The sequence below is a fragment of the Janthinobacterium sp. 64 genome (genome assembly GCF_002813325.1).
In the GTDB taxonomy this organism is placed as follows: Bacteria; Pseudomonadota; Gammaproteobacteria; order Burkholderiales; family Burkholderiaceae_D; genus Janthinobacterium.
The window spans coordinates 224955-281631 of record NZ_PHUG01000001.1; the positions used below are offsets into that span (position 1 = coordinate 224955).

Consider the following 56677-nt stretch of genomic DNA (forward strand, 5'->3'; position numbering starts at 1 on the left):
GCTTCCCCACGTATCGGGCGCATAACGAACAGGCGATGGCGCACTCGGCCATCGCCTATGCGAAAGCCCACATGCGCCGGCGCATGATGGCGGTGACCAGTTCCATCGGCCCCGGTGCCACCAACTTGCTGACGGCCGCCGCGCTGGCGCACGTGAACCGTCTGCCGGTATTGCTGTTGCCGGGCGACGTATTCGTCTCGCGCGCGCCGGACCCGGTGCTGCAGCAGCTGGAGGACGCCACCGATGGCAGCGTGTCGGTCAACGATGCGTTCAAGCCGCTGTCGCGTTATTTCGACCGCATCGTCTATCCGGAACAGTTGTTGACCGCCTTGCCGCGCGCCATTGCCGCCTTGACGGACCCGGCCGCCTGCGGTCCCGTCACTTTATCGCTGCCGCAAGACGTGCAGACGATGGCGTATGACTATCCGGCCGACTTTTTTGAACCGCGCATCGTGCGTTTCCGCGCCGTGCCGCCCGTCGAGCAGGAGCTGGAAGAAGCGGCAGCGTTGTTGAAAAACGCGAAGCAGCCGCTGATACTGGCCGGCGGCGGCGTGCTGTACGGCAAGGCCAGCGTCGCCTTGCAGGCGTTTGCCGAACGCCATGGCATTCCCGTGGCGGAAACCCAGGCCGGCAAAAGTTCTCTGCCATGGAACCATCCCTTGCAGCTGGGCGCCATCGGCGTGACGGGCTCGCCTGCGGCCAACAGCCTGGCAGCGGACGCGGACGTGGTGCTGGCCGTCGGCACGCGCTTGCAGGATTTCACGACGGGTTCCAACTCCCTGTTTGCGCAGGCGCAACTGGTGAGCCTGAACGTCAACCGTTTTGACGCCCTGAAACGCCGGGGTCTGGGCTTGCAGGCGGACGCGACACTCGGTTTGCAAGGCCTGTCGCGCCTGCTGGGCAGCTGGAATAGCGCGGGCCAGTGGATGGAGCGGGCGCAGCAGGCAGGGAACGCGTGGCGCGCGACGGTGGCGTCCATTACCGGGAAAAGGGAAGTCGCCGGCTTGCCGTACGACGGCGAAGTCATCGGCGCCGTGCAGCGCTCATCCAGGGAATCCACCCGGAACGATATCGTCGTCTGCGCGGCGGGCACCTTGCCGGCCGAGCTGCACAAGCTGTGGCGCACGGAAACGCCGGGCGGCTACCACATGGAATACGGCTACTCGTGCATGGGTTATGAGATCGCCGGCGGCCTCGGCGTCAAGATGGCGAAACCGGAAGCCGAGGTCATCGTCATGGTGGGCGATGGTAGCTATCTGATGATGAATTCGGAAATCGCCACCTCCGTCATGGTGGACAAAAAACTCATCATCGTCGTGCTCGACAACCGGGGCTATGGCTGCATCAACCGTCTGCAGCAGGCCTGCGGTAATCCATCATTCAACAATATGCTGCCCGATAGCGCGCCACACATCGACTTCGCCCTGCATGCACAATCGCTGGGCGCGCTGTCCGAACACGTTGCCAACATTAGCGAACTGGAACAGGCCATGCTGCGCGCGCGGGCAGCCAGCCGTACCTACCTGATCTGCATCGATACGGACGACACGCGCACGACCGAAGAGGGCGGTTGCTGGTGGGAAGTGGCCGTGCCCGAGGTCTCCACCCAGCCAGCCGTGCAAGCTGCGCGCGCCCGTTATGAACTTGACCGCCAAGGACAAATACAATGAACGCACCGACATGGAATGTGAAGATCGGCATTAACCCGATCTCGTGGATGAACGACGACTTGCCCAGCCTGGGCGGCGAAACGCCGCTGGAAACGGCCCTCAAGGAAGGCGCCGAGATCGGCTACGTGGGTTTCGAGCTGGGCAACAAGTTTCCAAAAGATGCCCCGGCCCTGAACGCCGTGCTGGGAAAATACAATCTTGCCTGTGTTTCCGGCTGGTATTCGGGACGGTTGGCGCACCGCTCAGTGGAAGAGGAAATCGCCGCCGTGGCATCGCACTTGCGCTTGCTGGCCGACAGCGGCGCCACCGTCATGGTCTACGGCGAAGTGGCTGACGCCATCCAGGGCGAAGCGCGTCCTTTATATAAGCGCCCCCGTTTCCAGTCGCAGCAGCAATGGCAGGAATACGCCAACAAATTGACGGCCTTTGCCGCCCACCTGCTGGCGCACGGCGTGCGCCTCGCCTACCACCATCATATGGGCGCTTACGTGGAAACGCCGGCCGACGTGGATCAACTGATGGCCTTGACGGGAGCCGAGGTCGGCTTGCTGTTCGACACGGGCCACATCACGTTTGCCGGCGGCGATGCGCTGGCGGTGCTCAACAAACACATCGAACGGATTTGCCACGTGCATTGCAAGGATGTGCGCCCGAACGTGGTGAAACTGGCGAGAAATGGCCATTGGAGTTTCTTGCAAGCCGTCATCAATGGCGCCTTCAGCGTGCCCGGCGACGGCAGCATCGACTTTCCGGCCATCCTCACGCGTTTATATCTGCATGGCTATGAGGGCTGGCTGGTGGTGGAAGCGGAGCAAGACCCGGCCGTGGCGCCCAGTTACCAGTATGCAAAAATGGGCCACGATTACCTGGCGCGCCTGGTCGACGCGATTCCCCGCTTGAAACGGGAAGCGGCATGAGCCCGCTGCTGGTCAAAGCGGACAAGGCCGGCGGCAAGATCGTCGAGGTGACGCCCGAGTCGGCCGGCTGGACGCATGTCGGTTTCGCCGCGCACCGGCTGGCCACCGGCGAGCCCCTGAACCTGGAGACGGGTAGCCGCGAACTGTGCATCGTCGTGCTGACGGGCACGGTCACCGTGCAGGCGGGCGAACAGCGCTGGGAAGCCATCGGCAATCGCGCCAGCGTTTTTGAAGACCGCTCGCCGTATGCCGTGTATGTCCCATTGGAAACTAAGGTCAGCATCACGGCGGTGAGCGCTGCGGAAGTGGCGCTGTGCAGCGCGCCGGCCACGACCCAGCGTCCGGCGCGCCTGATCGAGCCATCGACCATGACGCGCTCCGTGCGCGGCAAGGGCGCCAACACGCGCTATGTGTGCGACATCCTGCCGCAGACAGCCGAGGCCGATGGCTTGCTGGTGGTCGAGGTGGTCACGCCGTCCGGCCACTCGTCGAGCTATCCGCCGCACAAGCACGATAGCGACAACGTGCCGCTGGAAAGTTCGCTGGAAGAAACGTATTACCACCGCCTCCATCCGGAGCAGGGCTTTGCCTACCAACGGGTCTACACGGATGACCGTTCCATCGATGAAGCCATGGCCGTGGAAAACCACGACGTGGTAATGGTGCCCAGGGGTTACCACCCCGTGACCGTGCCGTATGGCTACGACGGCTATTACCTGAACGTGATGGCCGGCCCGAAACGCGTGTGGCACTTTAAAAATGACCCGGCCCATGACTGGCTGATGACGAAATAACCTAGGACAAGACAATGACAACCCCGATGATCGGCCACTTTATTGGTGGTAACCCGATGGCTTCGCGCTCCGAGCGCACGAGCGACGTCTTCAATCCCGCCACGGGCGCCGTGACGGCGAAGGTGTCGCTGGCCACGCCGTCCGAACTGAACGCGGCCGTGGCCGCCGCCCATGCGGCGTTTCCCGCCTGGTCGCAAACCTCGCCCCTGCGCCGCGCACGCGTCATGTTCAAGTTCAAGGAATTGCTGGAAGAACACTCGGATCAATTGGCCGCCCTGATCACGGCGGAGCACGGCAAGGTGTTTACGGATGCCAAAGGGGAAGTGACGCGCGGCATCGAAGTGGTGGAGTTCGCCTGCGGCATCCCGCAAATGATGAAGGGGGAATATTCGGAACAGGTGGCCGGCGGCATCGATGCCTGGTCGATCCGCCAGGCGCTCGGTGTCTGTGTCGGCATCACGCCGTTCAACTTTCCCGTGATGGTGCCGATGTGGATGTTCCCGATGGCGATTGCCTGCGGCAATACGTTCGTCCTCAAACCGTCGGAGCGCGATCCTTCCGCCAGCCTGCTGCTGGCGCAACTGTTGACGGACGCGGGCTTGCCCGACGGCGTCTTTAATGTAGTGCAGGGCGACAAGGAAGCCGTCGACGGCTTGCTGCACCATCCGGATGTGCGCGCCGTCAGCTTTGTCGGTTCCACGCCGATTGCCGAATACATCTATGCCACCGGCTGCGCGCAGGGCAAGCGCGTGCAAGCCTTGGGTGGCGCGAAAAACCACATGGTCGTCATGCCGGACGCGGATATTCCCCAGACGGTCGATGCCCTGATGGGCGCCGCGTTCGGTTCGGCCGGCGAGCGCTGCATGGCCATTTCCGTCGTCGTGGCGGTCGGCAATGTGGCGGACCAGCTGGTCGAAGCGCTGGTGCCGCGCATCGCAGCACTCAAGATTACGCAGGGCATGGATTTGTCGGCGGAAATGGGCCCCGTCGTCACGCAAGTGCACAAGGATAAAATTGCTGGCTACATCGCCACCGGCGTCAAGGAAGGCGCCAAGCTGGTCAGTGACGGGCGCGGTTTCGTCTTGCCCGGCCACGAAAACGGCTTTTTCCTCGGTGGCAGCCTGTTCGACCATGTCACGCCCGAGATGACGATCTACAAGGAAGAAATCTTCGGCCCCGTGCTGTGCATCGTGCGCGTGCCCGATTTTGCCACGGCGCTGGACCTGGTCAACGCGCATGAGTATGGCAACGGCACGGCCATTTACACGCGCGACGGCAATACGGCGCGCGAATACACGCACCGGGTGCAGGTGGGGATGGTGGGCGTCAACGTGCCGATCCCCGTGCCGATGGCTTTCCACAGCTTCGGCGGCTGGAAGCGCAGCCTGTTTGGCGACCACCATGCGCATGGCCCGGAATCGGTGCGTTTCTATACGAAACAAAAGGCCGTGACCCAGCGCTGGCCAGCCTCGACGGCGGCTGGCGCCGAATTTGCCATGCCGACCCTGAAGTAAAATCCGCTGTAAAACCGGCTGGTTCGCTTCTTGCTTACTGCAATGGTTGTGTTTAGCCATTGCAGATCGTTCCCATGACGTCCAGCCGTACCCAGCCTTTGCGCATCGTTGTCGTCAACACCATCGTCGAGCACGGCGTGCACGCGGATGCGGCATTGGCTGCCCAAGTGTTGCGCGGCAATGCCTTGCGCATCGGCTTGCTGGAATCGGGCTACGACATCGTAGCCTCGCTGCCAGCCGACCTCTACCTTCCCGAGCGCATCGCGCAACTGCAGCCCGACCTCATCATCATCGACGCCGAATCGGACGCGCGCGACGTGCTCGAACATATCGTCATCGCCACGCGCGACGAGCGCCGCCCCATCGTCCTGTTTACGGAAGACGGCGCCACGGCCAGCATCGACGCGGCCATGGCGGCCGGCGTATCGGCCTACATCGTGGCCGGCTTGCAGGCCGAGCGCATACAACCCGTGCTGAACGTGGCCCTGGCGCGCTTTCGCCAGGAAGAAAAATTGCGCGCCGAATTGCTCGACACGCGGCACAAATTGCTGGAGCGCAAGGTGATCGAACGGGCCAAGGGCCTGTTGATGACGCACCAGGGCTTGACGGAAGAGCAGGCTTACCAGCGGCTGCGCAGCATGGCGATGAATAAAAAGCTGAAGCTGGCGGACATTGCCCAGCGCATCCTCGACGTGGAGGACTTGCTGGGATGAGTCGATGTGGTGCAATGCACCACATCAGTGCGTACTTGCCTGTCAGTAGCTGGCACGCAAGATCAGCGCCGCGCTGCGTGGTTCTGCATAGAAATTGCCATTACTGGAGCGGCCCATGGTGCGGTAATAGGTCTTGTCGAAGACATTATTGATATTGACGCTGGCGCTCCAGTGGCGGTCGATGCGGTATTGCGCCATGGCATTCCAGACGGCATAGCTTGCCTGTGTATAGTGGAATGGCACGGCAGGGCCGTTGAACTTGCCTGTGGCCACATTCCAGCTGGCAGCCGTGCCTTGCGCGTATTGCTTGCTCTGCATGGTTGCACCGGCGCCCAGTTTCCAGGCGGAAGCGGCACCCGGCAATTGCCAGTTGCCCCACAGCTTGAGTGCATGTCTGGGCGTGATCGTGCTGAAAACGGCCTTGTCTGTTTCATTGCTGTTGTGGTTGTAGGTATAGCCGCCGGACAATTGCACGCCAGCGGCCACTTCACCGTTGACTTCCATTTCCACGCCCTGGCTGACGACCTTGCCGGAAGCGAGGTAGCAGCAATTGCTGGAAAATAGGGCGGACTGTTCTTCATAGCGGGGATCGTTGACGGCCCGGCCATCCTGCACGATGCGGTACAGGGCCAATGCCGTATTGAGCTTGCCGCCCAACAGTTCCCCTTTCAGGCCCAGTTCGCTATTTGCGCCGCGCATGGGGCGCAAGCCCGTGCCCGGCGCGGGGCCAGCCTTGAAGTCGGCTTGCGGCTTGAATATTTGCGCGTGGCTGGCATAGGCCGACCATTCTTGATTGATATCGTGCACGAAGCCGATGAAGGGGGTGACCTTGGTCGGTTCCGCGTATTGCGTCAAGCCTGAAGTGTCCCAGATGCCGGTGTCCGTATCGAGTTCGCGATAGTGCTGGCGGTAGCGGTAGCGGTTGACCCGCGCGCCTGCGATCAGCTTGCTGCCCTCGGCCACGTCCAGGCGCAAGGTGGCGTAGGCGCCATACTGGGTCTGGCCCCAGGGATCATAGTCGCGTTCAATGGGACCATACACCGGCTTGGGAAAGGGGGTGTTACCTGGATGAAACAAATCTCCCGGCGCGCCGTTGCCTTCCAGCGGATAGCTGGCCACCCAGCTGCTGGTGACTTTCTGGCCATCGATGCCGGCCAGTACTTCATGCGTACGGCCGAACCAGTCGAAGGCGCCGCTGACGTTGATATCGAGTAGTTGTTGCTTGTTATGGTATTGCGTGTGGCCGCTTTGCCAGCGGCCGCCCGTCATGGTTTGCGGATCGATGGCGCCCTGGATGAAACCATCGTCCGTGGCGCCGGCCTGGCGCATCTGCGCAGCATTCGCGCGCAGGGTCCAGCGCTGTGCCAGGCGCCAGGTCAGCTTAGCAAACAGTTCTCTCGAGGTGGAATCGACGCCGGCCCAGTCGGCCATCGCGCCCGTGTTGCGGGGCAAGTGCAGTTCGGCGCCCGTACTATAGCGGGGCAAGCCCGGCCAGGTTCCCCGGTCATGCGTGCGCTGTTCGCGAGCGCCGATGGCCAGCACGGCACCGGGTGCGATATCGGCTTCCAGTACGCCATAGATGAGCGGCTTTTCCGTCGCGCGGATGGCCGTGAAGTATTTTCGGTTTTCATAGGCGACGACGACGCGTCCGCGCAACTTGCCGTCGAACGCCAGCGGGCCGGAAGCATCGAAGTCGCTGCGGTAATTGTTCCAGCTGCCGGCCGCTACGCTGGCATTGAACTGCGGCGCGGCAGTAGGCATCTTGCGCACGAGATTGACGGCACCGCCTGGGTTGCCCGTGCCGTTCAGCAAACCTGCCGCGCCGCGCAGGATTTCCACGCGATCATATTCCGCCAGGTCGGCCGCGATGCTGGCGGAAAATCCCGTGTCCATGGGGGCACCGCCATCGAGCTGGTAGCTGCTGATTTCAAAACCACGCGCATACAGCTTCTGTATCAGGAAAGTATTGTCCTGTACCGTGATGCCGACGGCTTGTTCGGCTGCCTTGCTCAAGTCGCTGATATGCTGGTCGTCGAGGCGCTGGCGCGTCAGCACGGAGACGGTTTGCGGATGTTCGCGCAAGGATTGGGCCGTCTTGCCTATGGTAATGACAGGCGTGGTATACGAAGCCGTGCCTTCTGTTTCGCCATCGCGCCGACCCGTCACGCGGACTTCACGCATGCTGATTTCCATCGCCTGCGGCGCAGCCGCCGTCTTGCGCAGCACATAATTACCGTCGCCGCGTTGCTCCGCTTCCCAGCCGCTCCCTTGCAGCAATTGCGCATAAGCCTGGCCGACGGTGTAGTTGCCGCGCAAGCCAGGCGAACTCAGGCCTGCCAGTTGCGCGGCATCGAAGGCGATGGCGATACCGGCCGTGCTGGCATAGCGGCTGATGGTGGCGCCCAGTGGCCCGGCGGGAATGTCGACGTTGCGGGCGGTGCTGGTGGCGTCTGCAGACGCGACGGCCGGCGTGAGTAACGGCGCGGTGGCCAGCATGGCCAGCAGGACGGTGCGTACAGCGTGGGCGACGGCGGTGCGGCGCGCGATATATGGTGCGGCGGTCATGGAATTCCTTCAGGGTTAGCGCGTCTTTCAGGACGCTTGCAGGAAGGAGGTCGGATCAGCGGCAAAAAAAGTGCACGCTTTGGGAAAATATTTTTCAGGCGGGCAGCACGCGTACCCAGAAACGCGTGTGCATCACGATGTGCAGCGGGAAGCCGTTGGCCAGCACTTGCAGGGCGCGGTCGCTATCTGCCAGCGGGAAGTTGCCCGATATGCGCAGGTCGGCCACGCGCGGATCGCATTGCAGCACGCCCCGACGGTAGCGTCCCAGTTCAGCCAGCAAGCGAGACAGCGGCATGTTGTCAACCAATAAACTGCCGTCCTGCCACGCGCCTGCGCCGAATGCGGCCGGTGTGGGGCCTTGCATGGCGCCATCGGCGCCGATGCGCAATTGCTGCTCCGCTTGCACCAGCATGGGGCGCTGCTGTCCGCTGCGCACTTCCACGGCCTTTTCCAGTACGGTGACCAGCGTGCCCGCATGATCGCTGCGCACGAGGAAGCGCGTACCCAGCGCGCGGATGCGGCCATGTGGCGTATCGACCAGGAAAGGCCGGGCGCCATGGCCGATGGCCAGGTGGGGATCGGCGACCGTGCCGATGAAAATTTCACCCCTGCGCAACAGCAGGCGGCGCTGCGCCTCGTCATAGGCCAGGTCCACGGCGCTATCCGTATTGAGCACGAGGCGCGAGCCGTCGGGCAAGAGCAGGCGACGCTGTTCGCCCGTCGCCGTGGATATGTCGGCCAGCATGGCCAGCCGCCATTCCCGCGCGGCGGGCTGGCGCCAGCCATGCCATGCGAGGCCGCTGGCACCCAGCACGGCCAGGGTGCCGCGCAGCACGCCGCGGCGCGATAGCTGCGCAAGCCCGGTTTGCGCCGCAGCCTGCAAGGCTGGCGCGGCCAAGCCGCCGGGCACGCTGCCCAGTTGCCGCTGCATCGTTTCGATGCGTTGCCAGGCGGCGCCGTGGGCGGGGTGTGCGTCGCGCCAGCGCTGCCAGCGCAACCGGTCTTGCGGCGTGACGTGGCCTGAGCACAGGCGCGCATACCAGCCGGCGGCCGCGCGCAACGCGCGCAACTCCATGCCCGACAGGGCGCCCGCGCTCATGCTTCGAGCGCCGCTTGCAGCAGGCATACTTGCAGCACGGCCTTCGCCATGTAGTTGTTCACGCTGCGCAGGCTGATGCCAAGCTCCTGCGCAATGCAGGCATAGCTGAGGCCCTCGAATTGCGACAGGATAAAGACTTGCCTGACTTTCGCGCCCAGGCCGTCGAGCAGTGCATTGATCTCGTGCAGGGTTTCCAGCACGATGGCGCGCGCCTCGCACGACAGTTCCTGTGCTTGCGGCCATTGCGCCAAGGTTGCCAGGTAAGCCTGTTCCAGTGCGCGGCGGCGGTAATGATCGACCACGACTCTGCCGGCGATGGTCGCCAGGTAGCTGCGCGGTTCGCGGATGGCTTGCGCATTGCGGTCGACCAGAAGGCGCACGAAGGTGTCGTGCGCCAGGTCGGCGACATCGCCCATATTGCCCAGGCGCGTGCGCAGCCAGCCTTTCAGCCAGCCGAGGTGTGCGCTGTAGAGCGTGCCGACAGGGTGGGAGGAAAGGGGGAGCGGGGCGGGCATGGGGCGTGACGGTCGCGAATGGAAAGGTCTTGAATCTAAATGGGAATTGTTCTCATTTTAACGAGGAAGGGTGCTTTGTGCAATGAGGCAGTGGCTTGGTCAACCGTTCCGGCCAGCCACGGCACGTTTTTGGTGCATATTTAAGCCGCGCGTCTGGCACGGCTCTTGCTGACTAAAGCACAGGGGCGCGGTTTGCGCAGGGAATGGTCAGCGGTATGTCGCACAGTTAAGCAAGGACGCGGGTATGACAGAGGGAAAGGGCGCAAGCGCCCAGGTGATGCGCTCCATGCATCCGGAAAAACAGACGATACGCATCGGCTACCTGCCGCTGGCCGATTGCGCCTCGCTGGTGATGGCGGCTAAGCTGGGCCTCGATGAAAAATACGGCATCAAGATCGAACTGAGCCGGGAGATGTCGTGGGCCGGCGTGCGCGACAAATTGAACAGCGGCGAACTCGATGCGGCCCACGTGTTGTACGGTCTCGTGTATGGCGTGCAGATGGGCATCGGCGGGCAGCAGCGCGACCTGGCCGTGCTGATGAACCTCAATCACAGCGGCCAGGCCGTCACCGTGTCGGCGGCGCTGGCGCGCGAGGGCGCCCACGATGGCCCGACATTGGCGCGGCACATGCGCGGCACGGCGCGGCCGTTTGCGTTTGCGCATACTTTCCCGACCGGCAACCACGCGATGCTGCTGCAATACTGGCTGGCCGCGCATGGCATCGATCCGCTGCGCGACGCGCGCGTGATGACGGTGCCGCCGTCGCAGATGGTGACGGCCTTGCGCGCGGGACAGATGGATGGCTTTTGCGCGGGCGAACCGTGGGGCTACAAGGCCATCGTCGATGGCGTGGGCGTGACGGCCGCCAGCAGCGGCGCCATCTGGCCCGACCATCCGGGCAAGGTGCTGGGCACCAGCGCCGCGTTTGCGCAGCAGCATCCGAACAGCTGCCGCGCCCTGATCGCCGCCGTGCTCGAGGCGGGCCGCTGGATCGACGCCAGCGACGCCAACCGGCTGGCCATGGCGGCTACCCTGGCCGAGCCCGCTTATTTGAATACACCGCAGGAAATGCTGGCGCCGCGCATCCTCGGCCATTATCAGGATGGCCTGGGCAAGACCTGGGACGAGGCGCACGGTTTGAAATTTTATGGCGATGGCGCCGTGAATTTCCCGTATCTGTCTGACGGCATGTGGTTCATGACCCAGCACCGGCGCTGGGGCTTGCTGCGCGACGAGCCCGATTACCTGGCCGTGGCGCGCCAGGTCAACCGCATCGACCTGTACCGCCAGGCGGCGGAAATGACGGCCACGCCCCTACCCAAGGCGCCCATGCGCAGCTCGACCCTGTGTGACGGCGTCGTATGGGACGGCAGCGCACCGGAAGCGTACGCGGCCTCGTTTGCCATCGGCCACTTTTTTTAATGGGAGAGTTCATCATGGCGCAACTTGGAAGCGTGACCCTGGTCGGCGCCGGTCCCGGCGACCCGGACCTGTTGACATTAAAAGCTGTGAAGGCCATCGCGCGGGCCGACGTGGTGCTGATCGACGACCTCGTCAACCCGGCCATCCTCGCGCATGCGGCACAAGGCGTGCGCGTGGTCGAGGTGGGCAAGCGCGGTGGCTGCGCGTCCACGCCGCAAGCGTTCATCGAGCGCCTGATGCTGGCCGAAGCGCGTGCCGGCCAGCATGTGGTGCGCCTGAAAGGGGGCGACCCGTATCTGTTCGGGCGCGGCGGCGAGGAACGCGCCTATTTGCGCAGCCACGGCGTGGCTGTCGAGGTGATACCGGGCATCAGCAGCGGCCTGGCCGCACCAACGGCCATCGGCGTGCCGCTGACGCACCGCAGCTGGAGCCAGGGCGCGATCTTCGTCACGGGCCATGGCAAGGATGGCGCCTCGGAGCCGAACTGGGCGGCATTGGCGCAAAGCGGCCTGACCCTGGTCATCTACATGGGCGTGGCCAGGGTGGCTGCCATCCAGGCGGGCTTGCTGGCCGGCGGCATGGCGCCCGGCATGCCCGTGGCCGTGGTGCAATCGGCCAGCTTGCCGGCCCAGCGCCAGATGCTGAGCACTTTGCACGCCTTGCCCGATGACTTGCAAACCAGCGGCCTGGGCAGTCCCAGCATCATCGTCGTGGGCGAGGTAGTGCGCTGCGCCGATGCCTGGGATGACCATGGTGCCGGCGCTTTGCTGGCCGCCTGCGTCTGAGCCTGCCGGCGCCTAGCGGATCGGCAGGGCCACGGGGCGGATGGGCGCCGCGTCGCCGCCACGGAATTTCAAGGAGGCGCCGATGAAGGCAAACTGGTACACCTTGTCGCGCGACAAACCTTCCAGGTCAACCAGTTCCAGGATGGGCGTGCCCTGCTGCGCCAGCAGATAGGTGTGCACGGGCAGGTAATTGTTCGCCACTTCGGACGGAAACGCCTCGAAACTGAGGTTGTCCGCGCCCACCACCATGGCGCCGCCATCTTCCACGAGGAATTTCGCCGCATCGAGCGACAGGCCGGGCGGATTCGCCATATAGGCTTGCGCCTGCTCATAGTGCTGCATGCGGCCCGTGCGTATCAGCACCACGTCGCCCTGTTCCAGCGTGATCTTCTGCTGCGCCAGCGCCGCGCGCAAGTCTTGCCGCGTGACCCGGTAATTGTCGGGCAGCTGCTGGAGACCCTTGGCCACGGCCACGTCGATCAGCACGCCGCGCGCCACGATCGGCGGCAGCTTTTCCGCGCCCGTCACGCTCCAGCCCCGGTCGCCCAGATGTTGCTCTTCCGTAAAGCCGTTCCAGATCTTGCCGTTCAGGCCGAAGTGGTTGAGCGCGTCGATATGCGTGCCCATGTGCGCATACATGGACACGGCCGAGCCCGTGTAACTGACGTGGCGGTTCATCTGTTCGCCCACGTGCATGGAATCGGCCACCACGTTGCCCTTCGGCGTGTGCGTCATCCACATCTGGTAGGGTGGATCGCCGGCCGCTTGCCAGCTGGGCATGCCGATATAGAAATCGACGGCCAGGTCATAGCTCTTGCCGCCGTCGATACGGGCCAGGATGGCGGCGCGCGAGGCCGCCGTCATCAGGTTCAGGCGGCCGATCTCGTCTTTCGGGCCCCAGGGGCTGATGCCCACTTCGGGCAGGGCGGCCTGCACTGTCCCTCCGAGCAGGGCCAGCAGCAGGGCAGTCAGGGCGGCGGATGGTTTGAACATGGGGTGCTCCTTGCTTGACATGAATGAAGAAGCCGTCATCATATTGTTTTCAGATTCAATGATAATCAGCGATAAAATAATAAGATATTCAACTGGAAGGAAAGAATGATGGATGTCCTGGCGCACATGCGCGTGTTTCGCAAGGTGGTCGAGCGCGACAGCTTCAGCAAGGCAGCGCTGGACTTGAACCAGTCGGCGGCGGCCATCAGCAAGCAGGTGCGCCAGCTGGAGGCGCATCTGGGCACCGTGCTGCTGGTGCGCACGACGCGGCGCATGAGCTTGTCTGACGGCGGGCGTGCCTACTATCTTGAATGCTGCCGCCTGCTCGATGAAATCGACGCGCTGGAACTGGCCACGCGCGGCTGCGCCGGCAAGGTGGCGGGGCGGCTGCGCGTGAATGCGCCGCTGTCGTTTGGCCTGAAAGTGCTGTCGCCCCTGCTGCCGGTCTTCATGGCCCGCCATCCGGAAGTCAGCATCGAGATGACCCTGGACGACCGCCTGCGCGACGTGGTGGGCGAGGGCTATGACGTGTCCCTGCGCATCCGCGCCACGCTGGCCGATTCGACCCTGGTGGCGCGCCGCCTGGGCGACGTCGAGCAGATGATCTGCGCATCGCCCGCCTACCTGGCGCGGCGCGGCACGCCCGGCCAGGCGCAGGATCTGCACGGCCACGACTGCCTGGCATACCGGCTGGCCGACAGTCCCGGCGTCTGGCAGCTGGCCGGCCCGGAAGGGGCGAGCAGCATCGTGCTACCCGTGCGCTTTTCCGCCGACAGCAGCCTGCTGCTGGCTGACATGCTGGTGGCGGGCATCGGCGTGGGCGCGCTGCCGTCGTTCGTCGCCGCGCCGCTGCTGGCCAGCGGCGCCCTGGTGCGCGTGCTGCCGTTGCATGGCATGGCCAGGCGCGGCGTGTATGCCTTGACGCCCGATGGACGCCACGTGCAGGAAAAGGTGCGCGCCTTCTGCGACTTCCTGGCCGGGGCGCTGCGGGAAGCTTGAACAGCCGGTGTTTTCCAGGGCAACCATCGGACGCGCTTTTTTTCATATCCGGATGCGTCGGGCAGGGGCTTTGATAGTATCCTCGTACTTGCTGGGCGGTGCGGCGCCGCACATTCGAGGAAACCGGAATAAGCGATCGACAATGCACACTTTGAGCAAGGGCGGGGCGGGATCAGGCATCAGAATCTGGGCAGGCGGCCTGCTGCTGGCCCTGGCGGTGGGCGGTGCCTTGTATGCGGGCGCGGTGCGCACGGTCAATGACGACGCCGAACAGCGTTTCGACAACCTCACGCACGCTGCCCAGCATAGCCTGGCCACGCGCGTAAAAAGCTATTCCGACCTGCTGCGCGGCCTCGAAGCGCTGTTTCGCACCAGCGAGCACCTGACGCGCCGCCAGTTCCACGATTACGTAGCCGGCCTCGATATCGCGCGCCAGTTCCCCGCCATCGAATCGGTCAACTACGCGGTGGCCGTCCCGTCGGCGCAGCGCGCCGCCTTCATCGAGGCCGTGCGCAAAGACACCAGCCTGGCGCCGCGGGGCTATCCCGCTTTCAGCATCCGCCCGCCCGGCGAGCGGCCCGAATACACGGTGCTCACTTATCTGGAGCCCGATTCGCTGCTGGCCGAACGCGTGGGCGTCGATATCGGCGCCAACCCGCTGGTGGCGCAAGCCCTGGCGCAGGCGCGCGACAGCGGCGAAGTCAGCGCCTCGGGGCAGGTGATCATGATCAAGGGACCGCCCGCGCATGTGGGCCTGGGCATGCGCCTGCCCGTGTACCGCAATGGCATGCCGCAAGGCAGCGTGGCCGAGCGCCGCGCCGCCTACCAGGGGTCCGTGGGCATAGGCTTTGGCGTGGCGCAGCTGGTGCACAGCGCGCTCGAACGCAGCGTCCTGGAACCGCTGCGCCTGACTCTGTACGGCGCGGCCGACCCGCTGCCGGCCCAAGGCGTGCTGCGCATCGCGCCGCAGGACCGGCTGCTGTTCAACGATGACGCCGACCTGGCGGCGGCGCCGCCGCAACCGGGCAGCGATGCGGGCTATTTCGACCAGGTGCTGCCGGTGGCGTATCAGGGGGGCGTATGGAAAGCCCATTTCCGCGTGCGCAAGGCGGACCTGTACAGCCCCTTTGACCGCTATTTCCCGTGGCTGGCGCTGGCCGTCGGCGTGGCCGGCACCCTGCTCATTTATGGCTACATCTTTACCCTGTACCGTTCGCGCCGCAACGCGGTGGCGCAGCGCGCCCTGCTCGATACGGTGCTCGACAGCGTCGATGCCTACGTCTACATGAAGGATGCCGACCTGCGCTACCGCTACGTGAATGCGCGCACGGCGAAGATACTGGGCCGCTCGGCGGAGCAGCTGATCGGCCGCCAGGATGGCGAGTTGATGCTCGGCGATGCGGCCGCCGCCGCGCAGCTGACCGAACGCCAGGTGTTCGACAGCGGCGCCAAGTTCGTCGGCGAAGAGCGCTTCGTCGATGCGCAAGGGCAGGTGCATCACCTGTGGAGCGTGAAGGTGCCGCTGGGCTTGCCCGGTCCCGTCACGGGCCTGATCGGCCTGTCCACCGACGTGACGGAACTGCACCGCCTGAAGGAGCAGGCCGACGCGGCCAGCCAGGCCAAGAGCGACTTCCTGTCGAACATGAGCCATGAAATCCGCACGCCGATGAACAGCATCATCGGCATGGCGCACCTGGCGCTGAAATCGGTGGCCGATGCGCGCCAGCGCGATTATCTGCAAAAAATCTTCCATTCGGGTCAGCATTTGCTGGGCCTGATCAACGACATCCTCGATTTTTCCAAGATCGAAGCGGGCAAGCTGGAGCTGGAAGTGCTGGACTTCCGTCTCGACACCCTGCTGGCGAATATCGCCAGCCAGCTCGGCGATGCGGCCGTCGTCAAGGGCCTGGCGCTGCAATTCGATATCGCGCCCGAGCTGCCGCAGCGCTGGCGCGGCGATCCGCTGCGCCTGGAGCAGGTCTTGCTGAACCTGACCAGCAACGCCATCAAGTTTTCCGACAATGGCAGCATCTACGTGCGCGTGCGCCAGTCGGAGGAACGCGGCAGCCACGCCATGCTGCGCTTCGAGGTGCAGGACCGGGGCATCGGCATGAAGCAGGAAGAGGTGGCGCAGCTGTTCCGCTCCTTCCACCAGGCCGACCCCTCGACCACGCGCAAGTATGGCGGCAGCGGCCTGGGGCTGGTGATCAGCAAGCAGCTCGTTGAACTCATGGGCGGCAAGGTGGGCGTGTACAGCCAGCCGGGCCAGGGCAGCACCTTCTGGTTCACGGCGCGCCTGGAGAAAAGCGCGCAAGCGGGCGATGAGCGCATCGCCGAAGTCGAGCCCGAAGTCATGGGCGTGATCCGTGGCGCCTCCATCCTGCTGGTGGAAGATAACGTCTTCAGCCAGCAGGTGGGCTGCGAATTGCTGGAAGACGCCGGCGCCACCGTCTGCATCGCCAGCAATGGCCGCGAAGCGCTGGAATTGCTGTCCCACCAGCGCTACGACTGCGTGCTGATGGACGTGCAGATGCCGGAGATGGACGGCTTCGAAGCGACGCGCCGCATCCGCGCCGACCCCAGACTGAGCGGCCTGCTGGTGATCGCCATGACGGCCAATGCGGGCAGCGAAGACCGCGCCCGCTGCCTGGCGGCCGGCATGGATGAATTCGTGACCAAGCCGATCGCCCCCAATCTGCTGTTTCACCTGCTGGCGAAATGGTTTCGCCTGCGCGGCGGCATCGGCGGCATCGGCAGCCTTGGCCATGCGCGCGTGGGCGACAGGCTGGCGGTGCTGCCGAAAGCGCCGCCATCGGCCGCCGCGCCGGAGTTGCGTAGCACGGACATCCTCGACCTGGCCACCCTGGCGCTCACGTTCAGCAATGACGCCGCGAAGATGCGCAAGTACACCCAGCTGTTTCTCGACACGGCGCGCGACGGCATCGCCGAAATGGAGCAGGCCATGGCGCTGGAAGACCTGGGGCGCCTGGCCGACCTGGGACACCGCAGCAAATCGTCGGCGCTGGCCGTGGGTGCGCATGCCTTCGCCAGCCTGTGCATGTCGCTCGAAGGATTGCGCCTGGGCGGCGACCTGCAGCAGGCGCGCGCTTTGCTGACGGCCCTGAGGCCGGCGCTGGCGCAGGTGGCGGAACAAATTTCCATGGAATTTGCCGTCAGCGACGCCCCCTGACGCAGGCAGCGGCGATAATACGCGTTTATACGTGTATCGCATCCCCGGCCAAAGGGCAGGGGATGCGGCAACCCATCGGATCAGCATGCATACTCCCGTCACGCCCGGCCTTCTCATCCTGCATGGCAACCAGCTGGAACAGCTGCGCGCCGCCGTCTTCCAGTGGCTGCGCCAGCATCCGCTGGCGCCGCTGGAAACGGATATCTTTCTGGTGCAGTCGAACGGCGTGGCCGAATGGCTGAAGATCGCTTTGGCCGAGGAGATGGGGGTCTGCGCCGCCACGCGCATCGCCCTGCCGGCGCGCCTGCTGTGGGAAAGCTACCGCGGCATGCTGGGGCGCGACAGAGTCCCGCGCGTGTCGCCGTTCGATAAATCGCCGCTGACGTGGCGCTTGATGCGTCTGTTGCCGTCACTGCTGGCCGACCCGGTGTTTGCACCGCTGCGCTACTTCCTGGCCGATGGCGATTGCGAACGCCGGCTGCAGCTGGCCGAGCGCCTGGCCGATTTGTTCGACCAGTACCAGGTCTACCGCGCCGACTGGCTGGCCGACTGGGCGGCGGGGCGCGACCAGTTGCGCACGGCACGTGGCGAAGCCATCGTGTTGAAGGACGACCAGCGCTGGCAGGCGCAGTTGTGGCGCGCCGTGGCGGCCGACGTCGAGGCCTTCGAGCGCGACACGGGCCGCGCCGATATCCACGACGCCTTCCTGGCGGCGATCGCCGCCGGCGATGCGCCTGCCGGCAAGCTGCCGCGCCGGGTGGTGCTGTTCGGCGTGTCGGCCCTGCCATACCAGACCTTGCAGGCGCTGGCCGCACTGGCGCGCCACACGCAGGTGGTGCTGGCCGTGCCGAATCCATGCCAGTTCTACTGGGGCGACATCATCGACGGGCGCGACTTGCTGCGCGCGCAAAACAAGCGCCAGCGCCAGCGCAACGGCACCGACCTGGCCGGGATTCCGCTGGAAGAACTGCATGCGCACAGCCATCCGCTGCTGGCCAGCTGGGGCAGGCAAGGACGCGACTTCATCCGCATGCTCGACGAATTCGACGAACACGCGCAAGCGGAAGGGCGCGACGACAGCCTGCGCATCGACCTGTTTGGCGAAGAAACGGGCGGGACCCTGCTGCAGCAGGTGCAGGTGGCCATCCGCGAACTGCGTCCGCTGGCCGAACACGCACAAACGCCGCCCGAGGCCGGCGACCGCTCGATCGAATTTCACGTGGCGCACAGCGTGCAGCGCGAAGTGGAAGTGCTGCACGACCAGCTGCTGGCCATGTTCGCGCACAGCGCCGAGACGGGTTTGCGTCCGCGCGACGTGGTGGTGATGGTGCCCGACATCGACACGTTTACGGCCGCCATCCACGCCGTCTTCGGCCAGTACCGGCGCCACGACGAACGCTTCATTCCGTTCGAGATCGGCGACGTGAAGGACCGCAGCGTCAACCCGCTGCTCGTCGCGCTCGAGTGGCTGCTGCAGCTGCCGCAGCAGCGCTGCCGCCAGAGCGAAGTGCGCGACCTGCTCGACGTGCCCGCGCTGGCTGCCCGCTTTGGCCTGCAGCCGGACGACCTGGCTACCCTGGGCGCGTGGATCGAAGGGGCCGGCGTGCGCTGGGGCCTGGACCAGCAACACCGCGCCGGTCTGGGACTGGGCGCGGCCGGCGAACAGAATGCGTGGATCTTCGGCGTGCGGCGCATGCTGCTCGGCTATGCCAGCGGCGGTGGCGCCAGCTTTGGCGGCATCGAGCCGTATGCGGAAGTGGGCGGCCTCGATGCGGCGCTGGCGGGCTCGCTGGCGCAGCTGGTCGAGGCGCTGCTGCACTGGCGCAGCGTGCTGGCCAACGCGCACACGCCAGCCGAATGGGGCGCGCAGGCGCGCGCGCTGCTGGCCGCCTTCTTTGATGCCGATGACGAAGGCGACCGCCTGACCCTGGCGCAGCTGGAAGGCGCCTTGCAGGGCTGGCTGGAAACCTGCGAACACGCGGGTTTTGTCGAGCAGGTGCCGCTGTCCGTGCTGCGCGTGGCGTGGCTGGGCGCGCTCGACGAGCCGACCCTGAACCATCAATTCGTCTCCGGCGGCGTCACCTTCTGCACCTTGATGCCGATGCGCGCCGTGCCGTTCCGCGTCGTGTGCCTGCTGGGCATGAACGATGGCGACTTCCCGCGCCGCGCGCAAAAGGCCGATTTCGACTTGCTGGCATTGCCCGGCATGGCGCGCCCGGGCGACCGCTCGCGCCGCGACGACGACCGCTACCTGATGCTCGAAGCCTTGCTGGCCGCGCGCGACAAACTGTACGTGAGCTGGGTGGGGCGCAATGTGCGCGACAATTCCGAGCAGCCGCCGTCCGTGCTCGTGTCGCAGCTGCGCGATTACCTGGCCGCAGGCTGGTCGCTGGACCGCCACCTGGCGTCCTTGACGACCGAGCACGCGCTGCAGCCGTTCAGCCGCCGCTATTTCGAGGCCGACGGTTTGCTGACCTATGCGCGCGAATGGCGCGTAGTCCATACCGATGCCGATGCGCAGGCCGCCGTGCTGCCGCTGGGCCCTTACGAGCTCGATCCCGGCACGCGTCTGAAGCTGGGCGAGCTGGCCAGCTTTTTGCGCCAGCCCGTCAAATACTTTTTCCGCTGCCGCCTGAGCGTGTATTTTGCCGATGCGGCCATGCTGGGCGAGGATGAAGAGCCGTTCGGCCTGAATGCGCTCGAACGCTATCTGCTGGAAGACACCATGCTCGACGACGGCGGCGCCGTGGAAGCCTTGGACGACGTGCGCGCCAGCCTGCAAGCGCGCGCGGAAAAGCTGGCGCGCGAAGGCGTGCTGCCCATCGGCCTGATCGGCCGGCAAGTACAGGCGCAGCTGGTCGAGGCGCTGGTGCCCGTGCGCAGCGCGTGGTTGTCGCTGCGCGCCTCGTTCCCGTACACGGCCGACAAGCGCGCCATCAACTTGCCGTTCGGCGAGCTGCAGATCGACGACTGGCTCGACAAATTGTGCAGCAACGGGACGGACACGGCCTGGCTGATGCAGATTTCCTCGAAGGTGACGGACAAGGGCGGCCTGGCGCGCGGCGACAAGCTGATGCTGATGTGGCTGCGCCAGCTGGCCGCCGCCGCCCTCGGCTTTCCCGTCACCGGCTACCTGGTGGCGCGCGACGCCATCGTCAGCATGGCGCCGCTCGATCCGGCCACGTCGCGCGAGGCGCTGGCCACCTTGCTGGCGCTGTGGCGCGAAGGCATGAACCATCCGCTGCCGACGGCGTGCAAGACGGGCCTGGCGCTGGTGCAGCAGGGCGACCCGCGCGCCGTCTACGATGGCGGTTTTGAACTGTCCGGCGAGCGCGAAGAGCTGTGCCTGGCGCGCCTGTGGCCCGAGTTTTCCGCGCTGGCCGCGGAGGAAGCGTGGGAAGACTGCACGCGCGAGCTGTATGGCCCGCTGGCCGACTGGCTGCAGCAGCACATTACGATAGACCCGATCAGCGCGCCCGATGATGGCGCGGGAGAAGAACAATGACGAGCCATCTGCTCAACCCCCTGGCGTTCCCGCTGCACGGCTCGCGCCTGATCGAGGCGTCGGCCGGCACCGGTAAAACCTGGACCATCGCCGCGCTGTACGTGCGCCTAGTACTTGGTCACGGCGACGACGACAGCCGTTTTACGCGTCCGCTGCTGCCGGCCGACATTTTGGTGATGACGTTTACCCGCGCCGCCACGCGCGAATTGTCGAACCGCGTGCGCGAGCGCCTGATCGAGGCCGCTGCTTATTTCCGCCACGAATCCGGCGGCAGCGACCCATTTCTCGATGCCTTGCTCGAGTCCTATCCCGACGAGAGCGAACGGCAAAAGGCCGCGCACCGGCTGATGCTGGCCGCCGAGACGATGGATGAAGCGGCCATTTTCACCATCGACGCGTGGTGCCAGCGCATGCTGCGCGAGCATGCATTCGACAGCGGCAGCCTGTTCGATGAAGAACTGGTCAGCGACGAGCAAGCCCTGTTCGAGGATGCGGCCCACGATTACTGGCGCCAGCAAGTCTACCCTTTGCCGCCGCAGGCGCTCGACGTGCTGCTGGCCTGCTGGCCCGACGTGGGGGCGCTGAAGAAAGGCGCGCGCGAGCTGGCGCGCCGCGCCGACATCATGGGCATGGCCGACGAAGAACCGTTATCCATGCTGATCGCGCGCGAACAGCGGGCGCTGGCCGCGCAGCTGGCCACACTGAAGGCGGGCTGGGTCGAGCGCGTGGACCAGATGGCCGTGTGGATCAACGATCACCGTGCTGCCAATCCCAAGTGTTTTAACGGCGTCAAGATGAAGCCGGAGAACCTGGCGAAGTGGTTCGATGGCTTGCGCCGCTGGGCGCAGGATCCGCTGTTGCTGCTGCCGGCCATCACGGCCAAGGCGTGGGAACGCTTGACGCCGTTTGGCATCGAGGATGCGTTTGCCAAGAGTTTCACGGCGCAAGTACCCGAATGCTTCGCGCATACGGAGGCGCTGGGGATCGCCCTGGCGGGTATCACGCCGCTGGCGCACAAGCTGCACCTGCATGCGGCGGCGGCCATCGCGCGGCGCATGGACCAGTTAAAACGCCAGTCGCGCCAGTTCGGCTTTGCCGACATGCTGCAGCGCCTGCACGACGCGCTGGCGGGCGAAAATGGCGCGGCCCTGCGCCAGCGCATCGTCGACCAGTATCCATTGGCAATGGTCGATGAATTCCAGGATACGGCGCCAAGCCAGTACCAGATCTTCAATTCTCTGTACCGCATCGCCGACAACGATCCGGCCCTGGGCCTGTTCCTGATCGGCGACCCGAAGCAGTCGATCTACGGCTTTCGCGGCGCCGATATCCAGAGCTACCTGGCGGCACGCCGCGCTACCACGGGACGCCACTACCAGCTGGGCACCAACTACCGTTCCACGGCGCCGCTGGTGGCCGCCGTCAACCAGCTGTTCCTGCACGCCGAACGCGCCGAAGTGCCGGCTGGTGCCTTCCGCTACCGCAAAAACGGCGAGAATCCGCTGCCGTTCGAGGCCGTCGACGCCAAGGGCCGCTCCGAGCACCTGGTGAACGCCGGTGGTCCGCTGCCGGCGCTGCTGGCCGCCTGCGCCAGCGATGAAGGATTGCGCGGCGACAGCTACCGCGAATATTTCGCACAGCACTGCGCCGAACATATCGTCGCCATGCTGGGCGATGCGCAAGCTGGTTTTACTGGCCCGGACGGTTTTACGCGCCTGCAGCCGGCCGATGTCGCCATCCTCGTGCGCGACCGCAAGGAAGCGGCGGCCATCCGCCGCGCGCTGGCGCGCCGCCGGGTCGCCAGTGTCTACCTGTCCGACAAGGATTCCGTCGTCGACAGCGAGGAAGCGCAAGACGTGCTGCGCTGGCTGGCGGCGCTGGCCAACCCGCTCGATGGGGGGCTGGCGCGCGCCGCGTTTGCCACGCGTACCATCGGCCTGTCGCTGGGCGAGCTGGCGCGCCTGTCGAGCGATGAACTGGAATGGGAGCGCAGGGTCGAGCAACTGAAGACCCTGCACCTGATCTGGCAGCGCCAGGGCGTGCTGGCCATGCTGCGCCGCTTCATCCACGAACTGCAGTTGCCCGCCATGCTGCTGCAGCAGACGGGCGGCGAGCGGCGGCTGACGAATCTGCTGCACCTGGCCGAACTGCTGCAATCGGCCAGCCGCCAGCTCGATGGCGAGCAGGCGCTGATACGCTGGCTGGCCGAGCAGATCGCCGGCGAAGGCGAGGGCGGCGACGAGCGCGTGCTGCGCCTGGAAAGCGATGCGGAGCTGGTGAAAGTCATCACTGTGCACAAGTCGAAAGGACTCGAATACCCGCTCGTGTATCTGCCGTTTGCCGTGACGGCGCGCAAGGTGGATAAACGCAACCGCAGCTTCTTCGAGTATGCGGGGGAGAATGGCGAACGCCGCCTCGACCTGTCGCTGTCCGACGAAGCGATGGCGGCGGTCGAAGAAGCGCGCATCGAGGAAGACTTGCGCCTGCTTTACGTGGCGCTGACGCGCGCGCGCCACTTTTTGTGGCTGGGCGTGGCCGCGCAGGCGGCGCGCAAGGCGGGCGAGAACACCCTGCACGAATCGGCGCTCGGCTATCTGCTGACGGGCGGCGACAAGCTGCCGTTCGAGCAGCTGCTGCTGCGCTGGCAGCAGGTGGCGGGCAGTTGCGACGCCATCTACGTGGGTTCTTTGGCGCAGCCCGATGCCTGCACGGTGCTGGACCGCGTCGAGCGGCGTCCCGAGTTGCGGCCCGCGCCCGTGTTCGCGGGCGAATTCGAACGCGACTGGTCGGTGGGCAGCTTCACGTCGCTGACGCGCCAGATCGGCGCCGTGGCAGCCGCGCACGTGCCGCAGCGGGCGCTGGAAGAGACCTTGCTGGAAGACGGCACGGCGGTCGCCGTGGCCTCGCCGCTGCACATGGGCGACGCGCCGTGGCACCGTTTTCCGCGCGGTTCCGTGCCCGGCAATTTCCTGCACGAGCAGCTCGAATGGATGGGCGGCGAAGGGTTTGACTGCGTCAACGATGAAAACTTTGACACCCGCCTGGCCGCGCGCTGCGAGCGGGCCGGCTGGGGCCACCGCCAGGAAGACGCCATCGCCTGGCTGCGCGAGATCGCCATCACGCCGCTGCCGCTGCTCGATGCGTCGCTGTCGCAGTTGGACAGCACCCTGTCCGAGATGGAGTTCTGGTTCCCCAGCGAGCATTTGTCGACGGGGGCGCTCGATCAGCTGTGCACGCGCTTGCTGCTCGATGGCGCGCCGCGTCCCGTGCTGCCGCGGCGCCAGCTGCACGGCATGCTGAAAGGCTTTGCCGACCTGGTCATCGAACAAGATGGCCGCTATTGGGTGCTCGACTACAAGTCGAATGCGCTGGGCGCCAACGACGCCGCCTACCACACGCAGGCACTGGCGGCCGGCATGGCGCAACACCGCTACGATATCCAGGGTGCCATCTACATGCTGGCCCTGCACCGGCTGCTGAAAAGCCGGCTCGGTGATGCGTATGATCCGGCCGAACACCTGGGCGGCGCCATCTTCCTGTTCCTGCGCGGTATCGCGAATTCGGACACGCATGGCTGCTACTGGCTGGCGCCGCAGCTGGAACTGCTGGACGGCCTCGATCAATTATTGTCGGAAGAAGTGGAAATAGCATGAACCATGACGTGGCCCTGGACGCCCTGTTTATCCATGTGGACGGCGTCGCCGAAGCGGGCCATCTGCGCCGCCTGAGCGCCGCCTTTGCCCGCTTCATCGCCAGCCTGGACGAGCAGGCGCCGCATGCGTCCGCCGTGGCCGTGGCCTGCGTCGTGCTGTCCGAGCTGGAAGGGCGGGGCCACAGCTGTCTGATGCTCGCTGACCTGTCTGGCGAACCGTCGCAGTTGCTGGGCTGGAGCGAGGAGTTGTGGCATGGCGTGCTGGCCGTTTCCGGCCCGCTGCCGGACAGCGTCGCTGGCTGGCGCGCGCTGCTGGCCGGCGCGCCGCAGGTATGGCAGGTGGATACCCCCGACGTGAAACAGCCGCTGGTGCTCGATGGCGACCGCCTGTATTTGCGCCGCTACTGGCGCGATGAGAGCTTGGTGGGCGAAAAAATCGCCGCGCGCGCACAGGATTTGACCAATCCGCCGCTGGCGCAGGTACGGCAATGGCTCGACATCCTGTTCGACCAGCCCACGCAGGACGGTGGTCCGGACTGGCAAAAAGTGGCGTGCGCCGTCGCCCTGCGCGGCAAGGTGGCCATCATCACGGGCGGCCCGGGGACGGGCAAGACGTACACGGTGGCGAGCCTGTTGACGTTATTGTTTGCCGTCTCGCCGCAGCCGGAGCAACTGCGCATCGCGCTGGCCGCGCCCACGGGCAAGGCGGCCGCGCGGCTGAAGCAGTCGATCGACAAGGCCCTGGAAGGCTTGGCGGCCAAGGCGGGCGATGCGTTGCCCCTGCTGGAACTGGCGCGGCGCATGGGCGCGGCGCGCACGCTGCATAGTTTGCTGGGAGCGCGGCCCGATACGCGCGCCTTTGCTCACCACGCTGGCAATCCGCTCGACGTCGACGTGCTGATCGTCGATGAAGCGTCGATGGTGCACCTGGAAATGATGGCGTCCGTGCTCGACGCCTTGCCGCCGGCGGCGATATTGATACTGCTCGGCGACAAGGATCAACTGGCGTCCGTGGAAGCGGGCGCCGTGCTGGGTGACTTGTGTCACGACGCGCAGGCGGGCGGCTACACGGACGCCACCATCGCGTATGCGCAGGCGGCCAGCGGCGTGGCCATACCGCCCGACTTTGCCGGTGCTGCCGGTGCGGCCGGCGCGCTGGCGCAGCAGACGGTGATGCTGCGCCACAGCCACCGTTTCAGCGGCCCGATCGGCGAGCTGGCGCTGGCCGTGAATGGCGGCAGGCCCGAGCTGGCCAAGGCCTGCTTCGCCGGCGACAGCGGCGGCCAGCTGGCGTGGACGGTGCCGGCGCAGCAGGAAGACGTGCTGCGCCTGGCCTTGCGCGGACGCGCCGACGCACCGGGCGGCTATCAGCCGTATCTGCAACTGGTCAATGCCGGCGAGGCCGCGTACGCGCAGCATGACGACTGGGTGCGCGCCGTGCTGCATGCCTTTGAAGCATTCCGCATCCTGTGCGCCGTGCGCGAGGGCGAGTGGGGCGTGGCGGGCCTGAACACGGCCATCGAACTGCGGCTGGAAAAGGAAGGCTTGATACGCCGCAGCGAATGGTATGTGGGCCGTCCCGTGATGGTCACGCGTAACGACTATGGCACGGGCGTGTTCAATGGCGACATCGGCCTGACCCTGCGCGACCCTGCGCGGCCGGGATCATTGCGCGTGTACTTCCTGGAAGGCGAGAACGTGCGCAGCGTGCTGGCCACGCGTTTGCGCCACGTGGAGACGGCGTTTGCCATGACGGTGCACAAGTCGCAGGGCTCGGAATTTCGCCACACGGTGCTGGTGCTGCCGCAGGAGGGCGGCGCCATGCTGGCGCGCGAACTGGTCTACACGGGCATCACGCGGGCGCGCGACTTCTTTACCCTCGTCTCGCCCACGCAAGCCGTGCTGTTCGACGCGATTCTGCGTCGCACGCAGCGCGCCAGCGGGCTGCGCGGCTTGATCGGCTGAGTTACTTCGCCAGCTTCGCCTTGGCCACCAGCGCCTGCACCACTTGCAGGGTCGCCTGATCGACGCTCTGGCGCGGCAAGCCCGGATTGGCGCCGGCCACCATCGATGGATTGGTCAAATAACGCCCGCCCACGATCAGGGTGGGCGTACTGTCGACCTGGTAGCTGGCGGCAAGGCGCGGCAGGTTCTTCAGCCTGGTCTGCACGCCAAACGACTGGTAGGCGCCTTCGAAGGCGGCCTTGTCCAGGCCATTTTTCAGCGCCCAGTCGAGGTTATCCTTGTCGCTGGCCAGGCGCTTGCGTTCCACATGCCAGGTGTGCATGACTTGCGCGTGCAGCGCCTCTTCCTTCTTCAGCGCTTCCAGGGTCAGGAACAGATGCGCTTCCGGATCATTCGCCGGCATGTGCGGCAAATGGATGCGGCGGAACGACACCGTGGCGGCATTGTCCTTGACCCAGCGCGCCAGGCTCGGCTCCAGCGCGTTGCAGGCGGGGCAGTGGTACATGAAAAATTCGATCACTTCCACTTTGCCCGGCGCCGTTTGCACGGGCTGCGGCGTGGCCAGCACCAGGTAGTCGGCGCCCTGCACGGGTGCTTGCGGCGAGGCGAAGACGCTGGCGGCGGCGAAGCTGGCGCAGGCCAGGATGATGTGGTGCAAACGCATGGGGGCTCCTTTGAAAAGATTGACTATGAGGCAATCGTTGTAGAGCGTCAACGGCTGATGGTGTTGCTTTGATGTAATAAACGTTAATTATTCCAAATATTGAATGATAATGTTCCGATTTTTGTGTGAAAATGGCAGCAGAGTGTGCGTGGCAAGGCCGCTGATTCACACCATAAAAATCACCACAGAGGAGTACACCATGTTTTCATCGTTGCGCACGCGTCTGGTGCTCATTTGCGTTTCCATCGTCGTACTGTCCATGCTGGCCTTGTCGGTCGCCAATTACGTCACCACGCGCAACAGCATGCTGGCGTCGTCGGATCAACAGATGCAGCAGCTGCTGCACAGCCAGTCGGCCGTGCTGGCGCAATGGGTCGACGGCAAGAAGAAGGTCATGGCGTCCGTCGTCATGTCGGCCGAGACGCCCGATCCGCTGCGCGCTTTCCAGATCGCGGAAAAGGCCGGCGATTTTGCGGAAGTGTTCATCGGCTACGCGGACAAGCGCTCCGTGTTTACCCATCCGGGGCGCCCGGCCGATTTCGATCCCACGGCGCGCGCCTGGTACACGGACACCGTCAAGGCGGGCGTGCCGATGCTCACGCCGCCGTACGTGGACGCGGCCAGCCACAAACTCGTGGTGTCGTTTACGGCGCCCGTCGGGCCGAAAGAGGCATTGGTGGGCGTGGCCGGTGCCGACGTGCTGCTCGATACGGTGATCGCCAACGTGGTGGCGATCAAGCCGACGCCGCACAGCTTTGCCTTCCTCGTCGACCAGAGCGGCACCATCATCGCCCACGCGAACAAGGACCTGAGCCTGCAGCCGGTGGGCAAAATCGATGCGGCGCTGTCGGCCGCGCAGATCAACCGCCTGGAAAGCGCGCGCACCAGCGAGGCCGTGCGACTGAATGACCGCGACGGCAAGCTGTACGTCACGCGCGTGGCCGGCACCGACTGGCTGCTGGCCGTGGTGCTGGACCAGCAGGAAGCCATGCAAGCCTTGCAGACGATGCTGACGACGGCCACCGTCACGGCCGTGCTGCTGGCCGGCGCGGCGGCGGTGCTGCTGTCGCTGCTGGTGTTCAAGATGCTCAAGCGCCTGGAACTGGTGCGCGATGCGCTCGACGATATCGCTTCCGGCGAAGGCGACCTGACTCTCCGCCTCGACGCTTCCGGCGTGGATGAACTGGCGCAGATCGCCGGCGCCTTCAACCGCTTCATCGACAAGATCGCCGCCGTGCTGGTGAAAATCCGCACGGCCAGCGAATCGGTCAAGGTGTCATCAATGGAAATCGCCGCCGGCAACCAGGACCTGTCATCGCGCACGGAACAGCAAGCCAGCTCGCTGGAAGAAACGGCCGCCTCGATGGAGGAGCTGACTTCCACCGTCAAGCAGAACGCGGACAATGCGCGCCAGGCCAACCAGATGGCGCAATCGGCGTCCGGCGTGGCCAGCAAGGGCGGGCAGGTGGTGGCGCAGGTGGTCGAGACCATGGCCTCGATCAACGATTCGTCGAAAAAGATCGTCGACATCATCAGCGTCATCGACGGCATCGCTTTCCAGACGAATATCCTCGCGCTCAATGCGGCCGTGGAAGCGGCGCGCGCGGGCGAGCAGGGACGAGGCTTTGCCGTGGTGGCAACAGAGGTGCGCAGCCTGGCGCAACGCTCCGCTGGCGCGGCGAAGGAAATCAAGCTGCTGATCGACGATTCGGTGGGCAAGGTGGACTCGGGCGCGCGTCTGGTCGACGAGGCCGGCTTGACGATGCAGGAAATCGTCGACAGCGTGCGCCGCGTGACCGACATCATGGGCGAGATCACGGCCGCCAGCGTCGAGCAGAGTGCCGGCATCGAGCAGGTGAACCAGGCGATTGCGCAAATGGACCAGGTGACGCAGCAGAATGCGGCCCTGGTGGAAGAGGCAGCGGCTGCGGCGGAAAGCCTGCAAGACCAGGCCGGCACGCTGGCGCAGGTGGTGGGCGTGTTCAAGCTCGATGACGGGCCGGCTGCCGTGCAGCCGCCGGCCAGGCCCGTGGTGCGGGCAGCCATCGCGCCGCGCCTCGCCAGCAGTCCGGCCAGGACGGCTGCCGTCAAGCCCGAGCGCAGCGAGGAGTGGGAGACTTTCTAAATAGCGTTCAAGCGCGCCGGGGCGCCAGGGTCGGCGCCATCTGTTTCGCCACCTCGAAAAAAGCGTTGGTGGCCGGCGTGTTCTGGCGCCGGTCGCGCACGGCCAGGCCCACCTTGCGGCTGACGGGCGGGTTTAACGGCAGGGCGACCAGCTCCGGATACTGCTCGCGCAGCCGCTGGGGCAGCGCCAGTTCGGCGACGATGGACAGGCCGTCGCCGCGGCTGACCATGTCGAGGATGGTGATCACCTGGCTGATGCGGTAGGGTACCTGCGGCTGCAGGCCCGCGTTGGCGAACAGCGGCTCGATCAGGCAGGCGCAGCCCGCCTCGGACATGATGAATGGCCCTTCGCACAATTGCGCCAGGGTGATGGAGTTTTCGCCGGACAGTGCATGGCTGCGCGGCACCAGCGCCATCATCTGGTCTTCCACCAGCGGCGCCGTATCGAAACGCTCGTCGGGCAGCACGACGAAGCCGACGTCGACCCTGCGTTCGCGTATCCATTGCACCACTTCATGGTCGGCGCCTTCGTCGATGCGCAGGGTGATGCCCGGATAGCGCAGGCGGAATTGCGCCGTGATGGCCGGCAGCAGATTCAATGATGACGTGGGGCCGAAGGAGCCGATGCGCAGGCTGCCCTGGCGCTGGCCCAGCACATCGGCCGCTTCCTGGCGCATGGCTTCCGACAAGCCGAGGATTTCGCGCGCACGCAGCAGCAGCTGGCGGCCCACGTCGGTCAGCTCGGCCGAGGCCTGGTGGCGCACGATCAGGTCCACGCCCATTTCTTTTTCCAGCGCTTTCAAGGCATGCGAGACGGCCGACTGGCTGATGCCCAGCTGCGCGGCGGCGGCGGAAAAGCCATGCAGTTCGGCCACCAGGGTAAAAATTTCCAGTTGCGTGAAGGTCATGCTGTGGCTTTCCTGTGATATGAGTATTTGCTCATTATTTCATGAGTTGATATTAGTATTAATATATATCTGCAGCGTCCGCTGTACAAGCGATATCATAGGACTTTCCATGCGCACCACCGCCATCCCTTCCGCCGCCTTGCCTGCCGTGCAATCGCCGCTCGTTTATCTGAAACTCATTTTCGTCGCCCTGTTCTGGGGCGGCACCTTTATCGCCGGCCGCGTGCTGGCGCAGCAGATGCCACCGATGACGGCTGCCAGCGGGCGCTTCGGCGTAGCCGTGTTGTTGTTGGTGCTACTTGCATGGAAACTCGAAGGCGGCTTGCCGCGCCTGGACCGCAAGCAATTGATGACGACGGCCGCGCTGGGCCTGACGGGCATCTTTCTGTACAACCTGTGCTTCCTGGCGGCCCTGTCGCGCATGCCGGCCGGACGCACGGCCCTGTTCGTGGCCCTGAATCCCATCGTCACGGCGCTGGCCTCGGCCATGCTGTTCCGCGAACGGCTCGGTTCCTTCAAGTGGCTGGGCATCATGCTGGCGTTTTGCGGCACGGCCATCGTCATCACGCGCGGCGACCTGGCCGGCGTGCTGCACGGCACGGGCGGCGGCATCGGCATGGGCGAGGTGTTCATGTTTTGCGGCATTTCCAGCTGGGCCGCCTACACCCTGATCGGCCGGGTCGCGCTGAAGGGCCTGAGCCCGATCGCCGCCACCACGTATGCCTCGATGTGGGGCCTGGCCTTTTTGCTGGTGGGGGCGGCCGTGGAATTCCCCACGGTGCCATGGCACAGCTTTGGTTGGCAAGTGTGGGCCGCCATCGGCTACTTGGGCGTGTTCGGCACGGTGATCGGCTTTGTCTGGTATTACGAGGGCGTGAAAGCGCTGGGCCCGTCGCGCACGGCCGTGTTCAACAACCTCGTGCCCGTGTTCGGCATCGTGCTGGCGGCAGCGCTGTTGGGCGAACCAGTACTGGTTTCGATGCTGGTGGGCGGCGCGGTGACGATTGCCGGCGTCATCATGACCAACCGGCAAGCGAAATAGTTACTTGGCGCGGCGGCGTTTACTCGGTTTCGCCGGCGCTTTTTTATGCCGGCTGACCGAGGCGCGCATCACTTTCGGTTCTTCGATGCCGTTCTCGGCCGCCAGCATGCGGCGGATGTTGACGGCGTCCATGGCGCGCACGGAATTGGCGCGCGCGTTGAGCAGGATCATGGTGGCGAACTTGCCGGCCGACTTGATGCGCATGATCAGGCAACGGCCCGCTTCATTCGTGTAGCCCGTCTTCGACAGGCCGATATCCCAGCCCTTGGCGCCCACCAGGCGGTTCGTGTTGTGGTATTCCACGTCGCGGCCCTTGATCTGGATCACGTCCTTCGAATCGGTGGTGATGCGGCTGATTTCCGGGTAGCGCGAGGCGGCCACGGCCATTTTCACGAGGTCCGCCGCCGTCGACTGGTTGTTCGGCGACAAGCCCGTCGGCTCTTCGATCACGGTCTGGCGCATGCCCAGGGCCTTGATCTTGGCGTTGACGGCCACGGCAAACGCCGTCGGGCCGCCGGGGAAGGTGCGCGCCAGCGAGGCGGCGGCGCGGTTGTCGGACGACATCAGCGCCAGTTGCAGCACGTCGTGGCGGCTCAGGGTGGCGCCCACGGGCACGCGCGAAGTGCTGTGCTTCAAGGTGTCGACGTCTTCGCGGTCGATGCTGATCTCTTCCTGCATATTCGCCTTGGAGTCGAGCACGACCATGGCCGTCATGAGTTTGGTCAGCGAGGCGATGGGCACCACCACGTTGGAATTCTTTTCAAGCAAGACTTTGCCTGTGCCGTCTTCGACCACCAGGATCGACTGGGAACCGAAGGGCACGGCGATGGCCGCTGTCGAAAGCGTCATCAGCACCGCGGCGAACATTTTTTTGAGCATGGGATTGTATGTGGGAAAGCAGTTTTGGGGCGCCATCAAGGGCGCTGCGCGCAAATCCGGAACGGGGCCGCGCGGGGACGCGGCGTGTATCTCGGAGGCAATATTTGCCAAGCTTAAACAATACCATTAAAGATCAAGCGATGTCTACGGCACAAGCCCGCAACAGGCGGCGTTGCGGCCAATTTGGCAAATAAATGGGGCTATTCTTGCCGTAGTGAAAACTGTTGTGCAATTATTGATTTCACCCTGGAAACTTCGTATTATTTCAGCAAGATTGGCAGCCATGGCCCGGCAGGCGCCGCGCGCTTCGTCGTTGATGCCTGCCGCTTCGTGCTTCGTCGCCCCGCGCTATGCCCTGTACCTAGCGCGCCGTAGACTGCGTTCATGCCTGATTGACACGACAAGGAGAACGCAGCATGTGGAAAAAATTTGCCGGATGGTATCGCTGTTACGACGATGAAACGCTCAGGGTGCTCGCGCATCCGGACACGGCGGCCCAGGTCCCGCAGGGCTGGCGGCGCTGGGTGGCGTTGCGGCTCGTGACTTTGACGCCGATTGAGCGCCAGCAATTCCATGCCTTCATGCTCAAGTACCGGGGCGCCGGCTTTTACCTGGCGGTGGCCAGGCTGGTGCTGTTGTTCAGCATCATCGGCGTCGTGCTGCATCTGCTGCTGCCCGACAAGGTGGGCTGGACCAAGGCCGTGGTGCTCAGCAATGTGTTGGGCCTGGCGATGGCCTGGGGCGTGCTGGGGGTCTGGTTCAATTACCGCAAGCTGGCGCAAAAGAAGTTCAAGACGCTGCTGTTGCTACTGCTGGCGCCGGCCCTGGGCGGTGTGGCGATCGGTGTGTTGCGCGCCATACTGGAAGGTCATGGTTCCATCGGCGTGGCCATTGAGCGCGGCGCGCGCGTGGGCGGCTGGGCGGCGCTCACGGCCGGGCTGGTCTACATGGTGCCGATGACCATCGTGGCCATCTGGCGCAACCGCCAGTACGAGGCGCTGGCCCTGCAGCTGCAGCAGGATGCCGAGCGCGACCGCCTGGCGCGCGAACTGAGCGAATCGCAGCTGCGCCTGCTGCGCGCGCAGATCGAACCGCATTTCCTGTTCAATACCCTGGGCGCCGTGCAGCAGCTGGCCGAGCAGGGAGCCAGCGGGGCAGCGCAGGCGGCTGCGCTGACGGCCAACCTGATCGCCTTTTTGCGCGCCAGCCTGGCCGAGATGCGCGCCGACCAGGTGCCGCTGCAAACGGAATTTGACGTGGTGCAAGCGTATCTGCAAGTGATGCAGGTACGCATGGGCGCGCGCCTGTCCTTCCGGCTGGACTTGTCGCCCGGCCTGGCGCAGATACAGGTGCCCAGCATGATCTTGCTGACCCTGGTGGAAAATGCCATCAAGCATGGCATCGAACCATCGCTGCGGGGCGGCGAGATCGTCGTCTCGGCCGTGCTGGACGCGGAAGGCGCCATGCGCTTGCGCGTGCAGGATACCGGCGTGGGCCTGGGCGCTGGAGGCGCGCCCGGGGGCGGCCTGGGCCTGGAGAATGTGCGCCGCCGGCTGCAGCTGGCCGCGGCCGCTGCCAGTCTGCAGGTGCAAAATGGCGAGGAGGAGGGTGTGCTTGCCGAGATCGTATTGCCGATGAATACCAAGGAACTTGCCGCATGAACACTACCATCCTGATCGCCGAAGACGAACCGCTGATGCGCGAGCGCCTGCAAATGCTGCTGGCGCAAGCCTGGCCCGAGGCGCGCATCGTGCTGGTGGCGGAAAACGGCAACGACGCCTGGGACGGTTTCCTTGAGCACGAGCCGGACGTGGTCTTCCTCGACATCCGCATGCCGGGCCTGTCGGGCCTGGAAGTGGCCGAGCGCATCGGCAAGCGTGCCCACGTGGTGTTCGTCACGGCCTACGACCAGTACGCCGTCGATGCGTTTGACGCGGGCGCCGTCGATTACCTGTTGAAGCCCGTGCAGGCCGAGCGGCTGCAGCGGGCGCTGGCCCGGCTGCGCGACAAGCTCGGTGCGCAGCCGGCCGACATGGCGAATTTATTGCAATCGCTGCGCGCCGCCTTGCCGGCAGCGCCGCGTGACAAGTTGAAATGGATCAAGGCCAGCGTGGGCAAGCAGATCCGCCTGATCGACATCGACGACGTGCTGTTCTTCCAGGCCGATACCAAATACACGCGCGTGGTGCTGGCCGGTTCGGAAGCGCTGGTGCGCACGCCGCTGAAGGATTTGCTGGGTGGCCTCGATCCCGACCAGTTCTGGCAAATCCACCGCGGCACCATGGTCAACGTGAAAGCCATCGAGGCGGCCGAGCGCATCGACGCCGAGCGCATGCAGGTGCTGGTGCGCGGCAGCACGGAAAAGCTGCCCGTCAGCCGCACGTTTACGCATCTGTTTCGCGATTAGCGTGCAAGGCAAACGCCGCGCGCTTACTGGATCTTGGCGATCGACACTTCCGTCGACTTGACCAGGGCGATGACCTCGCTGCCCACCTTCAAGTCCAGGTCCTTGATCGAGCGCGAGGTGATCACCGACGTGACGATGCCGTGCGGCGTTTCCACGTCCACTTCCGAGACCACGGGGCCAAAGATGATTTCCTTGATCTTGCCACGAAACTGGTTGCGTACATTCACTTCCGAGATAGCCATGATATTTCCTTTGTGCCCGTAAAACGCCGTGCGGCGCGACATCGACAGAGTACGGCGTGCACACGCTGTTGACCACGAATCGATGCGCATATGGTTATGCAAAAGTTTTCTTGGCACAAAGCGCAATCAACTGGCGCGGAACTATTCTTGCCGTCCTTTGTCTGAGCTTCCTGACGCGCCGTCTTGTCATGCTGCGCCGGCAGGAGGAGGGATGAATCAGGTAGACGCCGACTCGGTCATCGCCGCCTTTTACCGGGCGGCATTGGATCCGTTGCAGTGGGGCATAGCCATGCGCGCGTTCGCCAGCCTGGCAGGCGGCGACGTTGCTTGCTGTTTCCTGAAAGCGGAAGCGGAGATGGTGCCGTCGCGGGCCTGTGTCACGGGGCTGGACGAGCAAGCGTGGGAGCACGGTTATCGCCGCTACTATCACACGCTCGATCCCGGCTATGCGGTCCTCACGCGCGCGCCGCCTGGGCGCATGCACTTGATGCAAGACTATTTCAGCGACCAGGCCGTGGCGCGCAGCGAGTATTTCCAGGATTTCTATTTGCGCGCGGGCGTGCGCTATTCATGCAGCGGCGTGGTGCGCGACAACGGCGCGCTCACCATCCTGTCCGCGCACCGCACCGCCGGCCAAGGTCCCTATGATCGGAACACGCGCAGCCAGCTGCAGCGCGTGCTCGATCATTTGCCGAATGTGTTTCGCCTGCGCGATACGGCTCAGCAAGCCCAGGTGCATGGCGCGCTGGCCTGGGAGGCACTTGATGCCTTGCCGCGCGCCATCTTGCTGGTCGACGCCTGCCTGCGGCTGGTCTTCATGAACCTGGCGGCGCAGCGGCTGCTGGCGGCCGCGCCTCAGGCACACCCCTTGATTGCCTTGCGCGGCGGCGGGGTGCAGGTGCGCGCCAGTTTGCTGCAACAGCAACTGGCGCAGCGCGTGCGGCAAGCCTGCGTCGGACTGGCGTGCCACCGTCCCGCTCCCTTGTATGCCTGCGATGAAGATGGCCGGCCGGCGCTGGAAATCGGCATACTGCCGTTGCCTGTGCGCATAGGGCAGGGCGGCGTGGGCGAGGCAGCGGTGATGGCCATGCTGTCCTTGCGGCCGCTGTTCCGGGTGGGGCGGCTGCATTGGCCGGGGCCGGCCGAGCGGCCATGTGGCCTGACGCGGGCCGAGTGGTCGCTGGCGCTGGCGCTGGCCGATGGCATGGAGCCTGCCGAGTACGCGCGGCAGAAGGGCGTGCGCATCAGTACCGTACGCAGCCAGATCCAGGCCATCCTGGCCAAGACGGGTACGCGCCGCAGCAGCGAGATCGCCAGCCTGTTCAGCGCGCTGGAGTGGGACGCCGGCGCGGCGCCATAAAAAAACCGGGACAAGTCCCGGTTGTTGCTTGATGCAGATCAGATTACTTCTGATAAATCTTGTCGAACTCGCCACCATCGTCAAAATGTTTCTTTTGCGCTTGTTTCCAGCCGCCAAAGACGTCATCGATGGTAAACAGGCTGATCGGCTTGAAGCTGGCCGCGTATTTCTTCGCTACCGCAGCCGAGCGGGGACGCAGGTAGTGCTTGGCGACCAGTTCCTGTCCCGCTTCCGAGTACAGGTATTGCAGGTAGGCCGTGGCTTCCTTGCGCACGCCGCGGCGGTCGACCACCTTGTCGACGACGGCCACGGGCGACTCGGCCAGGATGGAGATGCTTGGATACACCACTTCGAAGTTGTCGCCGAATTCGGCGCGCACCAGTTGCACTTCATTTTCAAACGTCACCAGCACGTCGCCGATTTCACGCTGGGTAAATGTGGTGGTGGCGCCGCGGCCGCCGCCGTCGAGCACGGGCACGTTCTTGAACAGCTTGGTCACCAGGTCGCGCGCCTGCGCTTCGCTGCCGCCTTTTTTCACGGCATAGCCCCAGGCCGCCAGGTAGGTGTAGCGGCCGTTGCCCGAGGTTTTCGGGTTCGGCACGATGACCTTGATGCCGGGCTTGGCCAGGTCGTCCCAATCCTTGATGTGTTTCGGGTTGCCTTTGCGCACCAGGTACACCATGGTCGAGTAGAACGGCGCCGCATTGTTCGGGAATTTCTTGGCCCAGTCGGCCACCACCAGGCCGCGGTCGACGAGGATATCGATGTCATTGGCCTGGTTCATGGTCACGACGGACGCTTCCAGGCCATCGGCGACGGAGCGCGCCTGCTTGCTGGAACCGCCGTGCGACTGCTTGATGGTGATGGTTTCGCCTGTTTTGGCTTTCCAATCAGCAATAAACGCGGGATTCACATCCTTGAACAATTCGCGCATCACGTCGTAGGACGCGTTCAGCAAGACCACGGGTTCGGCGGCACTGGCGGCCATTGGCAGGCTCATGGCGGCAGCGGAAGCGGCCAGGGCGCTGGCCAGGAACCAGCGGCGCGAGCGTTGGGTGAGCGCTGCTGCGGCAGTCGATACGGCGTTGGAATGGGTCATGTTGAACTCTTGTTGTGAGAATAGATAGACATAGTCTAAAATTCCGGCCGGAAAAGAAACGAATTTTTCGTAATATGCTTAGACTCGATTCCCGTTTGCGCTGAAAAACAGATATCGATTTCTGGAAACATTCGTGGGCAAGGCGCGCATCAGCACTTAGTCTGCAGGCATCGCGCCATAGGCAAAACCGGCCCGTGGCGTGCGGCAAAAAACCCGAAAGCGCCGCTTGGTGTATAGTCGAATCGCGCGATACAGGGGTAAAACCGTCTGCATCGGCAACTGGAATATTTTGTGAGCGTACATGAGTCTTGAAATTCGTATTGCAACATCGACCGACGCTTTCGAGGCGTGCAACGTATTACGACGCTCCATCGTCGAATGCTGCAGCCTCGATCATCGGGACGATCCGGCCATCCTGGAAGCCTGGCTGGGCAATAAAACACCGCAGATGGTGGCGTGCTGGTTTGCGTCGCCTACCAATTTTTCGCTGGTCGCAGTCGAGCAGGGCGCCGTCGTCGGCGTCGGCTTGCTGACGCGCGCCGGCAAGCTGGCCCTGTGCTACCTGCTGCCCGAGGCGCAAGGCCAGGGAGGCGGCAAGGCCTTGGTGGAACAGCTGGAAGCGCAGGCGCGCGAGTGGGGCATCAAGGCCCTGCAACTGCACAGCACGGCGACGAGCCAGGCCTTTTTCGTCAGGCAGGGATATCTTGAGGCGGGCAATGTGCGCTCGCCGTATGGCGTGGAAACGGTTTTTTGCTGGAAACAGATTGACCCCGCAGGGATCGCCAGCGGCGACCCCAAGCGCAAGCGCTTTTGCAACTGCAATTCGGCCTGATGGCTATCCTGCATTTCAGCCCGCCCATCCGGCAGCGGGCCTTTCCCTCATTTTGAAATTTTTTTCTTTCAGTAACTGATCTGGATATATATGCATATGCCTTGCGGCGCTGCATCGTTTGCCGGTAGCAAGGTGCCGCCGGCAAACAGTTTCAGTTCGCCCCGTGCGAACGCCAGCCACTGCTCGTTTTGCGTCAGCGGATGCGTGGCGATGACGGCGATGCGGTCGTCCAGGTGATTGTGCTGGCGAAAGTCGATGCTGCGCTCGCAGTCGATTAGTTGTGCCACGGAAAACGGGTATTCGCGTATCACGTAATGCAAATGCGTGGAACAGTGGGCAAACAGCAGTTCGCCATCCGACAGGATGAAATTGAAAGTGCCATGCGCGGCAATCTCGCCCGCCACCTCGGCGATGGCGGCGCGCAAGTCGGCGCGCGCCGGCTCACCTGCGGGAAACTGTGTGCGCAAGCGGGCCAGCAGGTGGCAGAAGGCCTTTTCGCTGTCCGTGTCGCCGCTGGCGCGGTAGTAGGCATTGGCGGGCGCGCGCCAGGTTTTCAAGTCGCCATTGTGGGCAAACGACCAGGTCTTGCCCCACAGATCGCGGGCAAACGGATGGGTGTTTTCCGGGGCGATGCGGCCCTGCGTGGCCTTGCGGATGTGCGCGACGATGTTTTTCGCCTTCACGGGATGCTGTTGCACCTGGGCCGCCAGCGGTGAATCGATGGCAGCCAGGTGATCCGTCAGCAAGGTGCAGCCGCGACTGGAATGATAGGCGATGCCCCAGCCGTCGCGGTGCTCGTCCGTGCGTCCGCCCCGTTCGGCAAAGCCGGCAAAGGAAAATCCCAGCGCGGCCGGTTTGCTGCTGTTCATTGCGAGTAACTGGCACATGGCGGCCCTTCCTGATGGTATCGGTACCTGCCCACAGTAAAGGCGGGCTGCGGGGGCGGGAAGGAATGTTTCCGAGTATCGTTATGCGCTGGCCGTCGCACCTCTTATGTGCCGGGCGCATATCAAATGGCGAAACCATTCGTTCTCCTTTGTTTGACGCTGCCTTACTCTGCACACTTCGGCGCCGTCTTCCCCATGAAGGCAGCTGGCGCAGCCCGATGAAGGAGCACGTATGCCATTTCCCGTCCTGAAAAATTACCTGGCCCGTTTGTCGCACCAAACCCAGGCCGGCACCAGCGTCTGGCTCGACGGGGAGGGCCGGGCGCTGGGGCGTTTCTTCAATTGCACCATGACCAGCGCTTTCCAGCCGCTGCGCGAACTGGACAGCGGCAAGCTGGTGGCGTTCGAGGGCCTGGCGCGCAGCGTGTCGAAGGCGGACGAGGGTTTGTCGCTGTGGCGCTTGCTCGATCACGCGGCCAGCGACGATGAATCGGTCGAGCTGGACCGGCTGTGCCGTATGCTGCACGCCATCAATTTCTTTCGCCAGGGCGAAGCGGAGGAAGCCGACCTGTACCTGAACGTGCATGACCGCTTGCTGAGCGCCGTCAGCAGCAATCACGGCCACGCCTTTCAGCGCATCCTCGACGCGCTGGGCTTGCCCATCGAACGCATCGTGCTGCAATTGCCGACGGTCACGCCTAACCAGGGCTGGCTGCTCAACTACGTGGCCGACAATTACCGGCGCAACGGTTTCCGCCTGGCCATCAACGTGGCCAGCGTGCAGGAGGCAACGGGCATGCTGGAGCGCTTGCACCCGCATGCGTTCAAGCTCGACGCGGGCAACCTCAGCGACGAGCAAGCCGTTGCCAGCTTCGTCACCGTGTGCCATGCGGCGAAAATCCGCGTCATTTTCAAGCGCCTCGACACGCCGGCCGCGCTGGCCGCGCTGCAGCGCATCGCCGCCATCACGGGCTTGCCCATCGTGGCCCAGGGTTATCTGCTCGACAAGCCATTGACGGCGCTGGCGCAGGCGAAAGGCGCGGGTGTTTCCGTCGCGGCTGCCGCCTGACGCAAAATGCCTTGAAATGAGGGCGACACGATAGGCATTGAGGGTTTTTCTTCGCAGCACAATACGCTATAGTATTCCCATCGTTAAATTGGACTGACTATGGCATCGCGCAGAAACTTTCTACACCACGGTATGGGCCTGGCCGCGCTGGGCCTGGTAGCTACCCCGCTCATCGGCTGCGCCTCGCGCACGGCCGCTCCCGCCTCGGCTTCGGCCAGCGCCAGGCCGCGCGCGCCGCGCACGGCCGTGCCGCCGCAGCCGACGCAACTGGCCAGCATCGACCGCTCGGTCACGTCGCAGTCGCGCTCGGTCATCACGGAGATGGAACCGCCTCCCGACATCTTCGATGCGCAGGCGCTGGACCTGGAATTCTGGCTCAAGCCGCGCACCCTGGAAGTGGTGCGCCCGGCCAGCAATGAAAAAGCGAAATTGCTGTACTGGAAAGATGGCGAAGTCATCGATTCGGCCTACCAGGAACTGTGCCACTTGCTGCGCGACGTGAACGGCAAGAAGACGGCGCCCATCGACCCGAAACTGCTGGAAACCCTGTGGGGAACGCAAGCGTTCGTGGCCCGCTACGGCATCGAACAACCGCTGGAGATTTTGTCGGGCTACCGCACGGCCGAATCGAACGGCAAGCTGCGCGAAGCGGGCGTGCCGGCCGCGCGCCAGTCGCTGCACATCTCGGGCCGCGCCGCCGACATCCGCGTGGCGAACCTGAACGCGGAAGTGCTCGGTTCGCTCGTGCGCAGCTTCAAGCAGGGCGGCGTGGGCTTCTATTACCGCAGCGGCCCGCGTGGCGGCTGGATCCATGCCGATACGGGATTGCAGCGCGTCTGGAAAGGCTAAACACCTGACCAAACCTCGCTTGGCGCGCTTCTCGGCCACAAATCACTGCCGCTCGCGACGGTTTTGCCAGGCGTTTGTTTGATCAGTCATAGTGATACGGCGGTTCCGGCACGCTGTCGGCGTGGATCAGTTCCAGTTCATGCAGGCTGGCCGGGCGTTCCCACCAGATGCGCCAGCCGCGTTGCTGGTTTTCCAGCACTTCCGGGTGCGTCTGCAGATAGCCGTCGATAAAGCGGGTAAAGTCGGAAACGTAGCCGCTGCGGCGGTAAGTCAATCGATGGCGCATGTGTGCTCCCGGGTGTTACTGTCGTTCCCCGTTTGACCTCCCGCGCGTCCGAAAGTGCCGCACTCTTCACCTCTCTCATGAAACTGTCCAGCCATAACATCGAACTGTTCCTGGCCGTCGTCGACGGCGGTTCGTTTTCGGCCGCCGCGCGCGCCTTGCGCCGGGCGCCGTCGGCCGTCAGCATGGCGATGGCCAACATCGAGGCGGAACTGGGCATCGCCCTGTTCGACCGGGGCGCGCGCGAAGCCGTGCCCACGCCGGCCGCGATGGCGCTGCTGCCGCATGCGCGCCTGATCGCCGAACAGCTGAAGCAGTTGCACCTGCACGTGCAGGAATTGTCGCAGGGTCTGGAAAGCCGCATTTCGCTGGGCATCGCGGCCGAGCTCGACCATACGCCTTTCCTGGCCGCCGTGCGCGCGCTGTCGCAGCGCCATCCGCTGCTTGACATCGAGGTGCTGACGGCGCCGCAGGACGATGTGCTCGACATGCTGCACCGGGGCCGCATCAGCGCCTGCATGGCCTTCGCTGGCGGGCGCATCAATCACGAGGAACAGTTCCAGCTGGTGGGCAGCGATGCCTTGCTGGCGATTATTTCCACCCAGCATCCGCCCAGCGTGGCGGGCCGGCCCCTGTATATCGAGGAATTGGTGAATTTGCGCCAGATCATCGTCGCCAGCCGCGAACTCGACCTGGCCGATGCGCGCCCCGTGGTGGGCTTGTCTTACTGGCGCACGGACAGCTTGCCGATGGCGCTGGCGATGGTGGAGGCGGGACTGGGGTGGGGCAACTTTGCCGCCTCGGCCATCGCCCATTCCCTGGCGGCGGGACGGGTGCGCCGCGTGGCGTTCAAGAATACGGGCAATGGCCTGGTCGTGCCCATCCACCTGGTGTGGATGAAGGACCGGCCGCTGGGCATGGCGGCGCGGTCCTTTCTTCAGTTGCTCAACGACGCAGCCTGAACGTCGGGCGCCTCTTCCTTCGGCTGCTGCGCCGACAGCGGCACGCCGAACAGGCCGTCGAAGAAGTAATTGAAGATGAAGCTGTAGCACGGGATGATCAGCATCAGCGCGAAGTCCAGCACGAACGCTTGCCACAGGCTGATGTCGAGCCACCAGGCGATCAGCGGGATCAGGTAAATGACCAGCGTGATCTGGAAGCCGATCGCATGCAGGATGCGGCGCCAGACGGTGCGCGTGCGCGAAACTTGCCGGATTTCCCAGTATTCGAAGGCCGTGTTGTAGAGCAGGTTCCAGATCACGGCGATGGTGGTGATCATGATCGCCAGCGGGCCCGTACTGGTGGGCGACTCGCCCGAAAGCAGGGTCAGCCAGGCCGTGGAAATGGCCATGCCGATGATTTCAAAGGCGGTGACGTAGACGATTTTGCGTTTGATGCCTTGCATGTAAAGCCTGTAAAGAAGAGATGGCGCGTATTTTAAGTCAGGTATGCTGATGTTAAAAGTTGATAGCTGTCAGTTTTTCTGATGAATTGATGCGCGTAATCGCATATTGCCTGCGAACGAGGGATAATGGCGGTTGGCGGGCAACTGGTCCCGCGCATCACCGCAGAACATCACCGCAGAAAAGGCCAACGAGCATGCAAGGCGCAGCAGACAACAACATCCCCGACATTCCCGACACGGCGGCCAGCCCGGAAGAACGTCCCCGTTTCCGCCCCGTTCCGTGGCAGCACCTGGAAACGCCGTATGACGTGGAAGTGTGGATCGAGGAACATAACCGTAGCATGCAGGACAATATTCGCGCCACGGAAACGGGCGTCGGTATCTGCTTTACCCTGGCCGAAGGCGGTGACATCTATATGCAGACGAGCGCCGACGGCGCCGTCGTACTGGACGTGACGCCGGACGCGGCCTGGGTCGCGCCCCTCATCAGTGCGGCGACGGGCTGCGAGGCGCCGGACTCGTCACTGTGGATCTTGCCTGACGACAAGCTGATCCAGCTGATCGTGGGGCTATCGAGCCTGGTGGCCAGCACCTTGCTGGTGGTGGGCCATGATTTTGGCTTGCGCCGGCGCAGCATGGGGCAGGGCCGCTGACCGGCCTTGTGGCAGAAATGCTATCTGCGGCAGGCATCGCTCGACACTGCGCATGGCGCATGCTAGTCTCGCTACTGCACCCACCTGTTTGCCTGGGCGGCGGTGCAAAGGACAGCCATGGATACACCACCGCAAGCGGTACCTGCTCCGGATTCCTCCCCGCGCTGCCACGACGGCGTGCCGCAGCATGCCGCGCCCCTGCTCGACGATGGCGTGTTCAGCCCGGAACGGATGAAGGCTGAACGCGAACAAGCGTATTTCAACGATTTATACCTGCTGGCGCCCGTCGCCTATTTCGTGCTGGGTCTTGATGGCGTCATCGTGCAGATGAACCTGGTGGCGGCCGAACTGTTCGGCCTGCCGCGGGAACGGCCCGGCCACGTGCTGTTCCGTTCCTATATCCACGAGGCCTTCCGCCGCGATTACGAACAGTTCGTGCAGCGCGTGCTCAATAGCAGCGAGCCAGAGCGCATCCAGCTGCAGGTGCAGCTGCGGTCCCGTCCCGGCGCGCGCGCGGCCGGCTTGCCCGTCAGTCTGCTGGGCAGCGCCGATCCGAACGGCCAGGCGCTGCGCCTGGTGCTGGAGCAGGCCGAAGGCAAGCTGGCCGCGCTTGAGCGCAGCGAAGAGCGCTTCCGGCGCATCGTGCACAGTGCCGAGGAGGGCATCTGGGAAATCGATGCGCAGGCGCTGACCAGCTTTGTCAATCCGAAGATGGCGCACATGCTCGGTTGCCAGATCGAAGAGATGCTGGGCCAGCCGCTGGCGGCCTTCATGGATGACGAGGGGCGCGCCATCCTGGAGCGCAACATTGCGCGGCGCCAGGACGGCATCGTCGAGCGTCACGAATTCAAGTTCCTGCGGCCTGACGGCAGCACCTTATGGGCCACCCTGGCCACCAACCCCATCTTCGACTCCGGCGGCACCTATCTGGGTGCGCTGGCGCTGGTCAGCGACATCACGGCGCAGCGCGCGGCGTCCGAGCGCATCTGGCGGCAAGCCAATTTCGACCAGTTGACGGGTTTGCCGAACCGCCACATGTTTCTCGACCGGCTGCAGCACGAGGCCTACCACGCCAGGCGCGAAGGCGCTTGCCTGGCCCTGCTGTTCATCGACCTCGACCACTTCAAGCAGGTGAATGACCGCCTCGGTCACGAGAAGGGCGACATGCTGCTGCGCCAGGCGGCGCGGCGCATCAGCGAACGCGTGCGCGCCACCGATACGGTAGCGCGCCTGGGCGGCGATGAATTCACCGTCATCCTGGCCGACGTGGGGCAGCTGGGCGGCATCGAGCGCGTGCTGCAGGAACTGACGGGCGCGCTGGCCCAGCCTTTCTTGCTCGACGGCGATACGGCGCAAGTGTCGGCAAGTGTGGGCGTGGCGCTGTATCCGGCTGACGGCGAGGCGCCGGACAGCTTGCTGCGGCATGCCGACCAGGCCATGTATGCGGCCAAGAGCGCGGGGCGCAACGGCTACAGCTATTTCACGCCAGCCGTGCAGCAGGCGGCCGAATTGCGCCGCACCACGGTGCGCGAGATGCGCCTGGCGCTGGCGCAGGACCAGTTCGAAGTGCATTACCAGCCCATCATCCGCCTGTGCGATGGCGTCGTCGAGCGGGCCGAGGCGCTGCTGCGCTGGCGCCATCCGCTGCGCGGCCTGCTGCTGCCCGCCGATTTCATCGCCTTTGCCGAGGCGAACGGTCTGATCATCGATATCGGCGAGTGGGTGTTTCGCCAGGTGGTGCGCCAGGCACGGCAGTGGCAAGACGAGCATGGCGCCCCGTTACAGATCAGCATCAACAAGTCGGCCGTGGAATTTCGTTGCGACGCCGCGCTGTACCAGGACTGGGGCGGGCACCTGGCGCGCCAGGGTCTGGCGCCGGGGGCCATCGTCATCGAAACAAGGGAAGCGGTGCTGCTCGACGAAGCGTGCCAGGTGGTCGAGCGGCTACGCCAGTTCCGCGCCATGGGCCTGGCGCTGGCGCTCGACGATTTCGGCAGCGGCCAGGTATCGCTCGCGTGCCTGAAAACGGCCGATATCGACATGCTCAAGATCGACCGTTCCCTGGTCGGCGAACTGGGACGCGACGATGCCGGATTGGGTCTGTGCGAGGCGATCATTGTGCTGGCGCAGCGGCTGGGGCTGAAAGTCGTGGCCGAAGGCGTGGAAACGGCGTCGCAGCGCGATTTGCTGCGCGCCGCCGGCTGCGATTATGCGCAGGGATATTTCTTTTCCCAGGTGTTACCGGCAGGACAGATGGATCGCCTGCTGGCGGCTCAGGCGGCTGCCTGAACGGTCGCGCGCGCCAAGCGCACGCGGGGGAGAGCTTACTTCAGGCCCAGCAGGGCGACGACGCGCTCGCGGCTGATGCCGACCAGCGCCGAGCTGATGGCCAGCAGCGATTCATAGCCGGGCTCGCTGGCTTTTTGCGTGAAGTTTTCCGCCAAGGTATCCATGCTGACGTTTTCTTGCACCGGTTGGGCGCGTGCCACCCGTCCCGTCGCTTGCGCCAGGGCCAGGCTGACGGAACTGCGCGCCGCCTGCAACTGCGCCAGCGCCTGCACCACTTGCTGCAAGGTGGCGCGCAAGGCTTCCACGTCGCCAGTATGCCATTCTTCCGGGGCGATGGCGGCCGGTTCCGCATCCGTGCGCACGCGGCTCATCTGGCCGGTCGGATAGCGGATGCCGCTGCCGCGCACGGACAGGCTGTCGCGCACGTTGGCCCAGGCCGCTTCCGACGTGCTGAACACCAGCTCGCCATTCTCGCCCAGCTTGACGCCAATGCCTGACGGCATGAGTGCGCGGTCGAAGCGCGAGACGATTTCGCTCTCGCTCAGGCCAGGTTCGATATTCACCGAGCGCAAGGCCTGGTTCGCGCCGCCGACGGAAAACGCCAGCACTTCCTGCGGACCTTCCTGCAGGCTGGCCATGGTCAGGCCACGGATGCTGAACTGCTGCTGCGCCGACTGCGGGCTGGTATAGCCGAGCTGTGCGTCGAGCGAGCCGGCCGAGGCGCTGGCGCGCTGGCGCCAGGTATTGCTGAACTGGCGCACGCGCGCTTCCACTTGTCCCTCGCGGCCCTGGCGCGCGGCCAGCTTGGCCGCCAGCTCGCTTTTCAGCGCTTGCAACTGGCTGCTGCTGCGTTCCAGGTAATCGAGCGTTTGCTGCGCGTTGGAAATTTCTCCCTGCAACTGGTGATCCCAGTTGTTCAGGCCATGCTTCAGGCTTGCCGTCGAACTCCTCGCCGCCGGCGCCTCGCTGCGCGTGCTGGCGTTGCCATTGACGGTAGCGGACGCGTCATCGACGACGCGGGCTGTGCCGGCGCCTTTGGCGTTGACGCCGGAAGAGGAGGAGGTCTGAACGATTTGCATGATGGTCAGAGAAGGTCGAACAGGGAAATGGTACCCACCTTGGCATAGGCCTTGTACGTGGCCTGCAGCGCCGTCTGGTAGCCGTTCAGGTCAATGGCGGCCGCGCCCATGTCGGTCTTCTTCAGATCTGACAAGGCCATGTCGTTCGACAGCGAAACGTTGCTCAGATTGCCCGACAGCGTGGAGAGAATGTTTTGCGCACCGCCGAAGATGGCGATCTTGCCTGAAAGTAATTCCATGCCATCATCGGTGCCATCGAGCGCGGCGACCACCACGCTGCGCACGGCCGGATCGCTGGGACTGAGGCCGGGCTTGCCCAGCGTGTCGATGGTCTGGTCGATCTTGTTCAGCCATACTTGCAGCTTGTCCACATCGACGTTGGCCGTCTGCGTCACGCCATTGCCCACCACCACGGTCTGCGTGTCGGTATTGCCGATGTAGGTGTAGCGCGAACCTGCCGTTGCCGCCGGGTCATATTTGATTGCGGGCTGGTCGGTAGCGGTGCCGGAAAACATGTAGCGGCCTTCCTGGTCCTTCAGGTTGGCCGTGTACAGTACGCTGTCGCGCATGGCGATCAGCGATTGCGTCATCGCCTTCAGGTCGTCCGGCGCATTGCTGCCGTCTGCGGCCCATACCAGCAGGTCGCGCGCCTGGCCCATGTCGGTGACCATGCTCGACAGGTAGTTTTCGTTTTTCAGCAGGCGCACTTTCACCGTCGCGATATTGTCCTGGTATTGCGTGACCATGGCTTGCTCGCGCGTCAGGCGCGAAATGCGCACATTGCCGATCGGATCGTCCGATGGCAGCTGGATGCGCAAGCCCGAGGACATCTGCTGGGTCACGTAGTTGATGCGTTCCTGATTTTGCTGAAGAGAAATATTAATCAGCGTTTGGTACTGGCTGCTGGCGACACGCATGCTCTTCTCCTTAACCCATCATTTGCAAAGTGGCATCAAACAAGGTATTCGCCACGGAAATGACTTTCATGTTTGCCTGGTACATATTCTGGAATTCGACCAGGTTCATCGCTTCCTCGTCCTTGTTCACGCCGCTGGTGGATTTCCAGTCGTCGATGGCTTGCGCGCGCACGGTGTTGGATGTCTTCAGCAGGGCCTGGTTCTGCTGACTGTAGATGGCCAGCTTGCCGACGAGCTGCGTGTCGGCATCGCTCATCAGGACATTGCCCACCCAGCTGACGCTGATCGGTTGATTCTTGATGTCGATTAATTTCTGCAAGTTGCCACTATCGCCGGCGGCGCCCGTCAGCGACAGGGCCAGGTCCTTGGCGTTGAAGCCTGGAGTAATGCCCAGCTTGCCATTTGCATAGACCAGCAGGGGGGTGCCGTTATTGCCAGGAGGCGGGGCCATGGTCGTGCCCTGGGCCAGCTGCGTGTTGACCTTGCTGGTCAACTGGGCGGCCATGTCTTGCAGCGACTGCTGCAGCGGTTTCAGGGTGTTTTGTTCGAAGTCGCCCAGGCCGCCCATCTGGCCGCCGATGGCGACCGGATCGAGGGTGTACGACGATTTGGCGAAATCGAGGGTCAGGGTTTGGTCGCCCGTGTTCGTCATGTTGCTGCTGAGGGTAGCGGCCATGTTGCCGATGACCAGCGGCTGTCCCGATTTCAGCGCGATATTGCGCGAGCCGTCCGGCTGGTCAAGCACGTCGATGCCCATTTGCGCGGCCAGGCCATCGATCAGCTGGTCGCGCGCATCCATCAGCGACGACACATTCGTGCCCGAGGCGGCGGAGGTGCTGATGCGCTGGTTCAGTATGGCGATGTTGGCCAGGGCGGTATTGGCTTGTGGCACGATCGCCGTACGTTGCTGCTGCACCGACAGCAGCTGGTTGCCCATGACGGTGCTGATGCTGTTGAAGCGTTGCGCCAAGGCGTCGGCCGAGGTGACGATCTGCTGGCGCAGCGGCGTCGACGTCGGGTCGACGGCGGCCGCGTTCAGGGCCTTGAAGAAACCGTCGATGCCGTTGCTGATGCTGGAGGCATCGTCACCCATCACGCGCTCGAGCTGCGTCAGGTAAGGCTGGGTCTGCGCACGGGCGCCCTGGTCGGACGCGGCGCGCCACATTTGCTGGCTTTTATACGCATCGGCAAAGCGCAGCAGGGCTGACACTTCCACGCCATTGCCGGCCGAGCGCACGCCCACACCGGCGCCAAGCGAGGACAACAGCACGCCCTGGCGCGTATAGCCCGCCGTTTGCAGGTTGGCGATGTTCTGGCTGGCCGCATTCAGTGCGGCCTGGGCGGCGATGCTGCCTGACAATGCATTGCTGATGATGCTCATTGGGCAATTTTCTTTCGTGAAGAGAGTGGCGCGTGCGGGTGGGCAGGCAGTGAATCGTTGTTACCTTGTACAGGCGACGTTTCAGGCAGATTTATTAAGCGGCGCCGCAATATTGTCGGTCTTGACAGTGCTGTTGGCCGAAACGGGCGCGCTGGCTGCCGGCAGCAACTGGCGCAGGATGGCGTCGGCGATGCCGAAGGCGCGCTGGCCGGCCATCTTGTCGGCCACCAGGTTGTCGGCCATTTCCAGCATGTCGCTGTTGATGGGGTCCTTGAAGACGCTGTCCTCGCCCGCCATCTCGCGCGTGCCCGAACGCATCTGGCGCAGCATGTGCGAGATGAAGAAGGCTTCGAACTTGACGGCCGCTTCGGTGGCCTTGGCCGCATAGCGGGGATCGGCCGGCGTGGCCGCGGCGGGGGTTTTGTCATCGAGCGCCGAGGGCAGGGCGCTGCTGCTGTCGTTGATATTAAGCATCAAATTACCACCAGTTCGCCTTCGATGGCCCCGGCTTGATCCAGGGCTTGTAAAATTGCCATGATGTCATCGGGCGAGGCACCCAGGCTGTTGACCACGTCGATGATGGACTGCAGCTTGGCGCCGGCCGGCCATTTGAACATATTGCCGTTGCCCTGGTCGACGGAGACCTTCGACTGCGGCGTGACGGTGGTCTGGCCGCGGCCGAACGGCGCCGGCTGGCTCACTGCCGAGCTTTCGGAAATGACGACCTTGAGCGAGCCGTGCGTGACGGCGGCCGCCTTCACGCGCAAGCCTTCGGCGATGACCACGGTGCCGGTGCGCGAATTGAAGACCACTTTCGGCGTGTCGACGCCCACATCGACGGTCAGCGCTTCGAGCTTGGCCATGAATGCCACGCGCTGCGTCGGGTTTTCCGGCGCCAGCACGTCCACGCTGGTGGCGTCGCGCGTGGTGGCGACGGCGCCGAAGCGGCGGTTCACGGCTTCGACGATATTGATGGCGGTCTCGAAATGCGGGTGGCGCAAGTTCAGGGTGACGGACGGCTTGGTGGAAAAGTCGCTGAGAATCTCGCGCTCGATGTTGGCGCCGTTGGGAATGCGGCCCGAGGTGGGCGTGTTGACGGTGACGGACGAGCCGCTCTTGCCGGTGGCGTTCAAGCCGCCAACGACGACGTTGCCTTGCGCCAGCGCATACGTTTCATTGTCGGCCGCGCGCAATTGTGTCAGCAGCAAGGTGCCGCCGCGCAAGCTTTTCGCATCGCCCAAGGAGGATACGGTGACGTCGATGGCCTGGCCACGGCGGTATCCTGGCGGAAACACGGCGCTGACCATGACGGTGGCGACGTTCTTGCTTTTTGCTTCGGCGCCGTCCGGCATTTTGACGCCGAACTGCTTGAGCATGTTGACCACGGACTGGCTGGAGAACTTTACCTGGGTGGTATCGCCGCTGCCGTTCAGGCCGACGACGAGGCCGTAGCCGACCAGCGGGTTGTCGCGCACGCCCTCGATGCTGACCAGGTTGCGCAGTACTTGCGCGGCGCTGGCGGGCAGGGCAAGGCCGGAGAGCACGGCCAGCATGGCTGCCAGGGGCAGGGCGGAACGAAATTTCATGAGGTCACCTTAAAACGGCATCCATGGGCCGACGAAGAAGCGCGTCAGCCAGCCCGGTGTATTGGCTTCGGCCAGGGTGCCCTGGCCGGAATAGGCGATCTGTGCGTTGGCGATGCGCAAGGACGATACCTGGTTGTTCGAATCGATGTCGGCCGCGCGCAGGTAGCCGCGCAGGCGCACGAATTCCTCGCCCTGGTTCAGGGTCAGCGTTTTCTCGCCCTGCACGCGCAGCAAGCCGTTCGGCAGCACTTCCTGCACGATCACGGTGATGGCGCCGGACAAGGCATTTTGCTGCGTGCTGGTCGAGTCGCCGGCAAAGTTGCGGTCGGCCGACAGGTCGATGCCCGTCTTGGGGAAGGTTTTGCCGAGGATGTTGGCCGCATTCACGCCGACGGACGAGCCCTTGTTGAACGAGGTGCCCGCCTTCTTGCTCGCTTGCGTGGTTTCCTGCAGGGCCACCGTGACGACGTCGCCGACGCGGAAGGCGCGGCTGTCCGAGATCAGGTCCAGGCCCGCATCGGGATTGAAGACGCCGCCGCCCACGCCGCCGCGCGCCGCGCTGCGCGGCGCCACGGGCAGCGGCGTATCGGAAAAGCTGGGCGCCACCGGCGCAGCCGGCCGGCTGGCGCAACCGGCCATCAACACCAGCAGCAGGGCCGCCGTGGCTTTCATTGCGACGGTCATCAGCGTGCCGCTTGCGCCAGGTATTGCAGCATATTGTCGGCGGCCGACAGCACCTTGGTGTTCATTTCATAGGTGCGCTGGGCTGCGATCATGTCGACCATCTCTTCGACCACCTGCACGTTCGAGCCTTCCAGCGCGAACTGTTTCAGCTTGCCCAGTGCGCCTTCGCCGGGACGGCCTTCCGTCGGCGTGCCGCTCGATGCCGTTTCCTGGAACAGGTTTTCACCGAGTGCCAGCAAGCCCGTCGGGTTGATGAAGCTGGTCAGGTTCAGCTGGCCCAGCTGGGTGCCGTTGACATTGCCCGGCACGCTGGCCGTGACCATGCCGTTTTCGCCGATGGTGATCGCCGTGGCATTGTTCGGTACGGTGATCTGCGGCACCAGCGGCAAGCCCTGGGCGTTGACCATCACGCCGTTTTCATTGATGCCCAGCTGGCCAGCGCGCGTGTAGGCCGCTTCGCCGTTCGGGCGCAGTACTTGCAAAAAGCCGTTGCCGGTGATGGCGACGTCAAATTCGCGGCTCGTCGTTTGCAGGCTGCCGGTGGTAAACACCTTTTGCGTGCCCACCATGTGCGTGCCGTTACCCAGCTGTACGCCCGATGGCGAGAGGGTATTGTCGGCGCGCTGCGTGCCTGGCTGCTGCTCGACCTGATAGAACAGGTCTTCGAAGACGACGCGGTCGCGCTTGAAGCCTACCGTGTTGACGTTGGCCAGGTTATTCGCGATGGCTTGCAGTTTTGCATCTTGCGCCTGCACGCCGGTCTTGCTGATCCACATTGCTGGATTCATGATTTACTCCTGGTAATTGGTTGGCGTTGGGCTTAAGTGCCCAGCAGGCGGTTGCCCGATTCCGTCATGGAATCACTGGCCTTGAATACTTTCATTTGCATCTCGAAGCTGCGGTTCAGGCTCATGGTGGCGACCATTTCCTCGACGGCCGAGACGTTGCTGCCTTCCAGGTGGCGGTCGCGCAGGCGCACCGCCGGGTCGGCTTGCAAGTCTTCACCGCTGCGCGCCACGATCAGGCCTGCCTCGTTCTTGGTCAGCTCGCCCGCTTCGGCGTTGACCAGCTTGAGCTTGTCGACCGTCTGCATTTGCGCGGTGCCCGGCACCTGGATGGAAATCGTGCCATCGGCGCCGATCGACAGGCTGCTGTGCTCGGGAATCGTGATGGGACCGCCTTCGCCCAGCACCGGCCGGCCATTGATGGTCAGCGCGCCCGTTTCATCGAGGTCCATGGCGCCGGCGCGCGTGTAGGCTTCGCCGTTTTGCCACTGTACCGCGAGAAAACCGTTGCCCGTGATGGCCACGTCGAGTTCGCGTCCCGTTTCCTTGATGGCACCCGTGCGCGTGCCGATGGCGCTCGACTGCGTCTGCGTCATGTGGCGGTCGTCGTAGCCATAGCCGTTTTGCAGCGGCTGGGCAGTGGACACTTCCAGGTTGGCGCGAAAGCCGCCCGTCTCGATGTTGGCCAGGTTGTTGGCGTGTACCTGCTGTGCCCGCAGGGCACGGTCGGCCCCGCTCATGGCGGTATAAATCAGCGCATCCATTGCTCTTTACCTTTGCGTATCGTGGATTACAGCGCTTGCATCAGCGATTGCAGCATGGCGTTCTCGGTCGAGATGACCTTCGAGTTCGCCTGATAATTGCGCTGCGACGTCATCAGGCCCACCAGTTCGGAGGTGATGTCGACGTTCGACTGTTCCAGCGAGCTCGTCACCAGTTTGCCGGCCATGCCGACGCCCGGACGGTCATACATGGCGGTGCCGGACGTGGTCGAGGCAACCCAGCTGGTATCGTTGACGGCCGTCAAGGCGCCTTCGTCGGGGAAGGTGGCCAGGGCGATCACGCCGATGCTTTGTTTCTGGCCGTTCGTGTATTTCGCCACGACGGAACCGTCAGTGGCCAGTTCCACGCCCGTGTAGGTGCCCGAGGCATAGCCGTCGGCGCGGTCGGTCGAGGTCGTCGATTCGCCGGCGAACTGGGTCGTGCCCGTGTAGTCGATGGCGACCGACATCGGTGCCGCGCCAGCTGGCGTCGGCAGGACCGGCGTGGCAGACGTGCCCGTCACCAGCTTGCCGTTCGTGTCGAACGTCATCTTCGTCACCGGCGTCACATCGGCGTTATCGAACGTGTAATGCACGTCCACGCCCGCGGCCGTCTTGACGAAGTACTGGCCCAGCGAGTGCTTGGCGCCCAGCGAATCGTAGATGATCGAGGACTTGCCGCTGTTGTAGCTCAGTTCGTTGGTCTTGTCGAAGGTCGCGGCCTTGATGGGCCATTCGGACGACATGTTGGCGGCATACGCCAGCTTGGTCGACGCCACGGCGGGAATCTGGCCCGTTGGAATCAGCATGTCGCCCATGGTGCCCAGGGCGGTGCTGTCCTTGACGGCGGCATAGCCCTGTACCAGGCGGCCATTCGCATCGATCAGCTTGCCTTCATTACTGGCCGAAAAGATGCCGACGCGGCTGTAGCTCATGGTGTTTTGCGCGTCGCGCGAGACGAAGTAGCCGCGGCCGTCAATGGCGGCGTCGAGCGCGCGGCCCGTGTTCAGCACGCCGCCGTTGAGCGACATGCTTTGCGTCAGCGAACCGATTTCCGTGCCGGTGGCGCGCGAACCGGCATACATGGCCGAAAAGTTGGCGCGGCTGCTCTTGAAGCCGTAGGTGCCGGCGTTGGCGATATTGTTACTGGTGCTGTTCAACTGTTGGTTGATGGACTGGATGCCGGACAGGGCGATGTCGAAACTCATGTTGACTTCCTTTAGTGAAGGACGAGATTAGTGTTCAGGAAACGAAGGGGCGAGCGGATCAGGCCGTCTTACCGTTAAAGCCGGTGATCGCGCCAGGGTTGACTTCGCCCAGGTTCGACACGCTCAGTATCATGCTGCCGCCGGACGACAGGCGCACGCTGTTGAGCTTGCCTGCGATGTCGACCGAAGGTTTTTCGGTGCCGTTGGTGCTGACCTTCATGCTGTAGGTGCCAGCAGGCAAGCCCAGGGCGACGGGATCGATGGTGAACGGCACCGTGCCGGCCGCCTTGGCGCCCAGTTCAATCTTGTATTCCTTGTCGTCCAGCCCTTTCAGGGTCACGGTGGTCTTGGTGGTGCCGGCGGCCAGCGCGATGCTGCCGCTGACCTTGCTCTTGTCGAGCTGCACCGTTTCGCTGTTGACCATCACCTCGGAACCCACTTGCGCACCCAGGGCCAGCACTTGCATCGATTGCAGCACGCTGGCATTGGCGCTGGTCAGCGCCGACAGGTTCTGCATCGCTTCCGTTTGCGCCTGCTGCGTCAATTGATTGACGAACTGGCTCGGATCGGTGGGCGCGAGGGGATCCTGGTTCTTGATCTGCGCGACCAGCAATTTGGTGAACATATCCTGGGTGGCATTGCTCTGCGACTTGACGGCATTGCTGCCGTTGTTGCTGGCGCCACTGTTGTTGTTTGTAAAGAGATTGGTTTCCATGGATTATGCTTCACCTAATTTGAGGAGCGATTGCTGCATCGACTTGATGCGGCCCAGAACTTCGACATTGGTTTCAAACGCGCGCGAAGCCGACATCATGTCGGTCATCTCGGCAACCTGATTGACGTTGGGGTAGAACACCATGCCATCGGCATTGGCCATCGGGTGGCCCGGTTCATACACCTTGCGCAGGGGCTCATCGCTTTCCACCACGTCGAGCACCTGAACTCTTCCGCCGGCGCCGCTGGCACCGGAACCATCCATCACGGCCGCAAACACGGGCTTGCGTGCGCGGTAGGTTTCACCTTCGGACCCGGCAACGGAATCGGCATTGGCCAGGTTGCTGGCGATGGTATTGAGGCGCACGGTCTGCGCCGCCATCGCCGAACCGGCGATCTTGGAAATATCCTGGAAGCTCATGCTGATCCTTATTGTCCGGAAATGGCCTTGGCCAGACCCTTCAGTTTCATGTTGACGAAAGTGAGACTGGCCTGGAAGTCGCTGGAATTTTGCGAGAACGCCGCCTGCTCGACGCCGATTTCGACGGTATTGCCGTCGCGGCTGGGGTGGTAGGGCACGCGGTACAGGGCACTGGCATCGTCATCGGTCGACAGCAGGCCCGCTTCGTTGTCCTGCAACTGTTGCAGGGCGCTGCCGAAATCCATGTCCATGGCCTGGAAACCGGGCGTATTTTCATTGGCAATATTGGCCGCCAACACGCGGGTACGGTCGGCACGCAGCGCGAGTGCATCGGCGTGCACGCCTAGCGCATCCTTGAAATTAATCCCCATGGTCTTCCTTTGTATTGAATTCGATCGTGCTTTTTGCGGTTCGGGCTAGAAAATAGGTGGTGCAGAGGTAAAATCCCAGCCTGGTCATGTTGACGCATGGTAAGGTCATGCCGCTTCAGTATCTTTGATTAAGGTTAGCAATGATTCATTTCAACAGCATTACGGTGATCCGAAACAAGGTGCCACATCCTTACATACTGCTTCCTGGCCTATTTTTATTGACCAGCCTATATAGTAGTGCAGGACGAGCAGAATTGCCAGCCGACAATATATTTTCGCGTGTTGAACAGTTGGCGCGAGAGCAATTGGCGCAGCAGGCAGCCACGGCAGGATTGCTGGAACCGCAGTTTCAGGTGGCCGTGGTGAAAAGCACGCGCCCCGTGCCCGCTTGCGCGGCGCCTGTCACGCTGGAGACGGCGGACAGCCGTTCGGCGCAACGCATGCGCTTTGTGGCAGTGTGTCCTGGAAGCAACGGTTGGCGTTATGAAATGTTGGCGCGCGGTAGCATCACGGCCCAGGTCGCCGTCACCAGCGCAGCCGTTACGGCCAATACGCCGTTGCAGGCGGGCGACGTGACCTTGGCACGGCGCGATGTGACGATGGTGCCTGACAGTATTTCCTCCTTGCCTGGCGCCGTTGGCCTGTCGAGCCGGCGCAGCTTGCGTGCCGGCGAAGTGCTGCGCCAGGGACAGTTGGCCGCACCCATGCTGATCAAGCGGGGCAGTGCGGTCAATATCGTGGCGCGCAAGGAGCAGGTGGAGGTGAGCATGGCCGGCGAAGCGCTGGACCCGGGCGCGCTGGGAGAGGTGATCCGCGTGCGCAACGCCACCAGCGGCACGGTGATACGTGCCAGGGTGGTCGATGCGGGCGTGGTGGAGCCGGCCGATCTTACCGGCCGTTAAGGAGGTCAGTCTGCGGCGGCCGTGCGCTGCAGGCGCGTCGCCAGCTGCGTCAGCTTGGTGGCGTAGTCGGGGTCGGTGGCATAGCCGCCGCGCGCCAGGCCTTGCGCAAAGGCGCCCGCGTTGGCGCCCGTGTTCAGGGCGGCGCGGTAGCGTGGATTGTCGAGCAACACTTGCGCATAGTCGCGGAAGGCGCTGGCCTGGTCCGGATAGCTGCGGAAACGCTCGGTTTTCTTCAGCGCCGTGCCGCTGCCGGCCGCGTATTCGGTGGTGACGTTGCTGGCCACGTCGCCCTGCCATTTGCCGCCGGCCTTGATGCCGAACAGATTATTCGTGTCCGCGCCCGTACCCTGGCGCAACGGACGCTGGCCCCAGCCCGATTCCAGCGCCGCGTGGGCGGCGACGATTTCCGGCGCCACGCCCAGACGCGCACCCGTTTCTTCCGTCCACGGCTTGATCGAGGCGAGGAACTGCTGCTGTACTTCGCCGATCTCGCCGCCCTGGTTGATGCTGCCCAGCACATTGACGGGCTGGCTCTGCTCCAGGTAGGCGCGTCCTTGCGGGCTCAGGCTGGTGGCGT

49 protein-coding genes (2 of these 49 only partly in view) are annotated in these 56677 nt (G+C 64.3%); 24 read left to right on the top strand and 25 right to left on the bottom strand.

The window, feature by feature from the left end:
• From iolD to CLU91_RS01040, 5 genes are all read left to right on the top strand, one after another.
• Window positions 1-1670, top strand: the 3' portion of a protein-coding gene (iolD, locus tag CLU91_RS01020) for a 3D-(3,5/4)-trihydroxycyclohexane-1,2-dione acylhydrolase (decyclizing) (RefSeq protein WP_100872595.1). It extends 163 nt beyond the left edge of the window; only the last 1670 of its 1833 coding nucleotides appear in the window; its start codon lies off the left edge, out of view; it ends in the stop codon at window positions 1668-1670.
• The gene (iolE, locus tag CLU91_RS01025) at window positions 1667-2587 is read left to right on the top strand and encodes a myo-inosose-2 dehydratase (RefSeq protein ID WP_100872596.1); all 921 of its coding nucleotides are present in this window, start codon (window positions 1667-1669) and stop codon (window positions 2585-2587) included. The genes iolD and iolE overlap by 4 nt, the downstream gene beginning before the upstream one ends.
• On the top strand, window positions 2584-3381 hold the full coding sequence (gene iolB / locus CLU91_RS01030; protein ID WP_100872597.1) for a 5-deoxy-glucuronate isomerase: 798 nt from the start codon (window positions 2584-2586) through the stop codon (window positions 3379-3381). The genes iolE and iolB overlap by 4 nt, the downstream gene beginning before the upstream one ends.
• A gap of 14 nt (window positions 3382-3395) precedes the next feature.
• Window positions 3396-4895, top strand: a complete 1500-nt coding sequence (locus tag CLU91_RS01035; RefSeq protein ID WP_100872598.1) for a CoA-acylating methylmalonate-semialdehyde dehydrogenase — start codon at window positions 3396-3398, stop codon at window positions 4893-4895.
• Between the two features lie 74 nt (window positions 4896-4969).
• Complete coding sequence (locus CLU91_RS01040; RefSeq protein ID WP_100872599.1) at window positions 4970-5608, top strand: ANTAR domain-containing response regulator; 639 nt, start codon at window positions 4970-4972, stop codon at window positions 5606-5608.
• A 42-nt stretch (window positions 5609-5650) separates the two neighbouring features.
• On the opposite strand, the gene CLU91_RS01045 is transcribed toward CLU91_RS01040, so the two are convergent.
• The 3 genes from CLU91_RS01045 to CLU91_RS01055 all read right to left on the bottom strand — a co-directional run bounded on the left by CLU91_RS01045 (window position 5651) and on the right by CLU91_RS01055 (window position 9787).
• Window positions 5651-8173: a TonB-dependent siderophore receptor gene (locus CLU91_RS01045; protein ID WP_100872600.1), complete on the bottom strand. Its 2523-nt coding sequence runs from the start codon at window positions 8171-8173 to the stop codon at window positions 5651-5653.
• 94 nt (window positions 8174-8267) lie between these two features.
• The gene (locus CLU91_RS01050; RefSeq protein WP_100872601.1) at window positions 8268-9272 is read right to left on the bottom strand and encodes a FecR domain-containing protein; all 1005 of its coding nucleotides are present in this window, start codon (window positions 9270-9272) and stop codon (window positions 8268-8270) included.
• Window positions 9269-9787, bottom strand: coding sequence for a sigma-70 family RNA polymerase sigma factor (locus CLU91_RS01055; protein WP_100872602.1), 519 nt, complete (start codon window positions 9785-9787; stop codon window positions 9269-9271). The genes CLU91_RS01050 and CLU91_RS01055 overlap by 4 nt, the downstream gene beginning before the upstream one ends.
• A gap of 244 nt (window positions 9788-10031) precedes the next feature.
• Here CLU91_RS01055 and CLU91_RS01060 point away from each other — a divergent pair, with 244 nt between their 5' ends.
• Window positions 10032-11210, top strand: a complete 1179-nt coding sequence (locus CLU91_RS01060; RefSeq protein ID WP_100872603.1) for a CmpA/NrtA family ABC transporter substrate-binding protein — start codon at window positions 10032-10034, stop codon at window positions 11208-11210.
• A gap of 14 nt (window positions 11211-11224) precedes the next feature.
• Window positions 11225-11995 (top strand): uroporphyrinogen-III C-methyltransferase, encoded by a 771-nt coding sequence (gene cobA / locus CLU91_RS01065; RefSeq protein ID WP_100876523.1) that lies wholly within the window; start codon window positions 11225-11227, stop codon window positions 11993-11995.
• Between the two features lie 12 nt (window positions 11996-12007).
• On the opposite strand, the gene CLU91_RS01070 is transcribed toward cobA, so the two are convergent.
• Window positions 12008-12988 (bottom strand): cyclase family protein, encoded by a 981-nt coding sequence (locus tag CLU91_RS01070; RefSeq protein ID WP_100872604.1) that lies wholly within the window; start codon window positions 12986-12988, stop codon window positions 12008-12010.
• 108 nt (window positions 12989-13096) lie between these two features.
• Between CLU91_RS01070 and CLU91_RS01075 the strand changes: the two genes are divergently transcribed.
• The 5 genes from CLU91_RS01075 (at window position 13097) to recD (ending at window position 26299) form a co-directional block, all read left to right on the top strand.
• Window positions 13097-13987 carry a LysR family transcriptional regulator gene (locus CLU91_RS01075; RefSeq protein WP_100872605.1) on the top strand — a complete coding sequence of 297 codons (891 nt, stop codon included), beginning with the start codon at window positions 13097-13099 and terminating at the stop codon, window positions 13985-13987.
• Between the two features lie 142 nt (window positions 13988-14129).
• Complete coding sequence (locus CLU91_RS01080) at window positions 14130-17177, top strand: CHASE domain-containing protein (protein WP_100872606.1); 3048 nt, start codon at window positions 14130-14132, stop codon at window positions 17175-17177.
• Between the two features lie 85 nt (window positions 17178-17262).
• Complete coding sequence (gene recC / locus CLU91_RS01085; protein WP_100872607.1) at window positions 17263-20682, top strand: exodeoxyribonuclease V subunit gamma; 3420 nt, start codon at window positions 17263-17265, stop codon at window positions 20680-20682.
• Window positions 20679-24335 carry an exodeoxyribonuclease V subunit beta gene (recB, locus tag CLU91_RS01090; RefSeq protein ID WP_100872608.1) on the top strand — a complete coding sequence of 1219 codons (3657 nt, stop codon included), beginning with the start codon at window positions 20679-20681 and terminating at the stop codon, window positions 24333-24335. Before recC ends, recB begins: the two co-directional genes overlap by 4 nt.
• Complete coding sequence (gene recD, locus CLU91_RS01095) at window positions 24332-26299, top strand: exodeoxyribonuclease V subunit alpha (RefSeq protein ID WP_100872609.1); 1968 nt, start codon at window positions 24332-24334, stop codon at window positions 26297-26299. The genes recB and recD overlap by 4 nt, the downstream gene beginning before the upstream one ends.
• Before the next feature lies 1 nt (window position 26300).
• On the opposite strand, the gene CLU91_RS01100 is transcribed toward recD, so the two are convergent.
• Window positions 26301-26963 carry a thiol:disulfide interchange protein DsbA/DsbL gene (locus tag CLU91_RS01100; RefSeq protein ID WP_100872610.1) on the bottom strand — a complete coding sequence of 221 codons (663 nt, stop codon included), beginning with the start codon at window positions 26961-26963 and terminating at the stop codon, window positions 26301-26303.
• 199 nt (window positions 26964-27162) lie between these two features.
• Here CLU91_RS01100 and CLU91_RS01105 point away from each other — a divergent pair, with 199 nt between their 5' ends.
• Window positions 27163-29088: a methyl-accepting chemotaxis protein gene (locus CLU91_RS01105; protein ID WP_100872611.1), complete on the top strand. Its 1926-nt coding sequence runs from the start codon at window positions 27163-27165 to the stop codon at window positions 29086-29088.
• A 7-nt stretch (window positions 29089-29095) separates the two neighbouring features.
• Here the strand turns inward: CLU91_RS01105 and CLU91_RS01110 are convergent, their stop codons facing one another.
• Window positions 29096-29995 carry a LysR family transcriptional regulator gene (locus tag CLU91_RS01110; RefSeq protein ID WP_100872612.1) on the bottom strand — a complete coding sequence of 300 codons (900 nt, stop codon included), beginning with the start codon at window positions 29993-29995 and terminating at the stop codon, window positions 29096-29098.
• A 109-nt stretch (window positions 29996-30104) separates the two neighbouring features.
• Between CLU91_RS01110 and CLU91_RS01115 the strand changes: the two genes are divergently transcribed.
• Complete coding sequence (locus CLU91_RS01115) at window positions 30105-31037, top strand: DMT family transporter (protein ID WP_100872613.1); 933 nt, start codon at window positions 30105-30107, stop codon at window positions 31035-31037.
• Here CLU91_RS01115 and CLU91_RS01120 read toward each other — a convergent pair whose 3' ends face one another.
• Entirely contained in the window at window positions 31038-31916 is an 879-nt protein-coding gene (locus CLU91_RS01120) for a serine hydrolase (protein ID WP_035826880.1), read from the bottom strand.
• A 416-nt stretch (window positions 31917-32332) separates the two neighbouring features.
• Here CLU91_RS01120 and CLU91_RS01125 point away from each other — a divergent pair, with 416 nt between their 5' ends.
• Together CLU91_RS01125 and CLU91_RS01130 are read left to right on the top strand one after the other, a co-directional pair.
• Window positions 32333-33577, top strand: coding sequence for a sensor histidine kinase (locus tag CLU91_RS01125; RefSeq protein ID WP_100872614.1), 1245 nt, complete (start codon window positions 32333-32335; stop codon window positions 33575-33577).
• Window positions 33574-34323, top strand: a complete 750-nt coding sequence (locus CLU91_RS01130; protein ID WP_100872615.1) for a LytR/AlgR family response regulator transcription factor — start codon at window positions 33574-33576, stop codon at window positions 34321-34323. Before CLU91_RS01125 ends, CLU91_RS01130 begins: the two co-directional genes overlap by 4 nt.
• 23 nt (window positions 34324-34346) lie before the next feature.
• Here CLU91_RS01130 and CLU91_RS01135 read toward each other — a convergent pair whose 3' ends face one another.
• Complete coding sequence (locus CLU91_RS01135) at window positions 34347-34565, bottom strand: TOBE domain-containing protein (RefSeq protein WP_034757699.1); 219 nt, start codon at window positions 34563-34565, stop codon at window positions 34347-34349.
• Window positions 34566-34776: 211 nt separating this feature from the next.
• Here CLU91_RS01135 and CLU91_RS01140 point away from each other — a divergent pair, with 211 nt between their 5' ends.
• Window positions 34777-35925, top strand: a complete 1149-nt coding sequence (locus tag CLU91_RS01140; RefSeq protein ID WP_100872616.1) for a helix-turn-helix transcriptional regulator — start codon at window positions 34777-34779, stop codon at window positions 35923-35925.
• Window positions 35926-35968: 43 nt separating this feature from the next.
• On the opposite strand, the gene CLU91_RS01145 is transcribed toward CLU91_RS01140, so the two are convergent.
• Window positions 35969-37024, bottom strand: a complete 1056-nt coding sequence (locus tag CLU91_RS01145) for a sulfate ABC transporter substrate-binding protein (RefSeq protein WP_100872617.1) — start codon at window positions 37022-37024, stop codon at window positions 35969-35971.
• 301 nt (window positions 37025-37325) lie between these two features.
• Here CLU91_RS01145 and CLU91_RS01150 point away from each other — a divergent pair, with 301 nt between their 5' ends.
• On the top strand, window positions 37326-37856 hold the full coding sequence (locus tag CLU91_RS01150) for a GNAT family N-acetyltransferase (RefSeq protein ID WP_100872618.1): 531 nt from the start codon (window positions 37326-37328) through the stop codon (window positions 37854-37856).
• Between the two features lie 68 nt (window positions 37857-37924).
• Here the strand turns inward: CLU91_RS01150 and CLU91_RS01155 are convergent, their stop codons facing one another.
• On the bottom strand, window positions 37925-38743 hold the full coding sequence (locus tag CLU91_RS01155) for a class II glutamine amidotransferase (protein WP_100872619.1): 819 nt from the start codon (window positions 38741-38743) through the stop codon (window positions 37925-37927).
• Between the two features lie 232 nt (window positions 38744-38975).
• Between CLU91_RS01155 and CLU91_RS01160 the strand changes: the two genes are divergently transcribed.
• Both CLU91_RS01160 and CLU91_RS01165 read left to right on the top strand, forming a co-directional pair.
• A complete protein-coding gene (locus CLU91_RS01160) occupies window positions 38976-39812 on the top strand; it encodes an EAL domain-containing protein (protein ID WP_100872620.1) in 837 nt (278 codons plus the stop codon).
• Window positions 39813-39911: 99 nt separating this feature from the next.
• Window positions 39912-40661 carry a YcbK family protein gene (locus CLU91_RS01165; RefSeq protein ID WP_442906393.1) on the top strand — a complete coding sequence of 250 codons (750 nt, stop codon included), beginning with the start codon at window positions 39912-39914 and terminating at the stop codon, window positions 40659-40661.
• Between the two features lie 82 nt (window positions 40662-40743).
• Here CLU91_RS01165 and CLU91_RS01170 read toward each other — a convergent pair whose 3' ends face one another.
• Window positions 40744-40947 (bottom strand): DUF3460 family protein, encoded by a 204-nt coding sequence (locus CLU91_RS01170; protein WP_157814533.1) that lies wholly within the window; start codon window positions 40945-40947, stop codon window positions 40744-40746.
• 77 nt (window positions 40948-41024) lie between these two features.
• On the opposite strand from CLU91_RS01170, the gene CLU91_RS01175 reads away from it, so the two are divergent.
• A complete protein-coding gene (locus CLU91_RS01175) occupies window positions 41025-41906 on the top strand; it encodes a LysR family transcriptional regulator (RefSeq protein ID WP_100872623.1) in 882 nt (293 codons plus the stop codon).
• On the opposite strand, the gene CLU91_RS01180 is transcribed toward CLU91_RS01175, so the two are convergent.
• A complete protein-coding gene (locus CLU91_RS01180; protein ID WP_100872624.1) occupies window positions 41882-42349 on the bottom strand; it encodes a PACE efflux transporter in 468 nt (155 codons plus the stop codon). The two genes, CLU91_RS01175 and CLU91_RS01180, sit on opposite strands and share 25 nt — an antisense overlap.
• Before the next feature lie 194 nt (window positions 42350-42543).
• Here CLU91_RS01180 and CLU91_RS01185 point away from each other — a divergent pair, with 194 nt between their 5' ends.
• Both CLU91_RS01185 and CLU91_RS01190 read left to right on the top strand, forming a co-directional pair.
• A complete protein-coding gene (locus tag CLU91_RS01185) occupies window positions 42544-43002 on the top strand; it encodes a hypothetical protein (RefSeq protein WP_100872625.1) in 459 nt (152 codons plus the stop codon).
• 117 nt (window positions 43003-43119) lie between these two features.
• Window positions 43120-45291, top strand: a complete 2172-nt coding sequence (locus CLU91_RS01190; RefSeq protein ID WP_332870879.1) for a putative bifunctional diguanylate cyclase/phosphodiesterase — start codon at window positions 43120-43122, stop codon at window positions 45289-45291.
• Between the two features lie 35 nt (window positions 45292-45326).
• Here CLU91_RS01190 and CLU91_RS01195 read toward each other — a convergent pair whose 3' ends face one another.
• From CLU91_RS01195 to flgB, 12 genes are all read right to left on the bottom strand, one after another.
• Window positions 45327-46370 carry a hypothetical protein gene (locus CLU91_RS01195; protein ID WP_100872626.1) on the bottom strand — a complete coding sequence of 348 codons (1044 nt, stop codon included), beginning with the start codon at window positions 46368-46370 and terminating at the stop codon, window positions 45327-45329.
• Window positions 46371-46375: 5 nt separating this feature from the next.
• Window positions 46376-47287: a flagellar hook-associated protein FlgL gene (flgL, locus tag CLU91_RS01200; RefSeq protein WP_100872627.1), complete on the bottom strand. Its 912-nt coding sequence runs from the start codon at window positions 47285-47287 to the stop codon at window positions 46376-46378.
• Window positions 47288-47297: 10 nt separating this feature from the next.
• Window positions 47298-48668, bottom strand: a complete 1371-nt coding sequence (flgK, locus tag CLU91_RS01205; protein WP_100872628.1) for a flagellar hook-associated protein FlgK — start codon at window positions 48666-48668, stop codon at window positions 47298-47300.
• 81 nt (window positions 48669-48749) lie between these two features.
• Window positions 48750-49142 carry a rod-binding protein gene (locus CLU91_RS01210; protein ID WP_100872629.1) on the bottom strand — a complete coding sequence of 131 codons (393 nt, stop codon included), beginning with the start codon at window positions 49140-49142 and terminating at the stop codon, window positions 48750-48752.
• A complete protein-coding gene (locus CLU91_RS01215) occupies window positions 49142-50254 on the bottom strand; it encodes a flagellar basal body P-ring protein FlgI (RefSeq protein WP_100872630.1) in 1113 nt (370 codons plus the stop codon). The genes CLU91_RS01210 and CLU91_RS01215 overlap by 1 nt, the downstream gene beginning before the upstream one ends.
• A gap of 9 nt (window positions 50255-50263) precedes the next feature.
• On the bottom strand, window positions 50264-50938 hold the full coding sequence (flgH, locus tag CLU91_RS01220) for a flagellar basal body L-ring protein FlgH (RefSeq protein ID WP_232730577.1): 675 nt from the start codon (window positions 50936-50938) through the stop codon (window positions 50264-50266).
• Window positions 50938-51726: a flagellar basal-body rod protein FlgG gene (flgG, locus tag CLU91_RS01225; protein ID WP_198521207.1), complete on the bottom strand. Its 789-nt coding sequence runs from the start codon at window positions 51724-51726 to the stop codon at window positions 50938-50940. Before flgG ends, flgH begins: the two co-directional genes overlap by 1 nt.
• Window positions 51727-51758: 32 nt before the next feature.
• Window positions 51759-52487, bottom strand: a complete 729-nt coding sequence (gene flgF / locus CLU91_RS01230) for a flagellar basal-body rod protein FlgF (RefSeq protein ID WP_100872632.1) — start codon at window positions 52485-52487, stop codon at window positions 51759-51761.
• Window positions 52488-52513: 26 nt separating this feature from the next.
• The gene (locus CLU91_RS01235) at window positions 52514-53692 is read right to left on the bottom strand and encodes a flagellar hook protein FlgE (protein ID WP_100872633.1); all 1179 of its coding nucleotides are present in this window, start codon (window positions 53690-53692) and stop codon (window positions 52514-52516) included.
• A 58-nt stretch (window positions 53693-53750) separates the two neighbouring features.
• Window positions 53751-54407 carry a flagellar hook capping FlgD N-terminal domain-containing protein gene (locus tag CLU91_RS01240; RefSeq protein ID WP_100872634.1) on the bottom strand — a complete coding sequence of 219 codons (657 nt, stop codon included), beginning with the start codon at window positions 54405-54407 and terminating at the stop codon, window positions 53751-53753.
• 3 nt (window positions 54408-54410) lie between these two features.
• Window positions 54411-54827: a flagellar basal body rod protein FlgC gene (gene flgC, locus CLU91_RS01245; RefSeq protein ID WP_071077840.1), complete on the bottom strand. Its 417-nt coding sequence runs from the start codon at window positions 54825-54827 to the stop codon at window positions 54411-54413.
• Between the two features lie 8 nt (window positions 54828-54835).
• Window positions 54836-55198, bottom strand: coding sequence for a flagellar basal body rod protein FlgB (flgB, locus tag CLU91_RS01250; protein ID WP_100872635.1), 363 nt, complete (start codon window positions 55196-55198; stop codon window positions 54836-54838).
• A 305-nt stretch (window positions 55199-55503) separates the two neighbouring features.
• On the opposite strand from flgB, the gene flgA reads away from it, so the two are divergent.
• Window positions 55504-56100: a flagellar basal body P-ring formation chaperone FlgA gene (flgA, locus tag CLU91_RS01255; protein WP_232730578.1), complete on the top strand. Its 597-nt coding sequence runs from the start codon at window positions 55504-55506 to the stop codon at window positions 56098-56100.
• 5 nt (window positions 56101-56105) lie between these two features.
• Here the strand turns inward: flgA and CLU91_RS01260 are convergent, their stop codons facing one another.
• Window positions 56106-56677, bottom strand: partial view of a glycoside hydrolase family 73 protein gene (locus tag CLU91_RS01260; protein WP_100872637.1) — the 3' portion only. It continues 181 nt past the right edge of the window; the window shows 572 of its 753 coding nt (coding positions 182-753); its start codon lies off the right edge, out of view; its stop codon occupies window positions 56106-56108.

Coding starts and splice junctions, on each gene's coding strand:
- iolE (WP_100872596.1), top strand. CDS start 1,667: ATGAACGCACCGACATGGAATGTGAAGATCGGCATTAACCCGATCTCG.
- iolB (WP_100872597.1), top strand. CDS start 2,584: ATGAGCCCGCTGCTGGTCAAAGCGGACAAGGCCGGCGGCAAGATCGTC.
- CLU91_RS01035 (WP_100872598.1), top strand. CDS start 3,396: ATGACAACCCCGATGATCGGCCACTTTATTGGTGGTAACCCGATGGCT.
- CLU91_RS01040 (WP_100872599.1), top strand. CDS start 4,970: ATGACGTCCAGCCGTACCCAGCCTTTGCGCATCGTTGTCGTCAACACC.
- CLU91_RS01045 (WP_100872600.1), bottom strand. CDS start 8,173: ATGACCGCCGCACCATATATCGCGCGCCGCACCGCCGTCGCCCACGCT.
- CLU91_RS01050 (WP_100872601.1), bottom strand. CDS start 9,272: ATGAGCGCGGGCGCCCTGTCGGGCATGGAGTTGCGCGCGTTGCGCGCG.
- CLU91_RS01055 (WP_100872602.1), bottom strand. CDS start 9,787: ATGCCCGCCCCGCTCCCCCTTTCCTCCCACCCTGTCGGCACGCTCTAC.
- CLU91_RS01060 (WP_100872603.1), top strand. CDS start 10,032: ATGACAGAGGGAAAGGGCGCAAGCGCCCAGGTGATGCGCTCCATGCAT.
- cobA (WP_100876523.1), top strand. CDS start 11,225: ATGGCGCAACTTGGAAGCGTGACCCTGGTCGGCGCCGGTCCCGGCGAC.
- CLU91_RS01070 (WP_100872604.1), bottom strand. CDS start 12,988: ATGTTCAAACCATCCGCCGCCCTGACTGCCCTGCTGCTGGCCCTGCTC.
- CLU91_RS01075 (WP_100872605.1), top strand. CDS start 13,097: ATGGATGTCCTGGCGCACATGCGCGTGTTTCGCAAGGTGGTCGAGCGC.
- CLU91_RS01080 (WP_100872606.1), top strand. CDS start 14,130: ATGCACACTTTGAGCAAGGGCGGGGCGGGATCAGGCATCAGAATCTGG.
- recC (WP_100872607.1), top strand. CDS start 17,263: ATGCATACTCCCGTCACGCCCGGCCTTCTCATCCTGCATGGCAACCAG.
- recB (WP_100872608.1), top strand. CDS start 20,679: ATGACGAGCCATCTGCTCAACCCCCTGGCGTTCCCGCTGCACGGCTCG.
- recD (WP_100872609.1), top strand. CDS start 24,332: ATGAACCATGACGTGGCCCTGGACGCCCTGTTTATCCATGTGGACGGC.
- CLU91_RS01100 (WP_100872610.1), bottom strand. CDS start 26,963: ATGCGTTTGCACCACATCATCCTGGCCTGCGCCAGCTTCGCCGCCGCC.
- CLU91_RS01105 (WP_100872611.1), top strand. CDS start 27,163: ATGTTTTCATCGTTGCGCACGCGTCTGGTGCTCATTTGCGTTTCCATC.
- CLU91_RS01110 (WP_100872612.1), bottom strand. CDS start 29,995: ATGACCTTCACGCAACTGGAAATTTTTACCCTGGTGGCCGAACTGCAT.
- CLU91_RS01115 (WP_100872613.1), top strand. CDS start 30,105: ATGCGCACCACCGCCATCCCTTCCGCCGCCTTGCCTGCCGTGCAATCG.
- CLU91_RS01120 (WP_035826880.1), bottom strand. CDS start 31,916: ATGCTCAAAAAAATGTTCGCCGCGGTGCTGATGACGCTTTCGACAGCG.
- CLU91_RS01125 (WP_100872614.1), top strand. CDS start 32,333: ATGTGGAAAAAATTTGCCGGATGGTATCGCTGTTACGACGATGAAACG.
- CLU91_RS01130 (WP_100872615.1), top strand. CDS start 33,574: ATGAACACTACCATCCTGATCGCCGAAGACGAACCGCTGATGCGCGAG.
- CLU91_RS01135 (WP_034757699.1), bottom strand. CDS start 34,565: ATGGCTATCTCGGAAGTGAATGTACGCAACCAGTTTCGTGGCAAGATC.
- CLU91_RS01140 (WP_100872616.1), top strand. CDS start 34,777: ATGAATCAGGTAGACGCCGACTCGGTCATCGCCGCCTTTTACCGGGCG.
- CLU91_RS01145 (WP_100872617.1), bottom strand. CDS start 37,024: ATGACCCATTCCAACGCCGTATCGACTGCCGCAGCAGCGCTCACCCAA.
- CLU91_RS01150 (WP_100872618.1), top strand. CDS start 37,326: ATGAGTCTTGAAATTCGTATTGCAACATCGACCGACGCTTTCGAGGCG.
- CLU91_RS01155 (WP_100872619.1), bottom strand. CDS start 38,743: ATGTGCCAGTTACTCGCAATGAACAGCAGCAAACCGGCCGCGCTGGGA.
- CLU91_RS01160 (WP_100872620.1), top strand. CDS start 38,976: ATGCCATTTCCCGTCCTGAAAAATTACCTGGCCCGTTTGTCGCACCAA.
- CLU91_RS01165 (WP_442906393.1), top strand. CDS start 39,912: ATGGCATCGCGCAGAAACTTTCTACACCACGGTATGGGCCTGGCCGCG.
- CLU91_RS01170 (WP_157814533.1), bottom strand. CDS start 40,947: ATGCGCCATCGATTGACTTACCGCCGCAGCGGCTACGTTTCCGACTTT.
- CLU91_RS01175 (WP_100872623.1), top strand. CDS start 41,025: ATGAAACTGTCCAGCCATAACATCGAACTGTTCCTGGCCGTCGTCGAC.
- CLU91_RS01180 (WP_100872624.1), bottom strand. CDS start 42,349: ATGCAAGGCATCAAACGCAAAATCGTCTACGTCACCGCCTTTGAAATC.
- CLU91_RS01185 (WP_100872625.1), top strand. CDS start 42,544: ATGCAAGGCGCAGCAGACAACAACATCCCCGACATTCCCGACACGGCG.
- CLU91_RS01190 (WP_332870879.1), top strand. CDS start 43,120: ATGGATACACCACCGCAAGCGGTACCTGCTCCGGATTCCTCCCCGCGC.
- CLU91_RS01195 (WP_100872626.1), bottom strand. CDS start 46,370: ATGCAAATCGTTCAGACCTCCTCCTCTTCCGGCGTCAACGCCAAAGGC.
- flgL (WP_100872627.1), bottom strand. CDS start 47,287: ATGCGTGTCGCCAGCAGCCAGTACCAAACGCTGATTAATATTTCTCTT.
- flgK (WP_100872628.1), bottom strand. CDS start 48,668: ATGAGCATCATCAGCAATGCATTGTCAGGCAGCATCGCCGCCCAGGCC.
- CLU91_RS01210 (WP_100872629.1), bottom strand. CDS start 49,142: ATGCTTAATATCAACGACAGCAGCAGCGCCCTGCCCTCGGCGCTCGAT.
- CLU91_RS01215 (WP_100872630.1), bottom strand. CDS start 50,254: ATGAAATTTCGTTCCGCCCTGCCCCTGGCAGCCATGCTGGCCGTGCTC.
- flgH (WP_232730577.1), bottom strand. CDS start 50,938: ATGACCGTCGCAATGAAAGCCACGGCGGCCCTGCTGCTGGTGTTGATG.
- flgG (WP_198521207.1), bottom strand. CDS start 51,726: ATGAATCCAGCAATGTGGATCAGCAAGACCGGCGTGCAGGCGCAAGAT.
- flgF (WP_100872632.1), bottom strand. CDS start 52,487: ATGGATGCGCTGATTTATACCGCCATGAGCGGGGCCGACCGTGCCCTG.
- CLU91_RS01235 (WP_100872633.1), bottom strand. CDS start 53,692: ATGAGTTTCGACATCGCCCTGTCCGGCATCCAGTCCATCAACCAACAG.
- CLU91_RS01240 (WP_100872634.1), bottom strand. CDS start 54,407: ATGGAAACCAATCTCTTTACAAACAACAACAGTGGCGCCAGCAACAAC.
- flgC (WP_071077840.1), bottom strand. CDS start 54,827: ATGAGCTTCCAGGATATTTCCAAGATCGCCGGTTCGGCGATGGCGGCG.
- flgB (WP_100872635.1), bottom strand. CDS start 55,198: ATGGGGATTAATTTCAAGGATGCGCTAGGCGTGCACGCCGATGCACTC.